The sequence below is a fragment of the Janthinobacterium sp. ROICE36 genome, assembly GCF_002869965.1.
GTDB lineage: Bacteria > Pseudomonadota > Gammaproteobacteria > Burkholderiales > Burkholderiaceae_D > Janthinobacterium.
The window spans coordinates 1-57,139 of record NZ_PEBS01000016.1; the positions used below are offsets into that span (position 1 = coordinate 1).

General features: G+C 63.6%; 48 protein-coding genes and 1 pseudogene (1 of these 49 cut by a window edge). 18 read left to right on the top strand and 31 right to left on the bottom strand.

The window, feature by feature from the left end; all coding sequences use genetic code 11:
- Nucleotides 1-170 precede the first annotated feature (170 nt).
- Nucleotides 171-1,277: an S-(hydroxymethyl)glutathione dehydrogenase/class III alcohol dehydrogenase gene (locus CSZ94_RS08915; RefSeq protein WP_102121163.1), complete on the bottom strand. Its 1,107-nt coding sequence runs from the start codon at nucleotides 1,275-1,277 to the stop codon at nucleotides 171-173.
- Nucleotides 1,278-1,545: 268 nt separating this feature from the next.
- Between CSZ94_RS08915 and CSZ94_RS28550 the strand changes: the two genes are divergently transcribed.
- The 4 genes from CSZ94_RS28550 (at nucleotide 1,546) to CSZ94_RS28560 (ending at nucleotide 3,775) form a co-directional block, all read left to right on the top strand.
- The gene (locus tag CSZ94_RS28550) at nucleotides 1,546-2,115 is read left to right on the top strand and encodes a hypothetical protein (protein ID WP_258000869.1); all 570 of its coding nucleotides are present in this window, start codon (nucleotides 1,546-1,548) and stop codon (nucleotides 2,113-2,115) included.
- Nucleotides 2,116-2,121: 6 nt separating this feature from the next.
- A complete protein-coding gene (locus CSZ94_RS28555) occupies nucleotides 2,122-2,994 on the top strand; it encodes a PQQ-dependent sugar dehydrogenase (RefSeq protein WP_258000882.1) in 873 nt (290 codons plus the stop codon).
- Nucleotides 2,995-3,098: 104 nt separating this feature from the next.
- Complete coding sequence (locus CSZ94_RS08925) at nucleotides 3,099-3,542, top strand: thioesterase family protein (protein WP_034784316.1); 444 nt, start codon at nucleotides 3,099-3,101, stop codon at nucleotides 3,540-3,542.
- Nucleotides 3,543-3,646: 104 nt separating this feature from the next.
- Entirely contained in the window at nucleotides 3,647-3,775 is a 129-nt protein-coding gene (locus CSZ94_RS28560; RefSeq protein ID WP_258000870.1) for a hypothetical protein, read from the top strand.
- A gap of 67 nt (nucleotides 3,776-3,842) precedes the next feature.
- On the opposite strand, the gene CSZ94_RS08930 is transcribed toward CSZ94_RS28560, so the two are convergent.
- Nucleotides 3,843-4,346: a DUF3016 domain-containing protein gene (locus CSZ94_RS08930; RefSeq protein WP_102121164.1), complete on the bottom strand. Its 504-nt coding sequence runs from the start codon at nucleotides 4,344-4,346 to the stop codon at nucleotides 3,843-3,845.
- A gap of 433 nt (nucleotides 4,347-4,779) precedes the next feature.
- Here CSZ94_RS08930 and CSZ94_RS08935 point away from each other — a divergent pair, with 433 nt between their 5' ends.
- Nucleotides 4,780-6,291: a response regulator gene (locus CSZ94_RS08935; RefSeq protein WP_102121165.1), complete on the top strand. Its 1,512-nt coding sequence runs from the start codon at nucleotides 4,780-4,782 to the stop codon at nucleotides 6,289-6,291.
- A gap of 122 nt (nucleotides 6,292-6,413) precedes the next feature.
- Here CSZ94_RS08935 and CSZ94_RS08940 read toward each other — a convergent pair whose 3' ends face one another.
- Complete coding sequence (locus tag CSZ94_RS08940; RefSeq protein ID WP_102121166.1) at nucleotides 6,414-8,357, bottom strand: GAF domain-containing sensor histidine kinase; 1,944 nt, start codon at nucleotides 8,355-8,357, stop codon at nucleotides 6,414-6,416.
- Nucleotides 8,358-8,542: 185 nt separating this feature from the next.
- Between CSZ94_RS08940 and CSZ94_RS08945 the strand changes: the two genes are divergently transcribed.
- The 5 genes from CSZ94_RS08945 to CSZ94_RS08965 all read left to right on the top strand — a co-directional run bounded on the left by CSZ94_RS08945 (nucleotide 8,543) and on the right by CSZ94_RS08965 (nucleotide 16,265).
- Nucleotides 8,543-10,090, top strand: a complete 1,548-nt coding sequence (locus CSZ94_RS08945) for a C13 family peptidase (RefSeq protein ID WP_102121167.1) — start codon at nucleotides 8,543-8,545, stop codon at nucleotides 10,088-10,090.
- Between the two features lie 42 nt (nucleotides 10,091-10,132).
- Nucleotides 10,133-10,501 (top strand): cation efflux protein, CzcI family, encoded by a 369-nt coding sequence (czcI, locus tag CSZ94_RS08950; RefSeq protein WP_102121168.1) that lies wholly within the window; start codon nucleotides 10,133-10,135, stop codon nucleotides 10,499-10,501.
- A gap of 105 nt (nucleotides 10,502-10,606) precedes the next feature.
- Nucleotides 10,607-11,839: a TolC family protein gene (locus CSZ94_RS08955; protein ID WP_146009775.1), complete on the top strand. Its 1,233-nt coding sequence runs from the start codon at nucleotides 10,607-10,609 to the stop codon at nucleotides 11,837-11,839.
- Between the two features lie 13 nt (nucleotides 11,840-11,852).
- Entirely contained in the window at nucleotides 11,853-13,058 is a 1,206-nt protein-coding gene (locus CSZ94_RS08960; protein WP_102121169.1) for an efflux RND transporter periplasmic adaptor subunit, read from the top strand.
- A gap of 24 nt (nucleotides 13,059-13,082) precedes the next feature.
- Nucleotides 13,083-16,265: an efflux RND transporter permease subunit gene (locus CSZ94_RS08965; RefSeq protein ID WP_102121170.1), complete on the top strand. Its 3,183-nt coding sequence runs from the start codon at nucleotides 13,083-13,085 to the stop codon at nucleotides 16,263-16,265.
- Nucleotides 16,266-16,287: 22 nt separating this feature from the next.
- Here CSZ94_RS08965 and CSZ94_RS08970 read toward each other — a convergent pair whose 3' ends face one another.
- The gene (locus CSZ94_RS08970; protein WP_102121171.1) at nucleotides 16,288-16,800 is read right to left on the bottom strand and encodes a hypothetical protein; all 513 of its coding nucleotides are present in this window, start codon (nucleotides 16,798-16,800) and stop codon (nucleotides 16,288-16,290) included.
- A gap of 122 nt (nucleotides 16,801-16,922) precedes the next feature.
- Nucleotides 16,923-17,159 carry a hypothetical protein gene (locus CSZ94_RS08975; RefSeq protein WP_146009776.1) on the bottom strand — a complete coding sequence of 79 codons (237 nt, stop codon included), beginning with the start codon at nucleotides 17,157-17,159 and terminating at the stop codon, nucleotides 16,923-16,925.
- A 211-nt stretch (nucleotides 17,160-17,370) separates the two neighbouring features.
- Here CSZ94_RS08975 and CSZ94_RS08980 point away from each other — a divergent pair, with 211 nt between their 5' ends.
- The gene (locus CSZ94_RS08980) at nucleotides 17,371-17,745 is read left to right on the top strand and encodes a hypothetical protein (protein WP_102121173.1); all 375 of its coding nucleotides are present in this window, start codon (nucleotides 17,371-17,373) and stop codon (nucleotides 17,743-17,745) included.
- On the opposite strand, the gene CSZ94_RS08985 is transcribed toward CSZ94_RS08980, so the two are convergent.
- The 3 genes from CSZ94_RS08985 to queC all read right to left on the bottom strand — a co-directional run bounded on the left by CSZ94_RS08985 (nucleotide 17,746) and on the right by queC (nucleotide 22,058).
- The gene (locus CSZ94_RS08985) at nucleotides 17,746-20,727 is read right to left on the bottom strand and encodes a sensor domain-containing diguanylate cyclase (protein ID WP_258000871.1); all 2,982 of its coding nucleotides are present in this window, start codon (nucleotides 20,725-20,727) and stop codon (nucleotides 17,746-17,748) included.
- 212 nt (nucleotides 20,728-20,939) lie between these two features.
- A complete protein-coding gene (locus tag CSZ94_RS08990; RefSeq protein ID WP_146009777.1) occupies nucleotides 20,940-21,263 on the bottom strand; it encodes a hypothetical protein in 324 nt (107 codons plus the stop codon).
- A gap of 84 nt (nucleotides 21,264-21,347) precedes the next feature.
- Complete coding sequence (gene queC, locus CSZ94_RS08995) at nucleotides 21,348-22,058, bottom strand: 7-cyano-7-deazaguanine synthase QueC (protein ID WP_102121176.1); 711 nt, start codon at nucleotides 22,056-22,058, stop codon at nucleotides 21,348-21,350.
- Nucleotides 22,059-22,281: 223 nt separating this feature from the next.
- Between queC and CSZ94_RS09000 the strand changes: the two genes are divergently transcribed.
- Both CSZ94_RS09000 and CSZ94_RS09005 read left to right on the top strand, forming a co-directional pair.
- The gene (locus tag CSZ94_RS09000) at nucleotides 22,282-24,204 is read left to right on the top strand and encodes an autotransporter assembly complex protein TamA (protein WP_102121177.1); all 1,923 of its coding nucleotides are present in this window, start codon (nucleotides 22,282-22,284) and stop codon (nucleotides 24,202-24,204) included.
- Nucleotides 24,204-28,628, top strand: a complete 4,425-nt coding sequence (locus CSZ94_RS09005; protein ID WP_102121178.1) for a translocation/assembly module TamB domain-containing protein — start codon at nucleotides 24,204-24,206, stop codon at nucleotides 28,626-28,628. Before CSZ94_RS09000 ends, CSZ94_RS09005 begins: the two co-directional genes overlap by 1 nt.
- A gap of 71 nt (nucleotides 28,629-28,699) precedes the next feature.
- On the opposite strand, the gene CSZ94_RS09010 is transcribed toward CSZ94_RS09005, so the two are convergent.
- The 3 genes from CSZ94_RS09010 to CSZ94_RS09015 all read right to left on the bottom strand — a co-directional run bounded on the left by CSZ94_RS09010 (nucleotide 28,700) and on the right by CSZ94_RS09015 (nucleotide 31,840).
- Nucleotides 28,700-28,939, bottom strand: a complete 240-nt coding sequence (locus tag CSZ94_RS09010) for a hypothetical protein (RefSeq protein ID WP_102121179.1) — start codon at nucleotides 28,937-28,939, stop codon at nucleotides 28,700-28,702.
- A gap of 184 nt (nucleotides 28,940-29,123) precedes the next feature.
- Entirely contained in the window at nucleotides 29,124-29,276 is a 153-nt protein-coding gene (locus tag CSZ94_RS27965) for a hypothetical protein (protein WP_180977411.1), read from the bottom strand.
- A 56-nt stretch (nucleotides 29,277-29,332) separates the two neighbouring features.
- Nucleotides 29,333-31,840, bottom strand: coding sequence for an alpha/beta hydrolase family protein (locus tag CSZ94_RS09015; RefSeq protein WP_258000872.1), 2,508 nt, complete (start codon nucleotides 31,838-31,840; stop codon nucleotides 29,333-29,335).
- Nucleotides 31,841-32,029: 189 nt separating this feature from the next.
- Between CSZ94_RS09015 and CSZ94_RS09020 the strand changes: the two genes are divergently transcribed.
- Nucleotides 32,030-32,548 (top strand): hypothetical protein, encoded by a 519-nt coding sequence (locus tag CSZ94_RS09020; RefSeq protein WP_102121180.1) that lies wholly within the window; start codon nucleotides 32,030-32,032, stop codon nucleotides 32,546-32,548.
- Between the two features lie 6 nt (nucleotides 32,549-32,554).
- Here CSZ94_RS09020 and CSZ94_RS09025 read toward each other — a convergent pair whose 3' ends face one another.
- The 7 genes from CSZ94_RS09025 to CSZ94_RS09055 all read right to left on the bottom strand — a co-directional run bounded on the left by CSZ94_RS09025 (nucleotide 32,555) and on the right by CSZ94_RS09055 (nucleotide 41,431).
- The gene (locus CSZ94_RS09025) at nucleotides 32,555-33,355 is read right to left on the bottom strand and encodes a hypothetical protein (protein WP_146009778.1); all 801 of its coding nucleotides are present in this window, start codon (nucleotides 33,353-33,355) and stop codon (nucleotides 32,555-32,557) included.
- A 15-nt stretch (nucleotides 33,356-33,370) separates the two neighbouring features.
- Entirely contained in the window at nucleotides 33,371-34,387 is a 1,017-nt protein-coding gene (locus CSZ94_RS09030) for a DUF4424 family protein (protein WP_180977412.1), read from the bottom strand.
- Nucleotides 34,387-37,218 carry an ATP-binding protein gene (locus CSZ94_RS09035; RefSeq protein WP_102121183.1) on the bottom strand — a complete coding sequence of 944 codons (2,832 nt, stop codon included), beginning with the start codon at nucleotides 37,216-37,218 and terminating at the stop codon, nucleotides 34,387-34,389. Before CSZ94_RS09035 ends, CSZ94_RS09030 begins: the two co-directional genes overlap by 1 nt.
- Nucleotides 37,219-37,226: 8 nt before the next feature.
- Nucleotides 37,227-37,961 (bottom strand): hypothetical protein, encoded by a 735-nt coding sequence (locus CSZ94_RS09040; protein WP_102121184.1) that lies wholly within the window; start codon nucleotides 37,959-37,961, stop codon nucleotides 37,227-37,229.
- A complete protein-coding gene (locus CSZ94_RS09045; RefSeq protein ID WP_258000873.1) occupies nucleotides 37,954-39,336 on the bottom strand; it encodes a hypothetical protein in 1,383 nt (460 codons plus the stop codon). Before CSZ94_RS09045 ends, CSZ94_RS09040 begins: the two co-directional genes overlap by 8 nt.
- Nucleotides 39,337-39,547: 211 nt before the next feature.
- Entirely contained in the window at nucleotides 39,548-40,312 is a 765-nt protein-coding gene (locus tag CSZ94_RS09050; protein ID WP_102121186.1) for a DUF3108 domain-containing protein, read from the bottom strand.
- Nucleotides 40,313-41,431 (bottom strand): DUF3108 domain-containing protein, encoded by a 1,119-nt coding sequence (locus CSZ94_RS09055; protein WP_258000874.1) that lies wholly within the window; start codon nucleotides 41,429-41,431, stop codon nucleotides 40,313-40,315. It lies immediately after the preceding gene.
- Nucleotides 41,432-41,580: 149 nt separating this feature from the next.
- Here CSZ94_RS09055 and CSZ94_RS09060 point away from each other — a divergent pair, with 149 nt between their 5' ends.
- Nucleotides 41,581-42,285 carry a PhaM family polyhydroxyalkanoate granule multifunctional regulatory protein gene (locus CSZ94_RS09060; RefSeq protein WP_102121187.1) on the top strand — a complete coding sequence of 235 codons (705 nt, stop codon included), beginning with the start codon at nucleotides 41,581-41,583 and terminating at the stop codon, nucleotides 42,283-42,285.
- Nucleotides 42,286-42,306: 21 nt separating this feature from the next.
- Here CSZ94_RS09060 and CSZ94_RS09065 read toward each other — a convergent pair whose 3' ends face one another.
- From CSZ94_RS09065 to pdxR, 6 genes are all read right to left on the bottom strand, one after another.
- Nucleotides 42,307-42,522, bottom strand: a complete 216-nt coding sequence (locus CSZ94_RS09065; RefSeq protein ID WP_010394693.1) for a hypothetical protein — start codon at nucleotides 42,520-42,522, stop codon at nucleotides 42,307-42,309.
- 64 nt (nucleotides 42,523-42,586) lie between these two features.
- Nucleotides 42,587-44,317: a tetratricopeptide repeat-containing response regulator gene (locus CSZ94_RS09070; protein WP_102121188.1), complete on the bottom strand. Its 1,731-nt coding sequence runs from the start codon at nucleotides 44,315-44,317 to the stop codon at nucleotides 42,587-42,589.
- Nucleotides 44,318-44,328: 11 nt separating this feature from the next.
- Nucleotides 44,329-45,048 (bottom strand): sensor histidine kinase, encoded by a 720-nt coding sequence (locus tag CSZ94_RS09075; RefSeq protein ID WP_102121189.1) that lies wholly within the window; start codon nucleotides 45,046-45,048, stop codon nucleotides 44,329-44,331.
- Between the two features lie 139 nt (nucleotides 45,049-45,187).
- On the bottom strand, nucleotides 45,188-46,819 hold the full coding sequence (gene mnmC, locus CSZ94_RS09080; protein ID WP_102121190.1) for an FAD-dependent 5-carboxymethylaminomethyl-2-thiouridine(34) oxidoreductase MnmC: 1,632 nt from the start codon (nucleotides 46,817-46,819) through the stop codon (nucleotides 45,188-45,190).
- Nucleotides 46,819-47,382, bottom strand: coding sequence for a DNA-3-methyladenine glycosylase I (locus CSZ94_RS09085; RefSeq protein ID WP_102121191.1), 564 nt, complete (start codon nucleotides 47,380-47,382; stop codon nucleotides 46,819-46,821). The genes mnmC and CSZ94_RS09085 overlap by 1 nt, the downstream gene beginning before the upstream one ends.
- A 38-nt stretch (nucleotides 47,383-47,420) precedes the next feature.
- A complete protein-coding gene (gene pdxR / locus CSZ94_RS09090; protein ID WP_102121192.1) occupies nucleotides 47,421-48,917 on the bottom strand; it encodes a MocR-like pyridoxine biosynthesis transcription factor PdxR in 1,497 nt (498 codons plus the stop codon).
- A gap of 107 nt (nucleotides 48,918-49,024) precedes the next feature.
- On the opposite strand from pdxR, the gene CSZ94_RS09095 reads away from it, so the two are divergent.
- Both CSZ94_RS09095 and CSZ94_RS09100 read left to right on the top strand, forming a co-directional pair.
- Nucleotides 49,025-49,486: an OsmC family protein gene (locus CSZ94_RS09095; RefSeq protein ID WP_102121193.1), complete on the top strand. Its 462-nt coding sequence runs from the start codon at nucleotides 49,025-49,027 to the stop codon at nucleotides 49,484-49,486.
- Nucleotides 49,487-50,140, top strand: a complete 654-nt coding sequence (locus tag CSZ94_RS09100) for an FMN-binding negative transcriptional regulator (protein WP_102121194.1) — start codon at nucleotides 49,487-49,489, stop codon at nucleotides 50,138-50,140. It begins immediately after the preceding gene.
- Here the strand turns inward: CSZ94_RS09100 and CSZ94_RS09105 are convergent.
- The 3 genes and pseudogenes from CSZ94_RS09105 to CSZ94_RS09115 all read right to left on the bottom strand — a co-directional run bounded on the left by CSZ94_RS09105 (nucleotide 50,124) and on the right by CSZ94_RS09115 (nucleotide 51,967).
- Entirely contained in the window at nucleotides 50,124-51,077 is a 954-nt protein-coding gene (locus CSZ94_RS09105; protein WP_102121195.1) for an AEC family transporter, read from the bottom strand. The two genes, CSZ94_RS09100 and CSZ94_RS09105, sit on opposite strands and share 17 nt — an antisense overlap.
- Before the next feature lie 92 nt (nucleotides 51,078-51,169).
- A pseudogene (locus CSZ94_RS09110) lies at nucleotides 51,170-51,388 on the bottom strand (CHRD domain-containing protein); the annotation flags it as partial.
- 21 nt (nucleotides 51,389-51,409) lie between these two features.
- Nucleotides 51,410-51,967, bottom strand: a complete 558-nt coding sequence (locus tag CSZ94_RS09115; RefSeq protein ID WP_102121235.1) for a winged helix-turn-helix transcriptional regulator — start codon at nucleotides 51,965-51,967, stop codon at nucleotides 51,410-51,412.
- Nucleotides 51,968-52,228: 261 nt separating this feature from the next.
- On the opposite strand from CSZ94_RS09115, the gene CSZ94_RS09120 reads away from it, so the two are divergent.
- Complete coding sequence (locus CSZ94_RS09120; protein WP_146009779.1) at nucleotides 52,229-52,456, top strand: hypothetical protein; 228 nt, start codon at nucleotides 52,229-52,231, stop codon at nucleotides 52,454-52,456.
- On the opposite strand, the gene CSZ94_RS09125 is transcribed toward CSZ94_RS09120, so the two are convergent.
- The 4 genes from CSZ94_RS09125 to CSZ94_RS09140 all read right to left on the bottom strand — a co-directional run.
- Nucleotides 52,453-53,460: a Csu type fimbrial protein gene (locus CSZ94_RS09125; protein WP_180977413.1), complete on the bottom strand. Its 1,008-nt coding sequence runs from the start codon at nucleotides 53,458-53,460 to the stop codon at nucleotides 52,453-52,455. The genes CSZ94_RS09120 and CSZ94_RS09125 overlap by 4 nt on opposite strands.
- Nucleotides 53,460-55,829, bottom strand: a complete 2,370-nt coding sequence (locus CSZ94_RS09130) for a fimbria/pilus outer membrane usher protein (RefSeq protein WP_102121199.1) — start codon at nucleotides 55,827-55,829, stop codon at nucleotides 53,460-53,462. The genes CSZ94_RS09125 and CSZ94_RS09130 overlap by 1 nt, the downstream gene beginning before the upstream one ends.
- Nucleotides 55,830-55,893: 64 nt before the next feature.
- Complete coding sequence (locus CSZ94_RS09135) at nucleotides 55,894-56,622, bottom strand: fimbrial biogenesis chaperone (protein ID WP_258000875.1); 729 nt, start codon at nucleotides 56,620-56,622, stop codon at nucleotides 55,894-55,896.
- A gap of 12 nt (nucleotides 56,623-56,634) precedes the next feature.
- On the bottom strand, nucleotides 56,635-57,139 hold the 3' portion of the coding sequence (locus tag CSZ94_RS09140) for a Csu type fimbrial protein (protein WP_441326564.1). The gene runs 14 nt beyond the window's last position; 505 of the gene's 519 nt are visible here — the last part of the coding sequence; its start codon lies off the right edge, out of view; it ends in the stop codon at nucleotides 56,635-56,637.

The following is a 57,139-nucleotide window of genomic DNA, read 5'->3' on the forward strand; positions in this document are numbered from 1 at the left end:
ATTTACTGAAAAACGAAAAGACAACCAAGGCCGGCATCGCTACCAAACGCTTAAAAGCTGGCTGGAATGCCGACTATCTCGCCAAGGTCTTGGGCTTGCCGACCTGATGCTTCATGCAATCGCCCTGCCCTGCCCCGTCCGTCAAGTGTTGCGCAATATGTACACGCAGCTCAGTACAACACCACGGAACGGATCGATTCACCGCTCTTCATCAAGTCGAAGCCCTCATTGATGCGCTCCAGCGGCAAGCGGTGCGTGATCAGGTCGTCAATATTGAGCTTGCCTTCCATATACCAGTCAACGATCTTCGGCACGTCCGTGCGTCCGCGCGCGCCGCCAAAGGCCGAGCCGCGCCATTCGCGTCCCGTCACCAGCTGGAATGGGCGCGTGGAAATTTCCTGTCCCGCTGCCGCCACGCCGATGATGAACGATTTGCCCCAGCCCTTGTGCGTGCACTCGAGCGCCTGGCGCATCAGCGTCGTGTTGCCGACGCATTCAAATGAATAATCGGCGCCGCCGTCGGTCAATTGCACGATGGCATCGACGACGTTTTCCACCTCGTTCGGATTGATGAAATGCGTCATGCCGAACTTGCGCGCGATGGCCTGGCGCGCCGGGTTGATGTCGATGCCGATGATTTTATCGGCGCCGACCATTTTCGCCGCCTGGATCACGTTCAGGCCGATCCCGCCCAGGCCGAAGACCGCCACATTCGCGCCCGCTTCCACCTTGGCCGAGAACAGCACGGCGCCCACGCCCGTCGTCACGCCGCAGCCGATGTAGCAGACCTTGTCGAAGGGCGCATCTTCGCGGATCTTGGCGAGAGCGATTTCCGGCACCACGATATAGTTGGAAAAGGTCGACGTGCCCATATGATGAAACAGCGGTTGGCCATTCAGGGAAAAGCGGCTGGTGGCGTCCGGCATCAGGCCGCGACCCTGCGTGGAGCGGATGGCCTGGCACAGGTTGGTCTTTTGCGACAGGCAGAACTTGCACTGGCGGCATTCCGGCGTGTACAGGGGGATGACGTGATCATCCTTTTTCAGGGTCGTCACGCCCGGGCCCACATCGACGACGATGCCCGCGCCTTCGTGGCCGAGGATGGCGGGGAAGATGCCTTCCGGGTCGGCGCCCGACAGGGTGTAGTAATCGGTATGGCAAATGCCCGTGGCTTTCAGTTCGACCAGCACTTCGCCGGCGCGCGGGCCGGCCAGGTCGACTTCTTCGATGCTCAAAGGGGCACCCGCCTTCCAGGCAATCGCGGCTTTGGTTTTCATGGAGTGTCTTCCCGCTCGGTTTCAGATGCGACATTATCGGGTGCCGGCGGGCTCGATAGCGCAGCTGGCCCCGCGCTTGTCTGAAAACGCGGCGCATTTGTCCGATGCCGCCGTACCGTGCAGCAGCGCACGGAAGCGCGGTGCGTGACAGGCGTACGCTTGCGCAAGCTCAATCTTGCGGGCGCAAAAACGTGCATTCTTGACGCAACAGCATTGCCTGGATGCATCTCACCGACTCGCCATTTCATCGTTCCCGCAGGAGACTGACATGCGCCATGTATTTTCACGACACCCGAATACCTGGCCAGCCCTGCTGCTGGCATGCTGCCTGGCCCTGCTGGCCGCCTGTGGCGGCGGCCATGACGAGCACCCGCCCGTAGCCGCCACCGGCAGCATGACGGTCAGCATAGTCGGCTTGACGGCCGGCGTGGCGGGCGCCGTCACGCTCACCGGGCCCGCTTCCTACAGCAAGCTGCTGACGGCGGGCGCCACGCTCACCGACCTGGCGCCCGGCGCCTACGCGCTTAACGCCGCCAGCGTGGCGCAAGGCACGGCAGCGCTGGCACCCACGCCCGTCACGCAGCAGGTGCAAGTCTATGCGGGGGCGACGGCCGGCGCCAGCGTCACCTATGCAGCCACGGCACCGCTGGCCCTGGCCCTGCAAGAGGTGGCCAGCGGCTTGAGCGCGCCCATCTTTCTCACGGCGCCGCCCGGCGACAGCCGCCTCTTCATTCTCGAACGCCCAGGCCGCATCCGCGTGGTGCAAAACGGCAATCTGCTGGCCACACCTTTCCTCGACATCAGCAGCCTGACCACCACCAGCGGCGAACGGGGCTAGCTGTCACTGGCCTTCCATCCACAGTACGCCAGCAATGGGTATTTCTTTATTTACTACACCAACCTGGCCGGCGATATCGTCATCGAGCGGCGGCAAGTGTCGGCGGGCAACACCAACGTGGCCGATCCCCTGTCCGCACTGACCATCCTCACGATACCCCACCCCACGTTCAGCAACCACTATGGCGGCCTGCTCAGCTTTGGCCCGGATGGCTATCTATATGCGGGCACAGGCGATGGCGGCAGCGCGGGCGACCCGCCCGGCAACGCGCAAAATACCAACGTCCTGCTGGGCAAGCTGCTGCGCCTGGACGTCAACGCCAGCACGGTGGCCCAGCCGTACGCCATTCCACCCGGCAATCCATTCGCCGAGGCAGGCGGGCGCCCTGAAATCTGGGCCTACGGCTTGCGCAACCCGTGGCGCTACGCCTTCGACGTGCCGGCCCAGCTGCTGTACATCGCCGACGTGGGCCAGGCCAACTGGGAAGAGGTCGATGTGCGTCCCGTGGGCCAGGCGGGCAACAACTATGGCTGGAATATCATGGAAGGCGCGCACTGCTACAACAGCAGCAGCTGCACGCAGGCCGGGCTGGTCCTGCCTGCCATCGAATACGGCCACGATACGGCCGGCGGCTGTTCGATCACGGGCGGCTATGTGTACCGGGGCACGGCCTTGCCGGAACTGGCGGGGCAGTACCTGTATTCGGACTATTGCAGCGGCTGGCTGAAAAGCTTCAGCTACAGCAATGGCACTGCCTCGGCCGTGACGGACTGGGGCATCAGCAACGTGGGAAATATCCTGTCCTTCGGCCAGGATGCGCAAAACGAGCTGTACATGCTGAGCGGAACAGGCAAGGTGTACCGCATAGTGCGTCACTGAAGCGTATACCCGCACCCAGCTGAGGGCATTTTTCGACGGAGCGCAGGGAACCGGCTAGAATTGACATTTCCGCCGCGCCCTGCGCACCAGCCCAAGAGAACACCATGGCCCGTTTGAAACTTGAATTTCCTGAAGACCAGTACTGCTATTCCTCGCAACTGACGGTACGCACGACGGACATCAATGCCGGCAACCATCTCGGCAACGATTCCATGATTTCCATGATTTCGGAGGCCCGCGCCCGCTTCCTGTTCGAATATGGCGTGCGCGACATTGAAGCGGACGGTACCGGCATCATCGTCACCGACCTGGCCACCACCTACCGCGCCGAAGCCCATGCGCGCGACCAGCTTCTGTTCGAAGTGGGCGTCATGGATTTCAACAAGTATGGCGGCGACATCACCTTCCGCATCACGCGCCCGCGCGACAACACCCTGATCGCCATGGCCAAGTCCGGCTTTGTGTTTTTCAACTATAAGCTCAGCCAGGTCGTGCCCATGGCGGAAGATTTCGGCAGCAAGTTCCCACAGGTGAACTGGATAGATTAAGCTGGCCCAAGGGCCGGGTTTTCGGCCTGTTTCCGCCGGGCAGCAAAACGGAATGGCCATACGTACAAGCGTATTCGGCGCTGCTGTTTTGCCTCGACGCCGACATGCGCACGCCACGCGCCCATTTGCCCGCCGGCTTTGCCGGCCTGAGCCTCGGCGTCGTCAGTTTTCCTGCTGTCGGAAAACTGACGGCGCCAGCCTGGGTGCGGCCAAGGGCGATGAAGCCAGGCTGAAGAAACCGCCCTTGCAGCGCGCGCATGGTAGAGCCATACCTGCGCTGAAATAGCGATGAATGCCCGCTTACTTGCGCGCCTGGCGCTTCACTTTGATGCCGAAGGTATCGCCATACCAGTCATCGATCATCAGCTTTTCATAGCGCAGCTTTTCATTGCTGAAGTAATGATTGATGCGACTCAGGTAAGACATGTCAGACAGGGCGGCATCGCCACTGCGAAGGACCTTGCCATCCTGTTCCAGCACATAGTGCAGGCGCATGCGCGGCCAGTCGACCCGGCCGTTCATGACGCGGATATCCTGGCCGGCGCGCAGCGAGGGATTTTCACGTCCCGCCAAATCCACATCCGTGACGTCGATTTTCAAATTCTGCCCGGACGGCAGCGATGCGCCCAGTTTCTCGAAATGCCGGCTCAGTTCCTTCAACACCTCTTCCCGTTCCTGCGGGTTGAACGGGATATCCGTGAATTGATCCGGCTTGCTGAAATGCACTTCAGTTGCTGCCCAGGTCGCGCTGCTGGCCAGCAAGGCCAGGCCGGCGATCAGGGCGCGCGTCGTTTGCTTTTGCATGATGTACCCTTTCAGGAAATGTGAGTGACATGGGGGCCACTTCTTATGCCTATCCAATATAGCGCGCCGCAGCCCATTCTGACGCGGAATTCATACCTTGTTACTTTTCCGATTTCCGCCAGAAAGGCCAGGCGCCGTTTTTTTTGCAGATTCATTGGCAATATTAATTAAAACAAAGTATTGTCTTGAAAATATAGTTGCCTAAGCGATAAAGTATAGTTAGTGCCGCCAACGTGGATTCACAGTGCTTTTTTGACATTCATGTTGCATGAGTTTAGTCAATTATTCTTGCTTGTTGTTAATACTTGGCCGTCAGTCTACAATCGACAAAATGCGCCCGAAAAACGCGCAACGCCAGTAGTGGCGCACAGCTAAGCCTGGCGCCGGCGTCTCAGCATTGCGTCAGTTATGCCTTTTAGCGGAACTCGCCCTTATGTCATTTTTGTCTTCAGCCTCACCCAAGTTACCCCCCTGGAAAGTCCTGCTCGTCGACGATGAACCCGACATCCATGACATCACCAAACTGACGCTGAGCCGTTTTCGCCTTGAAGGGCGCGCCCTGAGTTTCGTGCATGCGTATAGCGGCGCCGAGGCCAAGCAGGTGCTGGCGCGCGAAGAAGGCATCGCGCTGGTGTTTCTCGACGTGGTGATGGAGCGCGAAGACAGCGGCCTGGAAGTGGCGCGCTGGATGCGCGAAGACCTGGGCAACCAGTTTACGCGCATCGTGCTGCGCACGGGCCAGCCGGGCCAGGCGCCGGAAGAACGGGTGATCGTCAACTACGACATCAATGACTACAAGGAAAAGACGGAACTGGACCGCACCAAGCTGTTCACCACCACCTTTGCCGCCCTGCGCGCCTACCGCGACATCATGAAGGTCGAGGAAGCGCGCCTGGCCCAGCTGCATTACCGCGAAGGCCTCGAAAGAGTCATCGCGGCATCGTCGCATATCTTCAAGCAGCGCAACCTGCGCGACTTCGCCAGCGGCCTGCTGCAGCAAGTCGTCGCCCTGCTGCGCCTGGAAACGAGCATGCTGCTGCGCCTGCGCGGCGCCAGCGCCATTTCGGGCGAACAGGATTATGAAATCCTTGCGCAGATCGGCGACCATGAAGCCGATGGTGGCATCCTCAGCCCTTCCCTGCTGTCGCAGCTGGACCATGCCAAGAGCAATAAAATCTCGCGCCTGCACGGCGACACCTATGTCGGCTATTTTCCGAACAGCAGCGGCAAGGCGTCCTTGCTGGTACTCAAAGGCGTGGAAGAGATTTCCGACCTCGATGCGCAATTACTGGAAGTATTCTGCTCGGGCGTGGCGATCGCCTTCGACAACATCCTGCTGACGCAGGAAATCACCGATACCCAGGCCGAACTGATACTGCGCCTGGGCGACGTGGTCGAATCGCGCTCGCATGAAGGCGGCAACCACGTGCGCCGCATGGCAGAAGTGTGCCAGCTGCTGGCGCAGGCCTCCGGCATGTCGGAAGAGGAAACCATGGTGCTGCGCCACGCAGCGCCCATGCATGACATCGGCAAGATTTCCACGCCAGACGCGGTGCTGCTCAAACCGGGCAAGCTAGACGCGGCCGAATGGGAAATCATGAAGCAGCATCCGACGGTGGGCATGTCCATCCTCGACGGCTCGCAGCGCCCGCTCTTGAAGGCGGCCGCCGTGATCGCCCACCAGCACCATGAAAAATACGACGGCAGCGGCTACCCGCAAGGTCTGGTGGGCGAAAACATCCACAAATACGCGCGCATCGCCGCCGTGGCCGACGTCTTCGACGCGCTGATGCACAAGCGCTGCTACAAAGATGCCTGGCCATTGGAACGGGTAGTGAGCTATCTGCGCGAAGTAAGCGGCAGCCACCTCGACCCGCAGTATGTGGAGTTGCTGATTGCGAATCTGGATGAGGCCCTGGCCTTGAACCAGCGTTTCCCTGACTGATACGATTTCATATGGCAAACCCGCGTCGCAAGAGCACCTGAAAAACGTTCAGGGCAAGGCGCGCGGTCGCAGACAGTGCGAATAGCACGGCAAGACCAAGCAACGCAGCCATGGACGTTTTCTCAGGTGCTCTTAGGCTCCAGCGGGAAACGGATATTGTAATGCAATCCCATCCCCGGCGCACTGACCACCTTCACCGTGCCGCCCAGCGGCCCCGTCACCAGGTTGTACAGGATATGCGCGCCCAGGCCGCTGCCGCCCGAGCCCCGCTTGGTCGTGAAGAAAGGGTCGAACAGCTGGCCCAGGGTGGCGCTATCCATGCCCATGCCGTCGTCGCTGTAGTCGAGTTCCAGCATTTCGCCGGCCATCCTGGCACTGATCCTGATCTTGCCCGGCTCGCCTTCGACAAAGCCATGCACCAGTGAATTGACCACCATGTTCGTGACGATCTGCGAGACGGCGCCCGGATAGCTGCGCAGCTGCACCTCGGGTGCGCAATCGATCTCCACCCTGATCGGCTTGCCCTTCAGCTTCGGTTGCAGGGAAAGCAGGATTTCATCGAGGTATTTGCGCAAATTAAAGCTGCGCAACTCGTCCGAAGACTGGTCCACGGCCACCTGCTTGAAGCTGCGCACCAGCGCTGCGGCACGCTGCGTATTCGTCGTCATGATGCGCAGGGTCTGGTCGATGATATCGAAAAACTGCCGCAAGCCATCTTCATCGAGCTGGCCGCCTTCCAGGTCTTCGCGCGTGAGTTTCAATTCCTGCACCAGGTGGCTGGTGGCCGTGACGCATATGCCCAGCGGCGTATTGATTTCATGCGCCACGCCAGCCACCAGGCGGCCCAGCGAGGCCAGTTTTTCCTGGCGCACCAGTTCCGACTGCGCTTCCTGCAAGGCGCTCAGGGCGCTGTTCAGGGCCGCGTTCTGCTCTTCCAGCGCTTGCTTGGCCTGGCGCCTGGCGCTGTCGGCCTGGATGCGGGCCATCGCCACGGCCACGTGGCTGGCCATGAAAGCCAGCACGTCCAGTTCCGCCTGGCCATACACGACGGATTCGTCGTAGCTTTGCACGATGATCACGCCATAGTTACGCTCGCCCAGCAGCATGGGCGCGCCCATCCAGCTGGCGATGCCGACATTGCCCAGCGGCTCGTCCATCTCGCCGCTGGCCACCAGCGCCGCGTAGCTATCCGCATCGAGCAGACACGCTTGCCGACGCGCCAGCACGTACGAACTCATGCCGATGCCGTAATGAAAGCGCTTCACGGGCGCCTGCGCATCCTTTTCATCGACAAAATACGGGATCGTGATGTCCTTGTTGTCCGGATGGTACAGGGCGATGAGGAAGTTCTTCGCCGTCACCAGCCCGCTGATGATGGCATGCAGGCGCGCATACAGGGTCGTCGCGTCGGCCGCCTGCGCCGACAGGTTGGCGATTTCATACAGCGCATGCTGCAGATTTTCCGCGCGGCGCCGCTCGGCCACCTCGTGCGCCAGCAGGGCCGTGCGCTCCTGCACCGCCTTTTCCAGCAGGTCCATGCTTTGCATGCCCTGCAGCGCGCTCGACACGTGCGTGGCGATCAGCGCAAACAGGGCCTGGTCTTCCAGGCTGAAGCGGTGCTGCGCGTCATAGCTCTGGATGACGATGGCGCCCAGCACCTGGTGCTGCTGGTCCAGCAGCGGACAGCCGATCCAGTGCTCGGCCGCCGTGCCGCCGCCCCAGGCCCCGCCACCGATGGCGCGCATGGCGTCGTCGGCGGCCGTCATCACCAGCTGCTTGCGGTTGACGATGACCCAGGCCGTGGGCGACTGCTCGGCGCTGGCCAGGCGCACGCCCACGTCCGGGTCCGGCGCGGCGTCGAATTCATCGACAAAATAGGGAAAATGCACCAGACCGTCGTCACGGTCGCTGAGCGCCACATAAAAATTGGCCGCATACATGATGCGCCCCAGCGCCGCATGCACCGCCTGCAGGAATTCACTGATATCGCTGCAGGTGCTCGCGCGCTGGCCGATTTCCAGCAACACGGTTTGAACGGCTTCCAGACGGCTGAGACGGCTTTCCATGGGTAACTGTGTGCCTTGTCCAAGTAGATGTTCTGAAAATCAATATTATCAGTTCAGCCCAGCCTTGGCACGGCATAAAACGCACAATCTTGCCTTGAGGCAAAGCAACACACGCCACACCGGCATTTGCCACGCTGGCAATACAGTGGCAGACTAGGCGCCTTCCTACAGACCAGACCGTCCTCATGACCGCCACGCTACGCGCCTCGCTTCGTCCCTACACACTCGCCGGCCTGCTGGCCTTTGCCGCGCTGGGCATGCCGCCGCTGTGCGCCGCGCCAGCCAAGGTGCCGGCGGCGGAAACGGCCGATGGCGGGCGCTATTTTGGCCCCCTCGTCGCGGGCAAGATGCATGGCCAGGGCCGGCTCGAATACGCGAGCGGCGCGTTTTATGAAGGGGGCTTCGCGCGCGGCGTGTTTTCCGGCCAGGGTACGCTGCGCCAGGCGTCCGGCGTCGAATACACGGGCGCCTTCCGCCAGGGCGCCTTCGACGGCATCGGCCGCTACACCTCGCCCAAGGGCGAAATCTATGCGGGCAGCTTCGTCAAGGGCAGCTTCGAGGGACAAGGCCGCTTCCAGGGCGCCGACGGCGCCACCTTCGAAGGCCATTTCAAACACTGGCGCCCGCACGGCGCCGGCAAGCTGACCGACACGGACGGCACCGTCTTCGAAGGCGAATTCGTGCAGGGCCAGCTGCAGGGCAAGGCCAAAGTCAGCACCAGCGACGGCATCCACTATGAAGGCGAGCTGAAAGACTGGAAATTCGAGGGTACAGGCGTGCTGCGCACGGCCGAGGGCGACGAATACCGGGGCAGCTTCAAAAATGGCCAGTTCGACGGCAAGGGCGTGCTGCGCTACGCCGTGGCGCAGGCCGATGGCCGGCGCGAAGACAGCGGCAACTGGACGGAAGGTCAGCTGGACGACCCCGCCTTGGATAAGCTCACGCGCGACAATATCGAGCTGGCCCTGTACCACCAGCGCAGCCTGCTCGACGGCGCCCTGGCGCGCATCGCGCCGCGCGACGCGGCGAAAAAGATCAATCTGTATTTGCTGGGCGTGGCCGGCGATGGCGCGCAGGAAGTGTTTCATCGCGAAACGGCCTTCGTGCAGCGCCAGTTCGACCGCGACTATGGCACCGTGGGCCGCTCCTTGATGCTGGTCAATAGCCGCAACACGGTGGCGCAGCAGCCGATGGCCACGCGCACCAGCATCGCCGCCAGCCTCGACGCGCTGGGCGCCAAGATGGACAAGCAGAACGATATCCTGTTCCTGTTCCTCACCAGCCACGGTTCGCCCGAGCACGAACTGGCGCTGGCGCAAAACGGCATGGACTTGCACAGCCTGCCCGCGCAGGAGCTGGCTACCATGCTCAAGCACAGCGGCATCCGCTGGAAAGTCATCGTGATCTCGGCCTGCTATGCGGGCGGTTTCATCGATGCATTGAAAGATGAACAGACGCTGGTCATCACGGCCGCGCGCCGCGACCGCACCTCGTTCGGCTGCGACGATCAGAACGACTTTACGTATTTCAGCGAAGCGTATTTCAAGGAAGCCTTGCCGAAGAGCGCAGGCTTTGCCGAAGCGTTCGACCAGGCCAAGGTCCTGGTGCAGGCGCGCGAGGCGGCCGACTTCCGCGCGGGCGGCATGGAAGCGGAAGAGCATTCCGAGCCGCAGCTATTCCAGGGCAAGGCCATCGCCGCGCAGCTGAAGGCGTGGCGTGCCCAGCCGCGCTGATATGGGCACAGCCGCCCGCCTTTCTGTACAATAGCCGTCACCATGCGACGATTCTTCCTCATTTTGCTGCTGTTCGTGCTTCCGCTCCAGATGTCCTGGGCCGCGGCGAGCGCGTATTGCCTGCACGAAGAAGGCAAGGCGGCGCAGCACCTGGGCCACCACAATCATCAGCACAAGGCTGATGCGGACAAAAAACCTGTCGCAGATAAAAAAGTAGCTGACAAGCAATCCAAAGGCCAGCCGCACAGCGATTGCAACGTCTGCCATGGCATCGGCCATGCGTGGCTGCCGGCCGGTTCCAGCCTGCCCATTGGCGACACGGCGTCCGTGAACGCGGACACCTCCCCCTTCTTTTACGCTTCCCACATCCCGGACGCTCCCAAGCGCCCTGACTGGTCGTCGGCCATCTAGGCCGACGGGACGTTTCAAGCACTGATCGCCGTATGCGCGCCTGATTAAGTCAGGCGCAAGCCTGCGCGTCCCGTCGAATTCTTTTCCATGCTTTTGGAGAATTCGATGTACCGATGCATCTTCTTACTTTCCGCCGTTCTGCTGGCCGGCAACTTTGCCCACGCGCAATCTAGCGTGGAACCCGCCGCACCCCTGACCCTGCCCGTCGCGCTGCTGCTGGCCGAAGGCGGCAACGCCACCCTGTCGGCCGCCCGCCATGAACTGGCGGCGCAGGGGGGCGCCCTGCAACAGGCACGCGCCCTGCCCAATCCGGAACTGCAAACGGTGCTGGAAGACACGCGGCGCGCCACGCGCAGCACCACCGTGCAGCTCAACCAGCTGATCGAACTGGGCGGCAAGCGCGGCGCCCGCGCGGCCGTCGCCCAGCGCGGCGAAGACCTGGCGCAAGCGGGCCTTTCCCTGCAGCAAGCGGACACGCGCGCGCTAGTGACCACCGCCTTTGTCGACGTGCTGGCCGCACAGGAAGGCTTGCGCCTGGCCGACAGCGCGCAGGCGCTGGCCGCTCGCGCCAGCGACATCACGGCGCGCCGGGTGACGGCCGGCAAGGCCTCGCCCGTCGAGGAAACCCGCGCCAGGGTCGCCGAAGCGAGCGTGCGGCTGGAGCTGAACCTGGCCCGTAGCACCCTGGCCAGCGCCCGCAAGCGCCTGGCCGCCCTGTGGGGCAATGCCACGCCCCGCTTCAGCGTGGCGGAAGGTCGCCTGGAAACCTTGCCCGAGCTGCCGCCAAGCAGCGAACTGGCGGCGCGCCTGGCCCGGGCGCCCACCGTGCGCCAGGCGCGCAGCGCGCTGGCGCAGCGACAAGCCATGCTGGACGTGGAACAGCGGCGCGCCACGCCCGACGTCACGCTCAGCATCGGCATGAAGCGCTCGGAAGAGCTGGGCCGCAACCAGGCCATCATCGGCCTGGCCCTGCCACTGCCTTTGTTCGACCGCAATGCCGGCAACAAGCTCGATGCCCTGCGCCGCAGCGACAAGGCCAGCGACGAGCTGGCCGCCGCCCGCATCGCCGTGCAAACGGCCGTGGCTGCCGCCAGCGAACGCCTGGCCACGGCCCGGCTCGACGTGGAAAGCTTGCGCCAGGACATCTTGCCCGGCGCACAAAGCGCCTACGACGCGGCCAGCAAGGGCTTCGAGTTCGGCAAGTTCGCCTTCCTCGACGTGCTCGATGCCCAGCGCACCTTGCTGCAAGCCAAAAACCAATACCTGCGCGCGCTGACCGAAGCGCAGCACGCCGCCGCCGAGATCGAGCGCCTGCTTGGCGCCCCCGCCTCCCTGTAAGGAAGACCCGACAATGAATATCAAACTTGACAAGAAACAAGCGATCGCCATCGCTTCCATCGCGGCCGCCGGCATCGTGCTGGCCATCCTCATCCTCGGCACGGGCAAGTCCATGACTGCGCCGCCCGCCGCCGCCAAGACGGAAGCACATGCTGAAAAGAAAGACGAACACGGCCACGAAGAAGTGGAAGGCCGGCTGGAGCTGAGCGCCGCGCAAAGCAAGGCCGCCGGCGTCCTCATCGCCACGGCAGCGCCCGGCAGCATCAAGACGACCGTGGCCCTGCCCGGCGAAATCCGTTTCAACGAAGACCGCACGGCCCATGTCGTGCCGCGCCTGGCTGGCGTAGTGGAAGCCGTGCAGGCGGACCTGGGCCAGCTGGTGAAAAAGGGGCAAGTGCTGGCCGTCATCGCCAGCACGGAGCTGTCGGAACAACGCAGTGAACTGCTGTCGGCGCAGCGGCGTTTGTCGCTGGCCCGCTCCACGTATGAGCGCGAAGAAAAACTGTGGCGCGAGAAAATTTCGGCCGAGCAAGACTATCTGCAGGCGCAGCAAGCATGGCGCGAAGCGGAAATCGCCGTGCAGAACGCGCAGCAAAAGCTCAGCGCGCTGGGCGCCAGTGCTTCCAGCAAGGGCCCGCTGAACCGCTACGAGATCCGCGCGCCGTTCGACGGCATGGTGCTGGAAAAACACATCACGCTGGGCGAAGCCGTCAAGGAAGACGCGAACATCTTCATCATTTCCGACCTGTCGACCGTGTGGGCGGAAATCGCCGTGCCGGCGAAAGACCTGGCCACCGTGCGCATGGGAGGCAAGGCGGAGGTGAAAGCCAGTGCATTCGATGCCAGCGCGCAAGGCACGATCACCTATGTGGGTGCGCTGCTGGGCGAGCAGACGCGCACGGCCAAGGCACGCATCAGCTTGCTGAACCCTGACATGGCCTGGCGTCCGGGCCTGTTCGTCAGCGTGGAAGTGGTGTCCGGTGTAGCGGACGCGCCCGTCACCGTACAGAGCACGGCCATCCAGACGGTGGAAGACAAGCCCGTCGTCTTCGTGCAAGTCAAGGATGGTTATCAGGCCACGCCCGTGGTGCTGGGGCGCAACGACGGCACGTTGACGCAGATCAAGCAGGGCCTGGCCGCCGGCACGCCATACGCGGCGCAAGGCAGCTTCGTGCTGAAGTCCGAGCTGGGCAAAGATGCTGCCGGCCATGAACATTGATCACCTTAAACAAAGGAAACCATCATGTTTGAACGCTTGATCCGCTACGCCATCGAGCAGCGCTGGCTGGTGATGCTGGCCGTCGCCGCCATGGCAGGCGTGGGCATCTACAGCTATCAAAAGCTGCCCATCGACGCCGTGCCCGACATCACCAATGTGCAGGTGCAAATCAATACCCAGTCCGCCGGCTATTCGCCGCTGGAAACCGAGCAGCGCGTCACCTTCCCCATCGAGACGGCCATGGCCGGCTTGCCGAACTTGGAACAGACGCGTTCGCTGTCGCGCTATGGCCTGTCGCAGGTGACGGTCATCTTCAAGGATGGCACGGACATTTATTTTGCCCGCCAGATGATCAACGAGCGCTTGCAGGAAGCCAAGGAAAGTCTGCCGGTCGGCATCACGCCGAAGATGGGGCCCGTCTCCACGGGCCTCGGTGAAATCTACCTGTGGACGGTGGAAACGCAAGACGGTGCGAAAAAGCCGGACGGCACGCCGTACACGCCGACGGACTTGCGCGAAATCCAGGACTGGATCATCAAGCCGCAACTGCGCAATGTCACGGGCGTCACGGAAATCAATGCCATCGGCGGCTACGCCAAGCAGTACCAGGTGGCGCCGTATCCGCAAAAACTGGCCGCCTATGGCATCAGCCTGCAAGACGTGGTGACGGCGCTCGAGCGCAACAACAGCAACGTGGGCGCCGGCTACATCGAACGGCAGGGCGAGCAATTGCTGATACGCGCGCCGGGCCAGGTGGCATCGAAAGACGACATCGGCAACATCGTCGTCGCCAATGTGCAGGGCGTGGCGATTCGCATCCGCGACGTGGCCGACGTGCTGCTGGGGCGCGAGCTGCGCACGGGCGCGGCCACGGAAAATGGCCGCGAAGTGGTGCTGGGCACGGTCTTCATGCTGATCGGGCAAAACAGCCGCGCCGTGTCGCAAGCCGTCGACAAGAAGATGCTGGAAATCAACCGCAGCCTGCCGAAAGGCGTGCATGCCGTCACCGTGTATGACCGCACGGTCCTGGTCGACAAGGCCATCAATACGGTGAAGAAAAACCTGCTCGAAGGCGCCGTGCTGGTGATCGCCATCCTGTTCCTGTTCCTCGGCAATATCCGCGCGGCCATCATCACGGCCATGGTGATCCCGCTGGCCATGCTGTTCACGTTTACGGGCATGTTGCAATACCATGTGAGCGCCAACCTGATGAGTTTGGGCGCGCTCGATTTCGGCATCATCATCGATGGCGCCGTGGTGATCGTGGAAAACTGCGTGCGCCGCCTGGCCCATGCGCAGCAGAAACTGGGACGGCCGTTGACCTTGCAGGAGCGTTTTCATGAAGTGTTTGCGGCATCGCAAGAGGCGCGCCGCCCCTTGCTGTATGGTCAGCTGATCATCATGGTCGTGTACCTGCCCATCTTTGCGCTGACGGGCGTGGAAGGGCGCATGTTTACGCCGATGGCCCTGACGGTGGTGATCGCCCTGCTGGGTGCCATGCTGCTGTCGATCACCTTCATCCCCGCCGCCGTGGCGCTGTTTATCGGCGACAAGGTAGCGGAGAAAGAAAACGCCATCATGCGCGCGGCCAAGCGCTGGTATGCGCCACTGCTGGGCAAGGTGATGCGCAACACGCCCGTCGTGCTGACGGGCGCGGCGGTGGCCGTATTGCTGTCGGGCTTGCTGGCCACGCGCATGGGCAGCGAATTCGTGCCCAGCCTGAACGAGGGCGACATCGCCATCCAGGCCCTGCGCATCCCCGGCACCAGCTTGAGCCAATCGCTGGCCATGCAGCAGCAGCTGGAAAGCAAGCTCATGGCAAACCACAAGGAAATCGCGCGCGTGTTCGCCCGCACGGGAACAGCCGAGATCGCCTCGGACCCTATGCCGCCGAATATTTCCGATGGCTACATCATGCTCAAGCCGCGCGACCAGTGGCCGCAGCCGACAAAATCGCGCGAGCAATTGCTGGCGAAAATCGAAGCGACGGCCACCAGCTTGCCGGGCAACAACTACGAGTTTTCGCAACCGATCCAGCTGCGCTTCAATGAACTGATTTCCGGCGTGCGCAGCGACGTGGCCGTCAAACTGTTCGGCGACGACATGGCCGTGCTCGACAGCACGGCGGCGAAGATCGCCGGTGTTCTTGGGAAAATTCCCGGAGCGACGGAAGTGAAAGTGGAACAGACGACAGGGCTGCCCATGCTGACGGTGCAGATCGACCGCGAGCAGACGGCCCGCTACGGCCTCAACATTGCCGATGTGCAAGCGGCAATCGCCACGGCCATCGGCGGGCAAGAGGCAGGCACCCTGTTCCAGGGCGACCGCCGCTTCGACATCGTCGTGCGCCTGCCCGACAGCCTGCGCAGTGACCTGGAGCAGTTGAACCGCCTGCCCATCGCCCTGCCCCTGGGGGCGGCAGCGGAAGGCCGCGCCCGCTTCATCCCGCTCGGCGAAGTCGCCAGCCTGCACCTGGCGCCGGGGCCGAACCAGATCAGCCGCGAAGACGGCAAACGCCGCATCGTCGTCAGCGCCAACGTGCGCGGGCGCGATATCGGCTCGTTTGTCGCCGACGCCACGCAGCAGTTGCAATCGCAGGTGGCCATTCCGCCGGCTTACTGGACCAGCTGGGGCGGCCAGTTCGAGCAATTGCAGTCGGCCACGAAACGCCTGGAGCTGGTGGTGCCCGTGGCGCTGGCGCTCGTCTTCGTCTTGTTGTTTGCCATGTTCGGCAATGTGAAAGATGGGCTCTTGGTGTTCAGCGGCATCCCGTTCGCCTTGACGGGCGGCATCGTCGCCCTGTGGCTGCGCGACATTCCCATGTCGATCTCGGCAGCGGTGGGCTTCATCGCCCTGTCCGGCGTGGCCGTGCTGAACGGCCTGGTGATGATCGCCTACATCCGCCAGCTGCGCGAACAGGGCATGCCCTTGCAGGAGGCGATACATGTAGGGGCGATCACGCGCCTGCGGCCCGTGCTGATGACGGCGCTGGTGGCCTCGCTGGGCTTCGTGCCCATGGCCATCGCCACGGGCACGGGCGCCGAAGTGCAGCGTCCGCTGGCCACCGTGGTGATCGGCGGCATCCTGTCGTCGACAGCCCTGACTCTGCTGGTGCTGCCGCTGCTGTACCGGCTGGCATACCGCCGGCAAGAGGAAGTGGAAATGCAGGCCGCGCCCGAAGGCGCGGCGGTACAACTGAATAAATAAGGCGCGCGCTACCGCAATCGGTTCAGCCCGGTTTGCGGTAGCCGCCTTCGATCCAGTTCGCCGCAGACGTGGCATTGAATTTGAACGCGGCCGAGGTACGCACCTTGGCGATCTGCTCGCCATCGGCATCGTAAGCGCTCAGTTCCGCGTACGGGTGGTCTTCGTCAGGCACGATGTCGAACATCACCTTGATTTGCCCCTCGTCAGTGGCGACAAACAAGTTCTTGTGCAATTGCGCATGCAACTGCTGCTCGTGGCGGCGTAACACTTCCGAGGCCGTCTTGACCAGCGTATTAAACGCGTTGACGTCGAGCGGCTTCGGGTTTTTCTTGTCGCGGCCCATGGTCCACGGCCCCACCAGGGCCGGCTCCGGCTCCCCATCCTTGATCATGGCCACGGCCCAGCCTTCATCTTCCTCGTTCTTGATCACGCGCGCCGTCCAGCCATTGCCTACCCACAGGCGCGGCTCCTGGACCGGGGCGTCATTGTCTTGCTCGGCTGCTTCGTCGGAAAAGTCGGGGAAATCGGTACTCATGGCGGTGCTCGTGATGGAAGGTCGGGGCTAGCATGATAGTCGAAAACGCCCACCCGTGCCGCCTTGTCGCAAGCGCGACGGAACGTCACACGGCACGCGCCAGCCTGCCACCACGGCATCGCTCAGCACATGGACATGGCCGGCCGGTTGGGCCAGGTCAGCGGTGGACCGGGCGGTACCCAGCGCGGATCGATGGCTGGCAGTGGCGCATGGTAATTAAAGGGATTGATGATGATCGGCGGTATCGCCGATGGTGCGCCGACGGGTTCGGCGCAAGACTGCGGGGCGCTACGCTGGCGCATGATTCGATGGTCGCGGGGGGATAGCGATTGATCCCCCGTATCTGCAAACAAAAGCATGTTGCCCTCCTTGCGGGACTGAGGTGTTCAGTATAGGACGGCTTGCGCGCATTACAAGAAAAGAAATCTTGTTCTACATCAGCGTTTTCTGGCCGCCAGCACCTTCCATACCGTGATATTGACCGCCTGTCGCACACCGCTGGCAGCGCCTGCCGCGCGCCGCTACAGTGTGACCATGCAATACCCAGTCACCCATCCACAGAGGCCCATCATGAAAAAATTACTCACCTTCGTCCTCATCGTCATGCTCGCCTGCCTGTTCCTCGACAAGATCGGCGGCAGCGACATGCACATGCAGTTCCACGGCGACGATATCGACGGCCCGCTGGAGTGGTTGTTCGGCCTGGTGTTTGCCGGCGGCGGCCTGCTGATCGCCGCCATTGCGCTGGTGTGCGCCGCTGTCGTCACAGGCGTCGTCCTGGCCGGCGTGGGCGTGGTGCTGATCGCCGTGGTGGCCTTGTGCGTGGCACTGGCGCTGGCCTTGAGCACGCCCGTGCTGCTGCCGCTGCTGATTCCCGTCGCCATCGTCTGGCTGATCGTCAGCCGCAAGCACAAGCAGGCGCAAGCGCGTCAGCACAGCCTGTAATCACTGCGCCATGAACTTGCTGAGCACGCCATCGCTGCTGCCGTCATTCTGTTCGATGCGGTTGCGCCCGCCCCGTTTGGCCCGGTATAGCGCCTCGTCGGCGCGCGCCAGCACGGCGTCGGAATCGCCATCGGTACCGGCCATGGCGGCCATGCCGATGCTCACCGTGATGGTGATCAGGAGGCCGCCATCGGTGGTCAGCGAACTTTCCGCCACGCGCCGGCGCAGCCGGTCGGCAAACACGGCCGCCGCCGCCAAGTCCGTGCCCGGCAGCAAGATGGCGAATTCTTCGCCGCCCACGCGACCCGGCACGTCAACCTTGCGCAGCGCCTGGTACATCAGCGCGCCCAGGTGGCGCAGCACGGCATCGCCCACCGCGTGGCCATACTCGTCGTTGACGCGTTTGAAGTGATCGATGTCGAGCATCAGCACGCTGGCACAGCTGGCCAGTTCGCGCTGCAAGCGGGCATGCTCGTTTTCCAGCGCCGCCATGAAGTGGCGCCGGTTCGGCAAGCCGGTGAGGAAATCGGTGGTAGCCAGCTGCAACAGTTCCGCATTCATGCGCTTGCGCTCGGTGATATCGAGCGAAGACACCATGACAAAGTCCAGGCTGTCCGCATGGCCGGGCATCACCAGCAAGCTCAGTTCATTCTGCCGCGCCGCACCATCGAGACGCACGAAGCTGCTCTCGCACTCGTACAGGTGGGCGCCGCCAGCCAGCGCCAGCAAGGCATCACCGAAACGGGGCAAGGCGCTGTCATCGAAATTCTGTGCCAGGCCCAGCGCGCCGCGGCGCTGGTCTTCCTCGTTGGCGCGCACCTGCGCCAGTGCGGCGCCGTTCGCGTCGATGATGCGCACCAGCCGCGCCAATCGTTGCAGCGCCCCCGGATTGGCCTGGAAGTGGGCGCCCAGGTCGTGCACGCCCGCTTGCTCAAGAGCATCGAGCGCGGCGCGCACGGCCGACCAGTCCTGTTCCCACAGGGCCACGGGCGCATGGTCATACAGGCTGCGGAAACGCGCTTCGCCGGCGCGCAGGGCCAGCGCCACCTGCGCCTGTTCGATGGCCATGCCGGCCAGGTGCGCCGCCTCGCTCAGCCGCGCCAGATGCGCCGCACCCGGCAGCGTAGGCTCGCGGTGATACGCCATCAGGACGCCAAGCAGCTTGCCCGAGCCGCCACGCACAGGCTCGGCCCAGCACGATTGCAGCTGGGCTCGCCACGCCAGTTCCATCGTCGCCTGCGTATCGGCAGCGGCATGCAAGTCGCCCACGATCACGCGCTGGCCGTCGCGCAGGGCTTGCGCGGCGATGCCATGCACGCCCTGCAGGGTGTCGAGGTCGTGGCCATGGCTGGACAGGTTGAAAAACGCGGGCAAGCTCGGCGCCGCGCCCAGCACCAGGCGGTGGCGGTTTTCATCCAGCAGCAAGATGCTGCACAACATGGCGGGATGGTCGGCTTGCACGCTCAGCACCACGCTTTCCAGCACCCGTTCCAGCGGCGCGCCCGTGGCCAGCATTTCCAGCACCTGGCGCCGCGTGTGCTCGCGCCGTTCCATCTGGCTGCGCTCGCTGATATCGCGGAAAGTCCACAAGCGCGCTTGTTCGTTGCCCAGCTGCATGCTGCGCACATATTGCTCGACCACCCGTCCATCGCGCAGGTGCAGCACATCGCGCCGTTCGCGGTGGCCGTGCGGCGCGTGGGCGCGTGCTCCCAGGAAAGGCGCTGCCTGCCCCAACTGGCTTTCCACATGGCGTACCAGCGCCGCGCCATCGGCTTGCCAGTCGAGCGCATCGGGCACTTGCCACAGGTCGCGGAAGCGCCGGTTCGAGGTGAAGATGCGGCCATGGATGTTATCGACCAGAATGCCGTCGATGGTCGAATCGAGGATGCTGCGCAGCATGGCCTGACTGCGCTGCGCTGCCTCGGCCATCGCCAGCACGCTCGCCTGTCCCTGCTCGAACTGGGCAGTCAGCTCGCTCGAGAGCGCCAGCGCCGCCTGGGCGCGGGCGCGGCCCGCCGCCAGCAGCCAGGTCGCCAGCGCCAGCACGACGCTGGCCAGCAAGCCGCTCCAGGCCATCAGGCGGGGCCGCGCCAGCAGCTCGCCATCGAAGCCCGGCATGGCACGCACGCGCAAGGTCCAGGCATGGCCGGCGATGCTGATCGCCTGCTGCGACACCAGGCTGTCCGACGCGGCAGACGACTGCGTGCCAGACAAGCTGTCATACATCAGGGCCGCCGCGGCCAGTTGCGCGCCATCATAGATTTCCAGGTCCAGCTGGCGCGCGCCCTCGCCGCCCACACCCGCCATCAGGTCGCCCATGCGGAACGGCGCAAACACCCAGGCGCGCAAGGCGGCGCGCCGCTCTTCCACGCTGGCATGCGGCAAGCCATTGTCGTACACGGGCAGCACGACCAGGAAGCCATGCGCCTGGGCGCTGCCGCCATCTTGCACCAGGTGGATCTTGCCCGTCATGGCGGCCTGGCCCGTGTCGCGCGCCTGTTCGAGCGCGGCGCGGCGCACAGGTTCGGACCAGATATCGTAGCCGAAGGCCAGCAGCTTGCTTTCGCTTAAAGGTTCCAGATAAGTGATGGGCGCATGCCAGGTGCGCTGACCCGGCGGACGCACGGCATAGCCGGGATAGCCTTCCGCGCGCACGCTGGCCTCGTGCCGCGCCAGCGCGGTACCGGGCAACAGCGGCACGTAGCCGATGGCCTGGATGCCGGGAAGGTGCGCATCCGCCTGCTGCACCGCCAGATAGGCGTGGAATGCGCTGCGCGTGACGCTCTGCGAACTGGCATACAGCCCCTGCACGCCTTGCAGCACCTGGATGTAGGTCTGCATGCGGACGACGATGTTGTCGACCAGTTGGCGCACGCGGAAGTCAAAATCGGCCTGCACCTGCTGTTCGCTGGCGTCGTGGGCACTGCGCCAGGCGCCATACGTCAGTCCCAGGCACAACGCCAGCACCAACGCGGCCAGCACGCGCGGCCGCCCCCAGTGCGACACTGGCCGAGCAAACCACGACGTAGACGCGCGTGTAAGCATGACAGGTGGAAAAGCAGAACAGTTATCCAAACGCTACACGGCCAGCAACATGGCTGGCAGCGGACTGCACGACTACCATCGGTAGTCGATGAGAATGATAGTACGTTACAGCGGGCGTCCTTGCAATGCTGAATATTGTATTAAAAAGATCACATGTTGCAGCAGGATAGCTGGCAGGGAACACTATGGCTGGCGCCGGAGTTTGCCATCCTGCATGGCGCAGTGGGCGCCACAGACAGCCACGCCCCTACGAGCGCGTGCAACACGTCGCGCCCGCCATCGCCGTGCCCATGGTTCCACGCGCCGTCGTACGGCAGATAACGTTCGCCAAGCAAGGACGTGAGCAGGGCCAGCAGCAGCAAGGGCGGCAAGACCCCGTGAGAGTAGTGGAAAACCGCAATCAGGCAACTGGCGGCGTCGATGAAGCCGGCCCAGAACACGGGGCCGTACAGCGCGGCAAAGAGGGATTTCATGGCAAGGCGCTCCTGTGGCAAAAAACACAGCATGGCCTTCCACCCTGCCGCGCCGCTTGAAGAAACGGCGCAAACTATTGCTTACTACGCAGCTTTTCTCGCCGCGTATTGCAGGTAGCCATTCGCGCGCAGGGCACAGGCGGGGCAGGTGCCGCAGCCATAGCCCCAGTCGTGCAGCTCGCCCCGCTCGCCCAGGTAGCAGGTGTGCGTGCCGCTGCGGATCAGGTCGACCAGCGGCTGGCCACCCAGGTCTTCGGCCAGGTCCCAGCTTTGCGCCTTATCCAGCCACATCAGCGGCGTTTCCAGTTTCAGACGCGTATTCATGCCCAGGTTCAGGGCCACTTGCAGGGCCTTCATCGTGTCGTCGCGGCAGTCCGGGTAGCCGGAGAAATCCGTCTCGCACATGCCACCCACGAGCACCGTCAAGCCACGGCGATACGCCACGGTGGCGGCCACCGTCATGAACAACAAGTTGCGCCCAGGAACAAAGGTGTTCGGCAAGCCGTTTTCCTGCATGACGATCTCGACGTTCTGCGTCATGGCCGTATCGGAAATGGCGGAAATCAAGGACAGGTCTATCATGTGATCCTGGCCCAGGCGGCTGTCCCACTCGGGCGACTGCTGGCGTATCTGCTCGAGCACGCCGGGACGCACCGTCAGTTCGATCGCATGGCGCTGTCCATAGTCAAAGCCGATGGTTTCCACACGGCTATAGTGCTTCAAGGCCCAGGCCAGGCAGGTGGTGGAATCTTGCCCACCGCTAAAGAGCACCAGTGCGTAGTCAGTTGCTAGCATAATTTCTTTCTTTTCAGTTTTACTCTGTTGCAATCGTGCGCGGGGAAACATGATTCCCAGCGCAAAAAATACTTATTCGTCCGCCATCAATTTACCTATTCCGGTAACATGCAGTCAGCATTTACTCATCTGGAGCACCATGTTTTCTGCACGACCCATACGGCATACCGCTGCCGGCAAGGCGATACGACCACGAATTTTGACACAAGTAGTGACAAAAGCAATGGGTCAACTGACACTGGCGGCCGCCGGCAGTGTCATCTTGATATGCCCGCTCGCCCAAGCCCGCGCGCAGGAAGCGACACAAGAGCGCACACCAGAGCTCCCGCAAGACGCCGTTGCAGACAGCCCCGTCAGCACGGAAGCGGCGCCCGCGCCGCTGCAGTACGAGGTCAAGGTCAACGCACCGGGCGACCTCGATGAGTTGCTCGAAAAAAACCTGGACCTGGAACGCTTCCGCGGCAACCCGCGCATGGACCGCGAGCAATTGCAGCGCCTCGTGCGCGATACGCCGGAGCAAGCCAGGAACCTGATCGCCACGGCCGGCTACTATACGCCCGTCGTCACGGTGCGCGTCGATACGACGGGCGCCAAACCCGTCGTCATCGTCGACGTCGAACCGGGCGCACTGGTGACCATCGACAAGGTCGATCTGGAATTGCGCGGCTTCGATCCCACGCCGCCGCTGGCCGCTTCCGAACCCTACGATACGGAAGCGCTCAAGCGCAGCTGGCCGTTGAAGGCGGGCAGCGTGTTTCGCCAGGCCGACTGGGAATCGGCCAAGCGCGCACTGCTGCGCGAAGTGGTGCAGACGCGCTATCCGCGCGCCCAGCTGGTCGATACGCAAGCCGTGGTCGACCCGGAAACGCACAAGGTGTCGCTGCTGGTGGTGCTCGACAGCGGCCCCGAGCTACGCTTCGGCGAACTGCGCATCGAAGGCTTGAAACGCTACGATGCCAACATCATCCGCAACCTCGACAAGATACGCCCGGGCGACTATTACAGCGAATCGGCGCTGCAATCGTTGCAGGCGCGCCTGCAAGACACGGGCTACTTTGCCAGCGTGGAAGTGAGCGCCGACATGAGCAGCATCCTCAGCGAGCAGATCGAGGCGGGCCAGGAAAGCCAGCAAGCCGAGGTGGAAGGGGCCGCCGCCGAAACCAAGCCCGTCAACCGCGGCCCCGCGCCGCTGCTGCCGCTGGTCGTGCGCGTGACGGAAAACAAGCAGCAGAACGTCAGCGCCGGTCTGGGTTTCAGTACGAATACGGGTAATCGCGCCCAGCTCAACTATGACAACCTGAATGTGTGGGGCACGCGCTTCAAGAGCGCGATCACCATGGAAACGAAGAAACAGGCGGCGCACGCCAACTTCTATTTCCCCACCACCGCGCGCGGCTACAACGACAGTGCGGGCGCCTCGTTCGAGCGCAGCGACATTTCCAACGAAATCACGGCCGTCACCACCATCTCGGCCAAGCGCAACTGGGGCGGCACCAACCTCGAGCGCAGCCTGACGTTCGAGTTCCTCAGCGAAGACAAGACCGTCGTGGGCCTGGAACAGACGCGCAGCAAGAGCTTGCCCCTGACCTATGCCATCACCAAGCGCAGCCTCGACAGCCTGCTGTTCCCCACCAAGGGCTATGTCATCAATGCCCAAGTGGGCGGCGCGCTGCTACCGGTGCTGACGGACGAGCGTTTCGTGCGCGTGGCGAGCAAGGCCGTGTATTACCGTCCGCTGGGCGAAAAAGGCGAGCTGATCGTGCGCGGCGAAATGGGCGCGCTCGGTTCGAAGGAAAAACGCGGCGTGCCGGCCGTCTACCTGTTCCGCGCGGGCGGCGACCAATCGGTGCGCGGCTATGGCTACCAGGAACTGGGCGTGAGGGAAGGCGATGCCACCGTCGGCGGGCGCTATATGCTCACCGGCAGCGCCGAATATCAGTACTGGTTCAAGCCGAAATGGGCGATTGCCGCCTTCTATGACGCCGGTAACGCGGCTGACTCGGTGAAAGCGGCCATGACGCCGAAATCGGGCTACGGCCTGGGCGGACGCTACAAAAGCCCCGTCGGCCCCATCAATGTCGACGTGGCATATGGCCATGCCGTTCAAAAATACCGTTTGCACTTCTCTCTGGGATTCACTTTCTGATGTCTGATATTACTACCGAGTCCCACGACGCCACGCCGCCCCCGCCGGCGAAGAAACCGCGCCGGGCGCTGCGCTACGTCTTGATCGCCGTCGCCAGCCTGGCCGTGCTGCTGGGCGCCGCCTTCTGGTTCCTGGGCCGCGAATCGACCTTGCAGATGCTGGTGCAAAAAGTGGCCAGCGCCAGCGGCGGCGAGATCGAAGTGTCGGGCGTTTCCGGCTCGCTATACAATCGCATGCACCTGGGTCACGTCAGTTACCGCAGCAAGACGCAGCACATCACGGCCGACAATATCGACATCAACTGGTCACCGTTCCAGTTCTTCTCGGAAGGCATCGCCATCAGCGAACTGCACGTGGCCAGCCTGTCCGTGGAAAGCACGGCGCCATCGGACGAGCCGTCGACGATGCCAGCCAGCCTGGCCTCGCCGTTCAAGATTGGCATCAGCGACGCGCGCCTCGACAAAGTGACCCTGGTCGGCGCGGGCGGCAACACGGTATTTGAAAAGATCCATTTCACCTTGTCGGGCGACAAGACGCAATGGCAGCTGGAAGACGCCTCGGCGCTGACGCCTTTCGGCCAGGCCACGGCCAGCGCGACGATTGCCGCCACGCAGCCGTTCAAGCTGTCAGGCAAAGCCGGCTTGACGCAGCTCAATGCCGCCGCCGGTGAAAAACCCGCCACGCTGGCCCTGCAACTGGGCGGCGACCTGAATGTGCTGAACGTCACGGCCAAGGGCAGCGCGGGCGCGGCAACGGCCGACGCCCAACTGGCGCTGGCGCCGTTCGACCCCGTCATCATCCTGCGCTCGGCCAGCATCCGTGGCCGCAACATCAATCCGGGCAAGTTCGACGCGACCCTGCCGCAGGCGGACCTGAGCCTGGAACTCGACGCCGCCATCGATACGCGCCCCAACGCGCAAACCGTGTCGGGCAAGCTGGCTATCCTCAACCACGCCACGCCCGGCCCCATCGACCAGCAAAAGCTGCCGCTGCGCCAGTTCGAGGCGCGCCTGGGCGGCACCCTGACGGCCACGACGCTGGAATCGGCCATCATCGACTTCGGCAACGCAGGCAAGTTCACGGGCAGCGGCAAGCTCAACCGTGACGCCGCCGACGCTCCCATCGGCACGGCGCAATTGACCTTGCACACGGACAAGATCGACTTGCAGCACATGTACAGCAGCATCAACAGCACGAAGATCGTCGGCGATATCGTGCTCGACAGCGACGGCAAGACGCAAACCCTGCGCGCCAAGCTGGGTGAAGCCAAGCTGCGCCTGGACGTGGAAGCCACCCTGGCCGATTCCCTGGTGCAACTGCGCAAGGCAACCTTGCAGGCAGGCAAGAGCAGCGTCAACGCGACGGGCCAGATCAGCCTGAAGGACGAACAGGCCTTCAAGGCCGTGGCCAACGCCAGCCGCCTCAATCCTGCCGACTTCGGCGCCTTCCCCGTGGCCGACCTGAACCTCGACGTGCGCGCCTCTGGTCACGTGGCGCCGCAATGGCTGGCGAACGCCGACTTCACCGTGCGCCCCAGCAAGCTGCTCGACCAGCCTCTGTCGGGCAAGGGCAAGCTGACGGCCGATGCAGCCCATTTGAGCGGCATCGACGTGCAATTGGCACTGGGCAAAAATAATCTCACGGCCAAGGGTAACTTTGGCGGCGCCGGCGAAAAACTCAACTGGAATGTCGATGCGCGCCAGCTCACCGCCCTGCAGGGCGACTTGCTGGGCGCCGTGCTGGCCAGCGGCGTGGTGCAAGGCACCCTGCAGCAGCCACGCACGACGTTTGTTGCCGATGCGAAAGGATTGGGCCTCACCAGCGGCAAGCGCCCTGCGCCAGACAGCGCCATCCACGCCAGCGGCGAAGTGGGCTTGACAGGGCCGAAGCAGGAAGGGGAATTGAAAATGACGGGTTCCTTGCAAAAGATCAACCCGGCCGCCTTTGGTGCGACGTTACCCAACGGCAACGTGAATGCGGACTTCAACGGCAGCGGCCGCCTGACCAGCGACTGGCAAGTGGCTCTGAACCTGGGTTTGCGCGAATCGACCTTGCAAAACGCGCCGCTGGCCGGCTACGCCAAGTTGTCAGCCAACGCGAAACGCATCGACAGCGTGGATGCGGAACTGCGCCTGGGGCCGAACAGCCTGCTGGCCAAGGGCGCGCTGGGCGGCGCCACCGACAAGCTGACGTGGAAACTCGATGCGCCGCAACTGTCGACCCTGGGTCCCCGCTTTGCCGGCGTGTTGCAGGCATCCGGCTCCGTCTCGGGCAAGATGGACGCGCCCGCCGCGCAACTGACGCTCTCTGGGCGCGACCTGACTTTCTTTGGCGAGCAGCAATTGAAAGCCGTCAAAGGCAGCGCCAGCGTGGGCGCCGGCCAGGGCGCGCTCGACCCCATGGTCAGCAGTCTGGACATCACGGGCTACAGCACGCCCACCTTCAAGCTGGCCAGCGCCCACCTGGGCACGACGGGCACGCGCGGCAGCCATACGCTCAGTGTGACGGCGCGCAATGACGATTTTGATGCCACCGTGCAAATCCGGGGCAGCCAGAGCGGTGCCAACTGGACGGGCACGATCGACAGCCTGCAAAACAAGGGCCGCTATGCGCTGGCTCTGCAGGCGCCCGTGCCCGTGAAAGTGGCCGGTCCTGCCGGCAGCGGCGTGGCGGGCCTGGGCCAGCCTGAACAGATCAGCGTGGGCAACACCGTCATCAAATTGCCAGCAGGCAGCATCACCATGCAAAGCCTGGTCAAGAACGGCCCCCGCTGGACCAGTTCCGGCCAGGCGGCCGGCGTAGCGCTGACCTATCTGGCGCAAGTGATTCCCTCGCTGCAAGCCAATGCGCGCAGCGACCTGACCCTGGGCGCGCAATGGTCGCTCGACATGCAAGTGCCGACGGCGCAACAGAAAGACCCGTCTTTGGCCGGCATGCTGCATATTTACCGGGAAAAAGGCGACGTGACGGTGGGCGTGGACCAGCCGCTGGCGCTGGGTTTGCGCACCTTCGATGCGCGCATCGACGTGGCCAACCAGCAACTGCGCCTGGCCGTGAAACTCGATGGCGCGCGCGCGGGCCAAAGCGATATCAATGCCACCGTGCAAATGCTGGGCGGACGCATCAGCAACGACAGCGCCCTCGCCCTGACGGGCACCACCAATATCGATACACTGGCATGGCTGGCGCCGCTGACCGGCCAGCCGGGTCTGGAGCTGGGCGGCACCCTGAAAGTGGCACTGTCCGGCAGCGGCAGCATCGGCGCGCCGCAATTGAATGGCGACATCAACGGCAGCAAGTTGCTGGTGAACTGGGCCGACCAGGGCTTGAAATTGCGCAATGGCGTGCTGCAAGCCAAGCTGGCCGGCGATCAGCTGCAATTGCAGCGCCTGAGCTTTGACGGCGGCGATGGCAAGGTGCAGGCAGATGGCTGGGTACGCTTTGCGAATGGCGAAGCGAGCCTGGAACTGAAACTGATGGCCGACCGCCTGCAGGCGCTGTCGCGTCCCGACCGCACTTTGATCTTGTCCGGCAACAGCACCCTGGTGCGCAACGACAAGCGCTTCAGCTTTGAGGGCAAGTTCAAGGCCAACCGCGCGCTGATCGAACTGGCACCGCAAGATACCCCCACGCAAAGCAGCGACGTGGTGGTGCTGGGCAAGGAAGTCAAGGGCAGCAAGGGAGCACCCTCCTTGCCCCTGAATATCGACCTCGAGTTCGACCTGGGCAATGCCTTCCACTTGCGCGGCATGGGCATCGATGCGGACCTGGCGGGCGATATACGCGCCCGCGTCATCAACCGCGCCGCGCCGCGCGTGACCGGCAGCATCAAGGTTGCCAACGGCCAGTACGCCGCCTACGGGCAAAAGCTGTCGATCGAACGGGGCTTGATCGCCTTCACGGGCGCCTACGACAACCCGTCCCTGAACATCCTGGCCGTGCGCAAGCGGCCCGAGGGCGAAGCGCTGTCGGAAACGAATGTGGAAGCAGGCGTGGAAGTGCGCGGCACCGCCCAGGCGCCGACGGCCAAGCTGGTCTCCACGCCGAGCGTCTCGGACAGCGACAAGCTGGCCTGGCTGATCCTCGGCCATGGCGCGGAAACGGCGGCCGGCGATGAAATGGCCTTGCTGACGACGGCCGCAGGCGCCCTCTTCGGCGGCTCCGGTGGCGGCTTGCAAGGCAAGCTGGCCAGTTCGCTGGGTCTCGACGAAGTGGGCCTGTCGCAGGCGCAAGGGCTGGAAAGCACGGTCGTCACCGTCGGCAAGCGCCTGTCGTCGCGCGCCTACCTGACGTTCGAGCAAGGCACGAGCACGGCAACGAGCCTGGTGAAACTGCGCTACAAATTGAATCGCCGTATCACCCTGCAATTCCAGACCGGCACCAACAATGCACTGGACGTTTTGTACACTTGGGCGTTCGATTGATTTAACGCAAGCGCAATACAGCACAAAGGGCGCCTCGGCGCCCTTTTCTTTGCTCTGCCGCAAAGGCAAACTTACTCGGCCAAGTCGAGCCCTCGCTCGATCATGCCTTCGACATACGCGCGCAAATATTGTTCCAGCGCGGGGCCGGACAGCACGTTGGCCGTCAGCGCGCCGTGCGGCGAACCTTTCAGCACGCCGTCGTGAGACACGCGCGCAATCCAGGCCACGTCCGCGCCCTGGGTGTAATCGAGTTCATAGTCAAACGTTTCACCGCTGACTTTGCGTGTGTAGACTTCTTTGACAATTGCCATCTGAAACAGCCTTTCTTGAGGAGATTAACTAAGTAATCCTCAGGAAATTATTGTGAAATTATGACGAACAAAACCGGATGCTATGCAAGGCGCCCGCTGCGACGCAGTGCGAGCACTGCTAGCAGCGGGCAACGCCGCAGAGCGCCGGTGATGGAAGTCAGAAATCACAATAATTTATTGGGGGTTACTGAGGATGCGGGTGCGGCACGGGATCGTCCTGCGGCACCGGATGCTCGGGCCCCGGATGGTGCCCGGGCGCTTCTTGCGGCTCCGGCGCCGGCATGGGTTCATCGACCGGTGCCGGCTCGGGCGCGCGGTGGGCATGGGTGATGGACATGGCTGGCCTCCCTGCAAACAAAAGAAGACCATACCACGAGATGCGCGCCGCTGCCCTTATTTGCCTGCCGGCTTGATGTCGGCGGCTGGCGGCGGGGCGTTCTTCACATATTTCTCCAGCCAATTGTTGCTTTCATACAGCATCTGCATGATCGATTCGCGCGCGCGGTAGCCGTGGCTCTCATTCGGCAGCATCACCAGGCGCGCCGTGCCGCCCAATCCCTTGACGGCCTGGAACATGCGCTCGCTCTGGATGGGGAAGGTGCCCGAGTTGTTGTCTTGCTCGCCATGGATCATCAGCAGCGCATCTTTGATCTTGTCCGCATAGTTAAACGGCGACATGGCCTGGTAGACGGCCGGCGCCTGCCAGAACGAGCGCTCTTCCGCCTGGAAGCCGAACGGTGTCAGGCTGCGGTTATAGGCGCCGCTGCGGGCGATGCCGGCACGGAACAGCCGTGTGTGCGCCAGCAAATTGCCCGTCATGAAGGCGCCATACGAGTGGCCGCCGATGGCGATGCGGTTGCGGTCGGACACGCCACGGCGCACCACTTCGTCGACGGCTGCCTCGGCATCGGCCACCAGTTGCGGCAGATACGTGTCGTTCGGTTCCTGCTCGCCGCTTCCCACGATGGGGAAGGATGGATTGTCGAGCACGGCGTAACCCATGGACAGGAAAGCGGCCGGGCCCCAGTAGCTGACGGCATTGAATTTGTAGGGCGAACCCTTGGTCTGGCTGGCGGCACTGGCCGTCTTGAATTCTTGCGGGTAGGCCCACATCAGGGTCGGCAGCGGACCGTCGCGGCGGGCGTCATAGTTCGGCGGCAGCATCAGGGTGGCCGTCAAGTCCACGCCGTCGGCGCGCTTGTAGCGGATCAACTCTTTCTGCACGTCCTTCAATTGTGGCAAAGGATGGGGGAAATGCGTGAGAGCCGTCAGCTGCGCCGCGCCCTGCTGTTTCAGGTTGCGCACAAAGTAATTCGGCTGTTCGGTGGGCGATTCGCGCGTCGACAGCAAACGGCTGCCATCCTCGTCCAGCACGGCCACCACGTTTTCATAATAGGGCGCGGCGCTCTGGAACAGCCGCTCCTTGTGTTTCGTCGCCAGGTTCAGGCGGTCGATGAAGGGACGGTCGCCATCCTTCGAGGCGCCCTGCCCGTCGAGCAGGATGGAACCGTCGACGGCGATGAGCAATCGCGGCAAGCCGGCTGCGTCCGCGCGCATGACGGGCTGACCCGGATCGTTGTAGCGGTCTTCCAAGGAACCGGCGTACACGAGGTCGCCGGGCTTGCCGGCAACGGCGGACGGCTGGTCCGGCTGGATGCGCCACTGCTTGACGGCGCGCGTCTTGTACCACGCTTCGCTCAGCAGGGCCAGGTCGCCGCGGCCCCAGGCCACGCCCGCATAACGCGAACCGAGCCTGGCCAGCACGACCGGCTTGGCCGCAAATGGCGCCGCCTGCGTGTAGACGATGTCGCGGATCTCGGCCGCCTTGGCCGGGTCGCCGCCATCCTGCGCTTCGGCCCACACCAGGGTGGCGGGCGCGTCGACCCGCCAGCTGACGGAACGCACGCCGGCGGACACGGCATCATTGCCCGGCGGCAGCCCTTCCTCCAGCGGCAGGGTCGCCACCGCATGCAGCACTTTGCCATTCAGGTCGCGCACGTCGATCTTGTGGCCGAAGTCATGCGCCGGCACGATATAGGAATACGGACGCACGATGCTGGTCGTCAGCAGGTGCTTGCCATCGGGCGAGGCCGACACGCGCGAGAACTGGCCCGGCTGCCCGACCAGGCGCTGCTTGCCGGCCACGTCCAGCAAGGCCAGCTGGATGGTCGTGTAGTGCCCGAACAGCTGGGCATCCTGCTCGTTTTTCAACAGGTCGGGATAGGTGCGCAATTGCTTGACGCCGCCGCCAGGCACGCTGTCCTGGATGGATGGGCCCGTCGGAATGGCGCTGGCCACGGGCGCCGCACCCAGCTTGGCCGGTTTCAGTTGCACCAGCAGGGTCTTGCTGTCGGGCATCCAGGAAAAGCCGCGACCGTAAACGGCCGACAGCGATTGATTGCCCAGCTTGCGCGCCGTTTTCGTCTGCACGTCGAGCAGCCACAGCTCCACACCGGACTCCTTCACGCCCTTGGCGGGATCGGCAAAGGCGATGTGCGTAAACGCCAGGTAGCGCTGGTCGGGCGACCAGGCCAGGTCGGCGATGCGGGGCGACGCGGGCAAGCCGCTGACCTTGATCTCTTTCTGCGTATCGATGTCGAGCAAGCCCAGTCCCGTGTGAAAACTGAAACGGCTGGCCGAATACGTGCGCGGATTGATGCGCAGGCCCGCCAGCTTCAGTTCCGGCTGTGCCACTTCGCTGATGCTGGGCAGCGATGGCGTGGGCAGCACGGCGGCCAGATTGCGTTTCGGGCTCAGGCTCAAGGTCGGTGCGCGCGGCGCATCGACGATGGCTTGCAGGGGCGCAGGTGGCATTTGATAGCCGCCATCTTGCGCCACGGCCAGGCAGGACGAGGCCATCAGGCCGACAGTAATGGGCAGCAAAGGCAAACGAGTAGACATGAAACTCCAGTATAGGAAGGTGGCGACAACAAGCGAGCGCACCGCGCCGCTCATGGCGGCACTTGGTGACAAGGCATAGTGCGTTCATGCCAAGCATATGTCAACCAGCAACTTTTACCGTTTGACAAGCATCGCCGCCCGCCCCTATCTCGCTTACAATCGCTGTTTTACCCGTACCCGAATGCCTACATGGAAACCACTACCCTCGCCCTGCTGCTCCTGGTCCCACTGCTGGTCTGGCGCATTTATTCACGCCTGAAGAAACTGGTGGCGCGCCAGAAATCGCAGCTGTGGCGGCACTGGAGCGTGGCGATCGCCTTGCCCGCGCTGCTGCTGTTCCTGGCAACGACGACGAAATTCGACGTCCTGCCCCTGTCCAGCCTGGGCGCGGCTGCGCTGGCCGGTGGCTGGCTGGGCGTGCTGGGCTTGAAGCTGACGCGCTTCGAGCAAGTCGGCAAGGATTTCTTTTTTACCCAGCACCGCTACCTGGGCCTGGCCATCACGATGCTGTTCATCGCCCGCTTGCTGTACCGCGGCATGGAAATCTACCTGAACACGCGCCAGGACGTGCCCGTGCCGCCGCCACCGTTCGGCCACAGCCCGCTGACCATGGCTGCCTACGGCCTCGTCATCGGCTACTATGCCGTGTATGCGTGGGGCCTGCTGCGCTGGCGCCAGCGCAACCAGCCCTTGCAAGCCGCCGAATAAGCCGGGTCAGTAGTACTGGCACAGGCCTGCACAGCTTGTCACCGCCAGCGCCTGGCGTATCGTCGCCAGCGCCGGCGCCAGGGCGGGATCGAGGTCCTTGTCCGCATCAGCGAGGCTGATCAGCAGGCGTTCGCGCAAGGGCGGCGCCATCAGATTGGCATTCGCCGTAGCGTGCTGCGCCGCCGCTTCCAGCATCCGCTTCTTTTGCGCCACGTTCCAGAACGGCACCTGCACAAACTGCACCACGTTCGCAAACATGGTGCTCGATCCCTTGCTGAAGGCGCGGGCGCGCATGCGCTCGGCACCGCTCACCTCCTGCGCCGGCTGCGTGCTGAACTCGGCTTCCATCAAGCCGATCAAGTGCGCATGGCAATGCATGCCAAAGGCAAAGAAAGTACTCATTTCATCGCCATAATTGGCCAGGTTCTGCGTCACTTGTTCCTTGCGCGCCTGCTGCAATTCGGCGCCAGACAGCGGCAGCGGCAGCGCGAGGCCAAATTGGTAATAGGCCTTGCCCAAGTTGGTGGCACGCTCGCACAGGGCCACGCTCTGGTTCATGTCCTGCAGCGCCGCGACGGGCGCCTGGAACAGGCGCGGCGCATCGCTCATCCGGGCAAACAACGCTGCCACGTCAGCGTCGCCCAGGCGCGGCAAGCCGCCTTGTGGCGTCGCCTTGGCCATCAGCGCTTCCAGCTGGCCGCTGGCTTGCTGGAAATCGGTATAGCTGTCGGCCCAGGCTGCAGGCGTGGCAAGCAGCGCGCCCAAGAACAGGCTACGCAGACGGCGGGTGAGAATCGGAGTGGGCAAGGCGCTGTCTTTCTATTACTTCAGCAAGTAATGGGGGCGCAAGGCAGGCGCCTCGCCCGTATTCTCGCTGCCGCCCTCGACATTGCCGAAATACACGTTCAAATCCTGCTGCGGACGGAAGTTGCGCAACTTGACTTGCAAGGTGGTGGGATTGATCTTGGTAAACGTGCCAGGGAAGCACAGACTGATCAGCTCGTCCGGCTTGCCTTTGACCAGGTTCAAGGTGAAGTCTTCGATGCCATTCTTCCAGGTGTTGCCCGTCTTCAGGATGTATGAGACCCACTTGGCATTGACGAAGCCGCTTTCGCCTTGCTGGGCTGCCAGGCGGTTCCACGTCTTGTAGAAGGCCTTGTCGCCGCAGTATTTCTTTTCAAATGCATTGCCATCGCCCAGGTAGGACGCACCGGGGCCGGCCGCGACGAAGGGCGCATATTGATGGCGCACGCGCACCGTTTTACCGGCAGGGAATTTCTGCTGCCACTGGTAGACCACCGTCACGGACCAGGCAGGCACCCATTCTTCGTCTTCGGACAGCTTGGCCAGCAAGCCTTCGGCCACCATGGCTTTTTTCTGCGCGGCGGTCAAGGGCGCCACCTTTTTTCCGAACGGGCTGAATGACGGGAAATAGGCGACTTGCGCGTCCGACAGGCCCAGCTGCGCCAAGCGCGCCGTCACATCACGGCCGTCGAGTTTGGCGATCAGCACGGTCTGATAGTCCTTGCGCTTGCCGTCAACCTCGATCGAGAACTGCTGCGGCTGGCCATAGTACGTGGGCGACTGGTGGTAGCCGGCCTGGTAGGCAGGCAGCGGGAAGATGATGGTCTCTTCCACATCGCTTTTCGATTCGTTGAAAAATTCGTACTCGACCTTGATCAAGTCCGTGCTGACGGTCAGCACTTCCTTTTTCATGGCCACGGCGTCGGTCTTGCCGACGATAATGCCGCCCGCGCTGACCGAACCGATGCCGTCATTGGCCATCGCTGGCGCCGCGAACGCCAGCGCCAGCGCGGCCGACAGCAGTAAATGGCGCATCACGCCACCTTGCCCGATGCCGGATCGACTCGGCGCTGCAGCACGAAAATCGGTTGTGCCCATTGCGTATCCTTTTTCTTCTTGCTGGTGATCAAAGTCAGCTCCGATGGATCGTAGACATCTGTGTTGTGCGTCAACGGCGTCGTCATCAGGTATTGCGCTTGCGTGTTTTTCAGGAACTCGCCCACCAGCTGGATGTTGCGGATGTCGAGGTGGGCAAACGGTTCGTCGATGAAGACGAAGCCGCCGGAACCGTCTTCCGATTTCAGCAAGCCGATTAACAGCACCAGCGACTTCATCACCTGCTGGCCGCCCGATGCTTCGCCATCGTTCATGCCGATCACGCCCTTGCCGTCAAACTTGAAGCGCACGTGCAGGCCCGCCTGCGACAGTTGCACGTCGTCGTTTTCCAGGCGCACCGGGTCGGCATGCACTTCGATGCCGGCCAGTTCGCCCAGCTCCTTGATGTTCTTGCTGTAAGTCTTGATGGTGTAACGCAAGCGCTCCATGTAAGCGCCACGCGCGTTGCCCGTCGCTTCGATGGCGCGGTTATTCTGGTAGCGGCGCTCGTCCGTTTCCGACTGGCGGCCATGCAACTGGTCCGACAGGCGGTGATGCTGGTCGATGACGGTAGCGTCGAGTTCCCAGTCGTCTCGCGCCAGACTGTTTTGCAGGCTGGCCACGCGCAGATCGACCTGGTGCGCATTCTGGTGCTCGGCCACGAGCGCCGCGCGTCGGCCCGGCCTGCGCCAGCTTTTCGGCAAATGGCGCCACGCATGGCGCAAGGCCAGCAAGGCGCGCGCATGCTCGGCGCGCTGTTCAATTTGCTTCTTGTAACCGAGGCGCGATCCCGCTTCCGCTTCGGACAGGGCCAGGCGCGCGTTTTGCCACACGGTATCGACACGCGTACGCGCCACGGTGGCGTTCTTGGTGAGGTTTTGCAATTCGCCCAGACGGCCACCCACTTCCAGGCGCTCTTCCTTGAGCGGCTTCGAATTGCGCAACGCTTCGGCGAATTCATCCTGGCGCGCACTGAGTTCCTTGGCCGCGTCGACGCCGGCGATGCGCGCCTTCAGCGCGCCCACTTCGGCCGCCAGCTTCGAAATCGCCAGGGTCAAGGTATCTTCCTGCCCTTCCAGGCCCGGCAGCGAGCGCAGCAGCGCTTCCAGGCGGCCGCTGCGGCCAGCCTGGCCGAAACGGTAGCGCGATGCTTCCACGAACAGGGAGCGGCCGCCGCGGCGTTCGCGGTGATACGCCTCGGGTGTGATCCACTCTTCGTGGTTGCCCAGCTTGAAGCCCGCCTCCACGGAATCGACCCGCGCGATGCGCGACAGCTGCTCGATCAGCCAGCTGGGCACGGGCGCGGAAAATTTCACCACGGCCAGCAGGCTCTCGTCCTTGGCGACGGGCGCGGTGACCAGCTCGGGCACGATGAAGTGGCGATAGCGTTCCTTCTCCGCCAAACGGTAGGCGCTAGACGCATCCTTGGCTTTATCGAGCAAGACGACCGAAGCGTAACCGCCCAGCACGCCTTCGACGGCGCCCTGCCAGCGGCTGTCCGTCACTTCGACGATATCGGACAGCATCGCGTGGGCAATGCCCGCATCGCGCAGCGCGCGGCGCATGCCGCGCACATTGTCCGGCTCCGGCATGGCCGTCTTGCCTTGCAGCGCGGCAATGGTTGCCTGCTCAGCCGCAATGCGCGCCGACAGGGCGTCGCGCTGCTGGCGCTGCTGCAGCAATTGCGCTTCCTTCTGTTCCAGCTGGGCCGCCACTGCGGCGATATCGCTGCCCGAGTCGGCCGCCAGCTTGTGCAGACGCTCCTTCTGTTCCAGCAGGCTGTCCAGCGGTTTCAATTTCGCATTGATCAGGGAAAGGCGACTCTGCAGACCAATGGATTCCTGCTCCAGCAGGGTTTCATTCATCTGCGCGTCGGACAGGGCCTTGGCCTGCGCGGCCAGCGCATTGCGTTTATCGGTCAGTTGCTGGTCCGCCTGCGCCATCGGTTTGCGTGCATCGCGCAATTGCCGGCTGGCAATGGCGGCCTTTTCGCGCGCCTCGTGGTACTGCAGGCTGGGCAGCACTTCTTCCAGCAGGTTGCGACGTTCCTTGTGCAACCCTTCCCACTGGTGGTAATTGGCCACGCGCAGGCGCAAGCCTTCCAGGTTGGTCTTCGACGCTTCAAGTTCCGTCTCGAAACGTTTCAGTTCCACTTCCGTATCGCGTTGGTGGCGCTTGGCTTCGTCGTAGGCGTCCAGCACTTCCTTGTCGCCGAAGACCTGGAATACCAGGTCGAGCAACTGGCGCGGCGCGTATTCGCACAATTTGTCCGTCTCGCCCTGCTCCAGCGCCAGCACTTTTGACATGGCCGGCGACAGGCCCGCATTGGCCAGGCGCTTGCGGTAGTTTTCCACGCCCAGCCAATCGTTGGCGTCCGTGATGTCCTCGATCTGCACATTGCCCGGACGCATCAGATACTGGCGCTTCCAGTCGCCGCCATTCTTCTGGATCTGGCAAAACAGCGTCACTTCATCGTCGCTGAAGAAGCCGGAACTGCGGAACGGGCGGTTCGACAGCTGCTTGCCCACGTTCTTGTTGTCGACCACGGCGCGCAGCCAGGCCGTCTGCTGGCCCGAGTGGCGCGCATAGTGCTTATACGTGCGGCCCATCGAACAGTCGAGGCCGAACAAGGTGCGCAAGGCGTCGAGCAAGGTGGTCTTGCCCGAACCGTTCTGCCCCGCGATGGTGATGATCTTCGCGTCGAGCGGAATATTCTTGATGCGCTGCCAGTAATCCCAGTGCACCAGTTCAAGTGATTTGATATGAAACATGGGCGCTTTCAGTGAGGGAGGTCGGACGCAGGCTCGTCGCCCGCGTCTGGCAAGTCGCCGCTGTCGGCGGACAGGTCATCTGCCAGCTCGGCATCGGGGTCGACAGCCACCAGGCGGGCCGGCGCGCGCTTGAATACGTCGGCCAGGGCGCCATTGATGATGCGCTCTTTCAAGACGTCGGTGTCCATCATCAGGTCCAGCAGCGGACCTTCCAGGATAAAGTCGCCGCGCCGCTCGATGAAACCCAGCTTGGCCAGGGTGCCCAAATTCATGTCCATGCGCGTCTTCTTGCCCAGCTTGTCGCCGAAGTCGGACAGCAGCGCCTTGTAGGAAATGCCGATCGAGGCGTCTTCCGCGCGCGGCAACGGCTTTTCCGTGCCAAACATGTCATTTTGATCATCATCGGCGTGCTGGTGCGTTTCCTGGCGTTCGCGCTTGGGCAGGATGATCTGCGCCCACAGCACCACCAGCAAGGCGACGCCATCGCGTGCCAGGCCGAAATTATTGTTTTGCCACACGTCGCGCGCGCCGAAGATCTTCGGCTCGATGGTGCGCGTCAGAGCCAGGGTGACATGGTCGGCATACACGTTGTCGAGCAGTTTCAAGCCGCAGGCCAGCAGGCGCGCATCGATCTCGGCGCGGAACAGCTCGTCGGACAGCACGCGCTTGACGAGCTTGTCGTCGCGGCGCAGGGTTTGATGCGTGAGCAGGCGCGCAATCAGGATTTGGGAATCGTCATTCATCGGCTGTGCCGCTATCTAAATCAAGTGAAACATTCAGTGAAAGCGAGGCGATCGACATGGCCGCCACGTGGGGGTCGGTCAGCTGGACCATCTCGTCGGTCGGTGTAAAGGTAATCGGCAAGCGGGCCAGTTCGGCCGTCGAGCCTTGCAAGCTCGCTTCGGACACATCGCCCAGCAGCGGCAGCATGGAGGCGCGGTACGAGGCCACGGCAAAGCTGGCCGGCAGCAGGGAATCCTGCACGGGCACGCTCTTCGGCCCCTCTTCCCCTATGCTGGGGAAATTGCCCAGGCTGGCAAAGTTCGACAGGCGTTCGAGCAAGTCATCGAGTTCAAGCTGCATGACGGGTCCGTCGCTGATGGTGGTGGGGGCATCTTCGCCGCTGGGCAGGCCCGTGTTGGTCACGCCTGCGGCCCGTTCAGACAGCAGTTCCGTTTCGGCCACATCGATCATCTCGGCCGGCGTGGAGAACAGGGGCACGACGGGCTGGTCGATGGCACCCTCGGCCAGGCTGGCCAAGTCTTCATGCAACAAAAGCCAGCGCTTGATGTCGGTGGTCGACAGGCCGGACTGGCCCAGGTGCACGCGCTGGCGCTCGATCTGGTTCAGGGCGCGCGAAAACATGCCTTGCATGTTCAACAATTTACTTTGCGCGCGGCCGATCGCCTGCGCCGCCTTGTGCGTGGCGCCGTCCGCATTTTCATCGGAGGTGATCGCCACGAGAATCTCGGAACCCTTCTCCACCCAGTCGCAAGCCATATTCCATTTCGCCTGCGCCGTGCGTAGCCGGAATTCGGAACCGGAAGCGATGGCGTCGGAAAACTCTTCCGTCAAATCCACCAGACGCCCCAGCAAATGCTGGAGTTGCTCGACCGACACGCCGCCCACGGCTTGCGCACCGGCCACCTGCGACAATAAAAAGCCCATTTCCGCTTCATCTTCCGTCTGGCCCAGACCCAGCAAGCTGTCGATGGCGGACAGCACATTGCGCGCCATGGGCGTGACGCGGTACACGCCCTGCTGCGCATCCCAGGCCAGCAACTGGTTCGAGCGCAGGCGCAACAAGACCGTTTCCAGGCTTTCCGGCAACAGATACGCCAGTTTCGTGTTGATATCGGCGCGCGTGTAGGCGGACGTGGCCGCATCGGACGCCAGCTCGCGCAACACCAGCAGCCGCACCAGCACGCCATCGAAACCGCCATGGAACAGGGCCGTAAACACTTGCAGCAAGGGCTGCGCCCGCTTCAAATGAAAAACTTGCTCAATTTCATCGGCCGAAATATTGGGCTGAAAATGCGCCTGCAAGGAATCGTGATGTTCTTGCTCTGTCTGATGTGCATCCGTAGCCACGGCTGCACTTGCCATTATATCAATCATTCTTTTCCGGATGAGTGTTCAGCGGGCGGCGCAGCGGGCTAACGCGGCGCTGCGGGGCGGGGGCGTCAGTATATCAGTTCTGACATGCAATTTAGCGTGCGGGAGGGGGCGCTGCGGACGCGGCGCAACACGGCCGGTACGCCGTTCCGGGCCAAGAGGAAAAAACTGGGACGCAAACGCGGCATGCCAGACCCCGCACGTTGGCAAGCACTTACTTTTTAACGATCTTTTGCAGGGTTTGCTCGACGTAATCGCCGCCGTCCGCGTCGGCAAACGTCACCTTCACGGGATACCATTCCAGCGACGGTGCCAGCCACAGGTCCACTTGCTGGCCCTTCTTGTCCGGCGGCGGCGCCTTGACCAGGTGAATGGCGGCAACCTCCCCCATGCCCGTGCCTACCGGCTCTTCCTTGACGACCTTGAAGGTCCACGGTTCGGCATCGTGCGCGCCGGCCACGAAGAAAGCCCATTCCGAGCCGGGGACGAATTTTTCGGGCGCGGCGCGCGCCACGCTGGCCAGTTGCCAGACGGCGCTGTTGCGGTCTTGCTCGCCGCCTTTCAGCGGATAGGTTTCATCGCCTTCGCCAAAGACGATGGTCTTGCTGTCGCGCTTGAAGGTGGTCGTGACGGCATCCTTGCGGAAGCGCTTTTCCACGAACTGGAAGGGCGCCAGGCCGAAATCGTCGACCGTGCCTTCGCTGCGCTGCTCCAGGATCTTGCCGAACAGGGCAGCCTTGGTTTCGGCCAGCAGCGTATACTTGCCGTCGCCCACGCGCCAGTTGCTGACCGATTCGCCGGACAGCCCGATGCCGCGCTGCCTGGCCTTGATCGAGTAGACGAGGTCTGCCGATGGCGCCAGCTTGTAGGGGCGCTTGATGGCGGGATGCTCCACGGGCGCATCGGCCATGGCGGGAGACAAGGTGGCGGCCAGCAAGCTGGCGAGCACAACGCGTTTCAAAGTCATCAAAGTAGTCATTTATTTTCCTGTAGCGTCATTGACGCGAATGTGGGTCACGGTTTGCGTGGTCAGCGCCCCGCTCGCTTCGGTATTGCGTATTTGTACCGGATACCATTGCATGGACGGCGCCAGCCAGATATCGAGCTGCGATGAATAGGTGCCGGGCTTCGGTGGCCGGCGCACATGCCAGGTCACCAGGCGGCCCATTTTGGTGTCGAGCTCTTCCTCGCCCACCAGCTGGAAGCGGAACACGGTCGCTTCCTTTTCCTCGCCGACGAGGATATCGATATTGCCGGCCAGCTGGTTGACGTCGGCGCGGCCGATGGCGGCCAGCTGGAACGGCACGCTGGCCTTGTCCTGCGCCCCTTCCTGCCATGGCGTCGTAGCCGTCGAGGCCGAAAACGTGATGGTCTTGGCATCGCGGTTGAAATGCGTGGCCGTTTGCGCGCGGCCCTTGCGTTTCTCCGTGGCCGTGACGGGCACGATACCGCTGCCATCGATCACGCCCTCGCTGCTCAGCACCAGCAGGTTGATGCGCGTGATCAGCATGCTCAAGCCCACTTCCAGTGTCAGCTGGTAGGTATCGCCTTTATTGTCCCAAGCCATGGAGGCCACGCCCTGCCACTTGGTGCCATCGGCATCGCGCCGGTCTACATGCAGGTCGAACTGGGCCGAGGCAGGCGCATTCGTCTTGTAGTGCCGTGCCTGTTCGACGGCCGGTGGCGGCGCGCTGGCCGGCGCGGGCGCGGCCGCCACGGCTGGCGCAGGCGCCGTGAGGGCCGGGGCAGCCACGGCGGCCGGCTCGGAGGTGGCCGGGCCTTCCGGCACGTCGCTGGCGGGCGCCGTCCACTGGGGCGCTTCGCTTGACACCAGCGCCGTCGGTGGCGGCGGTGGCGGCAGCCTGGGCTTGGGCACGGGCAGCAGTTCGGGCGGCGGTGGTGGCGCCAGCACCGGCCGGGGCTTGGGTGGCTCGGCGATCAATGCCATGCTGACCACTTGCGCATGCTCCTGCCCCAGCGGCACCATGCTCGCACGCGAGGTGAGCCACTCCAGCGCCACGTAATGCAGTGCGCCGATGAGCGCGACAAAAATGACGGTACGGCGGCGCTGTGGCGAAAAGAAGGAGTCAGGCATCATAGGCAGTAGTGTAACGCTTTCCCTCCGTTTTCCGCTTCTTGCCCGCGCTCAACTCCTGATGTTTTATGTAAGTAAATGTTCGCAGCGTTGCATCAGTTGCAAGCTGATATCTGCTACGCTAGGGACATCCACCTACCAGGAGATTTCGCATGGCAAATCCGCAAATGCCCCAAATACCGGGCGCAGCAGTTGTGACCGATACCCTCGACTTCGTCAAGAACCTGTGGGGCAGCATGAGCGTGCCCGGCATGGGCATGCCAGGCATCACGGCGCCCACCATGTCGGTGGAAGAGCTGGACAAGAAAATCAGCGACTTGAAAGCCGTCGAAGCCTGGCTGAACCTCAACACCAGCATGCTGCGCGGCAGTATCCAGGCGCTGGAAGTACAGCGCGGCACCATCGCCACCCTGAAATCGATGGGTGCTTCGCTGGCGGCGGCCATCACCCAGCCAGGCGCCAGCGAGAAAACCGTCTTTGAATCGGTGCCCTACGCTTCCGCGTTTTTCCAGCATGCAGCGCCTGCGGCACCTGCACCGAAACCGGCACCTGCGCCAGCGGCTGCACCGGAACCCGCTGCGGCGGCGCCCGACGATGCCGGCAGCCAGGCAACAGCCCAGCTGGCCAACCCAAGTGCCTGGTGGAATTTGTTACAAGATCAGTTCAAGCAGGCGGTGTCGACGGCAATGTCGCCCGATGCTGCCAGCGGTGCAGCGGCTGGAGCGACGGCCAAGCCAGCGGCCAGCAAGTCCGCCAAGCCTGCAGAAGCAGGCACGGCAGCCAAGGCCAAGGCCCCGCTGCGCAAGGCGCCCGCGAAACGCGCAGCGCCCAAATCCAAAACGCCAGGCAAGGCCTGACGCGTCAAGCCGGCGATATGATCAGGCGATACGATGAATGCGGATCGCCTCGATCATGTTGTCGGCCTGGCGTTTTACGTCACCGATCGTGATCAGGCCTTCGTCGGCCAGCGCCTTGGCGTGCTCGTACGAAGACTGGAATGTTTCCAGCGTGTCTCCCTTGGCGGCGACCGGGCGTACCCAGGCAATACTGCCGACTTTCATTTTTTTGTACACTTCATTGACCACATCACGCATAGTTTCTTCCTTATTGTTGTAAAGCAACTCAAGCACGGGCGTACCCACGCTGGCCCCTAGTTTATCATCCGGCACGCTCGCGCACGGATTTTCCCCCTTTTTCCGGCGCCGGCGGCGCTTTTTCCGGCATCTCGACGGCCAATTCCGGCCCAGGCGGCGGCGTCAGCTGTACCACTTGCTCCATCAATTGCGCGAAGCGCTGCTGCCCTGGTGCAATTTTGTCTACATACAACAACACTTCCATGGCCTCGGCCGCCAATGCTGCCTGATAGCCGCGTTGTTCCAGGAAAGACACGATGATTTGCGCGGAATTGAACAGGATGCGCAGATTGTTGGGCAACTTTTCGCGCGCCGCCCGCATCCAGGCGACCGCCTCGTTGAGCTTGTCCGTCTTCCACAGCAGTACGCCCTTGTTCATCAAGTCCGACGCTTCCTTGCGCGCAGCGATGATCAGGCTGGTGCCTTCGTCGCCCATCTTGGCCTTGTCGAAGATCTTTTGCACCTCGTCCTGTACCACCTGATTGTCGTGGTTGTTCTTCACCACATAGCACAGTAGACCGGACGGCGCATCCTTCACGCCGACGGCGAACAGCAGGGTGGCCAGTTCCATACAGATACTTTTTTCGGGCCGCGCCGGGTCTTCTGCCAGCATGGCTTCGAGTTCGTCGCCGCACTTGCGCGCGCGCCGGTAATCGCCCGTTTCATGGTGCACCATGCCTTCCGTGATCTTCGCGCGCAGGCCAATTTGCTCGGGCGGGAATTCGCGCTGCGCCAGCAGCAGCCATTGCAGCGCCTCCTTGGCATCCTTCTTCAAGCCGCACACGCGCGCCAGTCCAAGGTAGGCATCGGGCGTCTTCATGACGGAAAATTCACCGATGGAAATACACTTGCGAAAAGCCTTTTCCGCCATGCTGACATTGCCGACTTTCAAGGCGGCCAGCCCCAGGTTGCGCTGGCGCGGCACGGAATTGGGCGACAGGCGCGCCGCTTTTTCCAGCACGCCGCACGCTTCCTCGTGCTGACCCATCAGCTGGTAAGCGACGGCCATCTGATCGTAGGCGTCGATGTAATACTTGTTTTCGACGATCACGCCCTGGAATATCTGCCGCGCCGCCTCGTGCTCGCCGTTATTCATGCGGATCTTGCCCAGGCCCGCCCTGGCCCAGCTGTAATCGCGCTCGGCCAGCACTTTTTCGTACACGGCGCGGGCCTTTTCCGGCTCGCCGCTTTTCAGCAGCAGCGACGCCTTCATGCGTAGCAGTTCCAGCGCGTGCAGCTTGTTGACCTCGATCTGCGCGTCGCACAATTTGGCCGCGCGCAGATAATCCTTTTCCATGCAAGCCTGGTCGATCTCGCGAAACACCTGCTTCTTGTGCCACACGCGGTTCAGCCGCGTCAGCAGCACGCCTTCCGTGATGGGCTTGATCAGGTAGGCATCGGGCTGATGCTCGGCCGCGCCCATCACCGATTCGACGCTTTTCTCGGCCGACACCATCAACCACACGCTCGATGGCGCCGTCAGGTTGCGCACGCGCGTCTCTTCCAGCACTTGCTGGCCATTCTTGCCTTCGCCCAGGTTGTAATCGCACAGCACCACGTCATAGCGCGTCTTGGCCAGCAGCTTCATGGCTTCGCCGCCGCTGGCCGCCTGGTCGATATGGCGCGCGCCCAGGTTGCGCAAGGATTCGCGCAGCAGGATGCGGATGCCGATGAAGTCATCGACCAGCAGATAATGCTTGTCGGCCCAGTCGGTGCTGCCCGCTTCGGCGGCGGTGGCGTGGCTGTCTGTCGTCATGGCATCCTCGTTCAGGGCAGGCGCAGGATGAAACAGCCGCCGCCCAGCGCGCCGCCATTTTCCAGGGCAATGCTGCCGCTGCTGCCCCGGTGCTTGTGCATCTTCGCCACGACACTGGAAAAATACAGCCCCAGCCCCGTGCTGTTGGTGGAAAAGTTCACGCCGGCCGCCATGCCATCCATGGCCGCACTGCCCGCGTCAAGCAGCGCCTGCGAGTAGCCGTCGCCATTGTCTTCCACGCGCAGCTCCAGCAAGGCGTCCACCTGGCGCACGGACAGGCGGATCGTATCCTTCGTGTAGCGGATGGCGTTGTTGATGGCATGCGTCAGCACGCCGATGACCAGGTCTTCATCCAGGGTCCAGATCAGTTCCGGCGGGCAAGCCGTCTGCAGGCGGATGCCTTTCGAGGCCAACAGGATCTTTTCCTGGTCCACCACCTGGTCCACCACCTGGCTCACCAGTTGCGGCTGCACGTCGAAGGGGTAGCCGGGCTTGCCCACTTCCTTGTACAGGGCCAGCAGCTGGATCAGGTTATCGTTCAGGCGCTTGGTCTGGTACAGCATCTGCGCCATCTGCAGGTAAGCGGGGTCGGCCTGCGGCGCAGGCTTGGCCTGCTCGGCCGCCAGCAAGGATTCCAGCGTGCCGCTGACCACGCTGATCGAGTTTTTCATGTCGTGCACGGTCGACGCCAGGAACAGGAAAAGCTCGGGCGAGCTGTGTTGATCTTCCACCGGATATCTCCTTGGGGTCGCAGCTTGAATATTGCCAAGGATAAATTATACCGCCAGCGTGCCGGCGCCAGCCAGCCGCGCGCAAAGTCCGTGACCTGATGCAACAATGCGGCCCGCTGCGCAAACGGAGAGGGAGAACTTATGCGTTACGGCGGCGTTCGCGCAGCAGGAAGCGCGCAGGATCCAGGGCGGCGGCCAATTGACTCTCCAGCGGCAGCGGCTCTCCCTCCAGCTGGCACGCCAGCAGCTCGGCCACCAGCGGCGCCCAGATCAGGCCGCGCGAGGCGTAACCGAGCAAACCAAACAGGCCGGGCCAGCGGGGCACGTCGCGCAAGCGTTCACAGCGGCCCGGCACGCCCGGGTCGGGCAAGGCGCCCCCCAGCGGCAGGCGGTCCGGCGCCATGCAGCGAAAGCCCGTGCGCCCGGCCAGCGGCGCGTCAAACGCAGGCACATCGAAGATGGCGGCGATCTTTTGGATATTGTCGTGCTGACTCGATGCGCGCACCTCGGCATCCGCGTCCGCATCGTAACTGGCGCCCACGCACACGATGCCCTGGTGCGCCGGCGTCATGTAGGCTTCGCGACAGACGACGAACGGCAAGGATGGCAGACTGCCTTCGACCAGGTGCGTGACCTGACCACGCACGGCGTCCAGCGGCAGACCGGCAGCCTGTTCAAAATCCACGGCACCCGTGCCTGCCGCCAGGATGACGGTGGGCGCCGCCGCGATCAGGGCACCGTCCGCATCGCGCACCAGCCATTCCTCATCGCCACGCTCCAGGCGCAGGGCGCTGCTGGAAAAGCGCCGCGTGAGCAAGGCGCCGCAGGCGTCCAGCATGGCCGCGCAGACGGAAGACGGTCGCGCCCAGCCACCCTGTTCGAACCACCAGGCGCCATCGGGCGCCGGCGCGCCCAGCATGGCGGTCGCCTCGGGCGCTTCCAGCCAGCGGGCGAATTCGCGCGGATACAGGCCACTGGCGGCGATCTGCCGCTGCACCTGCGCATGCGCGCCGTCGCGCGCCAGGTGCAGCACGCCGCTTTGCACACCCTCGATGGCGGCGCCGATGCCGCCCAGGTCTTTCCAGCGGCTCAGCGAGTACAGGTAGGCGGCGCGCACCAGGCGCGTGGCGATATTGTCATCCTTCGACATCAGCGGCATGAAGATGCCGGCCAGGTTGCCCGACGCTTCGCTGGCCGGCTGCGCGTGGCGCTCGACCAGAGTCACCTTCCAGCCGCGCGCGGCCAGCCGTTCGCAGGCAGCCGCGCCGGCCACGCCCGCGCCGATGACGATGGCGCGACGCTCGGGCACGTTGACGGCCGCGTGTTCACCGCGCCGCGCATAAAACACGGCACGCAAACGGCTTTCGTCGAAGACAAATCCGTTTTTTTGCAGGGCCGTGCGCTGCGCCTCGTCCAGGTGCACGGCCTGCAGCAGGCCGCCGTCCATCATCAGGTGCGCCAGCACCGGCGTGGCTGCCGGCACCCAGGCCAGCAGCACTTCATCGATGCGTGCCGATATCTGCGCCAGGCAGGCATCGGGCTCGCCAATCAGCACATCGAGTGTGACGAGGCCATCGCGCGAGACCATGCGGTGCAAGCCCGGCACGCAAAGCGGCCACTGTGCCCGCCACTCTTCGGGCAAGTGGGTGGCGTCGACGGGACGCGGCGCCAGAGCGATGTAATGCAGGCGGCGACCGCCATGCGCCGCACAGGCAGCGCGCAAGCGCGCGCCGTCAAAATCCGTGTCGAGCAGGACCAGCGCGCGGCGCATCAGTGCCCCGCACGGCAAAAGCAGGTCGGCGCATGGTCGTTGACCATGCCGATGCCCTGCATGTAGGCGTAGATAATGGTCGAGCCGACGAACTTGAAACCACGCTTGAGCAAGTCTTTCGACAATGTATCGGACAAAGCCGTCTTGGCGGGAAAGGCGCCCGGCTGCCAGCTGTTGACGATAGGCTGGCCATCGACATACGCCCACAGGAAGCTGTCCAGGGTCTGGCCTTGCGCGCGCAGGCGCAGGTAGGCTTGCGCATTCGTGATGGCCGCCGCCACCTTCAGGCGGTTGCGCACGATGCCGGGGTCGAGCAGCAGCTGCGCCACCTTCTCCGAGCCATAGGCGGCGATCTTTTCCGCGTCCCAGCCGTCAAAGGCCGCGCGGTAGGTGTCGCGCTTGTTGAGGATGGTCTCCCAGCTCAGGCCCGCCTGCGCGCCTTCCAGGTTCAGCATCTCGAACAGCCGGCGCTCGTCGTGGCAAGGCACGCCCCACTCCGTATCGTGGTAATCGAGATAGCGGGGATTGGCCGGATTGGCCCAGGAGCAGCGGATGGTGGTCATGGTTGTGTTCTTCATGTGCAGGCAGATGCCAGTATAGTTTATCGGCCGCGCAAGAGGCGCCCCAGTTCCAGCAAGCCGTGCTGCATCTCGGCCGGGGGGATGGCGGCAAAGCCCAACAGCAGCCCGGGCGGCGTGGTGCAGGCGTCGCTGGCGTCAGGGTCGGCATAGTGGCCCAGCGGGCGCAGTTCGATGCCCCGTTCCAGCCCCGCGCGCGACACCGTTTCTTCATCGTGGCCGCCGCGAAAATACGCGCACAGTTCCAGGCCGCTGTCGGTCGGCCCGCACACGATTTGATCGTCGAGTTCACGCGCGAGGCCGTGCACCAACTGGTCGCGCCGTTCCGCATTGCTGTCGCGCGTGCGACGGATATGCCGGCCAAAGTGGCCCTCGGCGATGAAGTCGGCCAGCGCCATCTGCGGCACGATGGCCGTATGGCGGTCCATCACGGCCTTGGCTTGCACCAGTGCCTCGGCCAGCGCGGGCGGAGCCACCATGTAACCGAGGCGCAGGCCGGGGAACAGCACTTTTGACAGGGTGCCCACGTAGACCACGCAGCCATCGCGGTCCAGGCTTTGCAGGGACGCCAGCGGCGCGCCCGAGTAGCGGTATTCGCTGTCGTAATCATCTTCTACCAGCCAGGCCTTGTTGTGCGCGGCCCAGGCCAGCAGGGCCAGGCGGCGCGGTAAACTCATGCTCACGCCCAGCGGCATCTGGTGCGATGGCGTCACGTAGGCCAGCTTCGCCTGCGGGCAGTGCGCCACGCCATACGCCACGTCCAGCCCCTGCGCATCGACGGGAACGGGAAACACGCGCGCGCCGGCCGCGCGCAAGGGGCCGCTGGCGCCCCGGTAGCCGGGCGACTCCATCCAGGCCGCGTCGCCGGGTGCCAGCAGGATGGTCGACAGCATGAACAGCGCCTGCTGCGAACCGGAGGTAATCACGATCTGCTGCGGCGTGCAGTGGACGCCACGCGAGGCCTTCAGGTACACGCACAGCAATTCGCGCAACGGCAGGTAGCCGGCCGGGTCGCTGTAGCCGAACTGGTGGTCGGGGCGGCGCCAACGCCGCGCTTCCAGGCGGTTCCACACGTCGAACGGGAAATGGTCGATGCGCGGCATGCCGACGCGAAAAGCGCGCAGCGGGCCCCGGTGGAACGCCACCTGGCGCATGGCCGCCACCACGCCTTGCCCGCGCGCCGACAGGGGCCGCAGCAGGCCGGGCGCGTCAAACTTGCCGGCCGGCGCGGCCACAGGTACGGACAACGGAACGTCGCGACTGACAAAGGTGCCGCGCCCCACGGCGCCATCGAGATAGCCTTCCGCCGTCAACAGCGCATACGCATTGAGCACCGTCTGGCGCGACACGGCCAGCAGGCGGCAAAAGTCGCGCGTGGGCGGCAACTGCATGCCGGCACTCATGCGGCCATCGAGGATGGCGGCCTTGATGGCCGCATACAACTGGCGAAACAGCGGTTCGGTGGTGCCGCGCTGCAGCGGCAAGGCGGCGATGATCTGGTTCAGATGGGAGGCTGGCATGGTGGCACTCTTGAATTGGTAGCTTCAAGATAGCACTTATTGGATGTTTTAAATAGCCAAGACTGGCGCTAAGATGACGCATCCCCTCTTACTCCCGTGGAGCACCCATGCATCAGTTTTTCGCCACCGTGGCCTGGCAGCGCGACGGCCAGGATTTCGCCGGCCAGCGCTACAGCCGTGGCCATGAATGGCAGTTCGACGGCGGCTTGACAGTATCCGCCTCGTCGTCGCCCTTGTCCGTGCCGCTGCCCATGTCAGTGGCGGAAAATATCGACCCGGAAGAAGCGCTGGTGGCCGCCACGTCGAGCTGCCACATGCTGTTCTTCCTGTCGCTGGCAGCGCGGCGCGGTGTCGTCATCGACGACTACCGCGACGACGCCGTCGGCGAGCTGGGAAAAAATGCCGCCGGGCGGCTGGCCATGACGCGCATCGTGCTGCGCCCGCGCATCGCCTTCGCGGGAACACCGCCCTCGCCCGAGGTGCTGGCCGCCCTGCACCACGACGCGCACGAGCGCTGCTACATCGCCAATTCCCTCACGGCCGACGTGGTAGTGGAAGGAGCGGCCTAGATGTACACGCCCGCCAGCTTCCGCGAAAAGCGCCTCGACGTGCTGCATGGTCTGATCCGGGCCCATCCCCTGGGCGCGCTGGTGCGCCATGGCGAGGACGGTTTATGCGCCGACCATCTGCCATTCGAGATCGCCGCGCCCACGCCCGAGGCACCGTTCGGCATCCTGCGCGCCCACGTGGCGCGCGCCAACCCGCTGTGGCGCGGCGCTATCGGAACCGATGAGTGCATGGCGATCTTCCAGGGGCCGCACGCCTACATCACGCCCGCCTGGTATGCGGAAAAGCAGCGCAGCGGCAAGGAAGTCCCAACCTTCAACTACGCGGTGGTGCACGCCCACGGCCCCCTGCGCGCCATCGACGATGCGGCGTGGCTGATGGACTTGCTGGAGCGGCTGACGGCGCGCCATGAGGCAGACCAGGCGATGCCGTGGACAGTCGCCGACGCGCCGGCCGACTACATCGGCAAGCTGTTGAAAGCCATCGTCGGCATCGAAATCCCCCTCACCCGCCTGACGGGCAAATGGAAGCTGGGCCAGAACCGCAGCCTGCAAGACCAGGCCAGCATGGCGCATGGTCTGGCGCTGGACAATCAAGCCGGCGCGGCGCAGGCCTTGGGCGCGCTGATCGCCGCCAACGTCACGCCAGCCAGTTGACGGCCGCCGAAAACGTCACAAACGACAGCGCCGTCGAGACCAGAATGATGCGGGCGATGCGCGCCGTGTTTGCACCGAAGCGCTCCGACAGCAGCGACACATTACTGGCGCTGGGCAGGCACGCCACCAGCACCATGCAGGTCAGCGCGAACGGATCGAGCGGCGCGCCCAGCGCGATGGCAGCGTGGCCGATGCCCCACACCAGCAGCGGATGCAACAGCAATTTTTTCAGCGCCACCGGCACATACTCTGTCATCGGCGCGGGGTCGCTGGTGCTCATCTGCGAACGGGCCAGCACGGCGCCGATGGTAAACAGGGCCACCGGCGAGGCGGCATCGGCCAGCAAGCCCACCGTCTGCGTCAGCGGCTTGGGCAGGGCCAGTTCCAACCACGACGACAAGGCGCCGAGCACAATCGCCCACGGCATGGGATTGCCCGCCATGCCTTTCAAGGCATTCATGACGGCGGCGCGGCTGCCATGCGCGCCGCCGCTGCCGATGCGCGACAGGGCAATGCACAGCGAACTGGTAAGCAACATGTCGACCACGATGGTGACGATGACGGGCCCCGAAGAACGGGGCCCGAGCAGGGTCAATAGCAGGGGTACGCCCATGAATCCCGTGTTCGGGAAAGCTGCCACCAGCGCACCGAAAGCGGCGTTATTCCAGTCGATGCGGTGGCTGAGGGTCATGGCCGTGGTGACACCCACCATGATCAGGGCGCACAGCAGATACACGCCAAACACGCTGGCGTCGAGCAACTGCGCGATGGGCGTGGCGGCGCCGAAGCGGTACAGCATGCAGGGCAGCGAAAAGTACAGGACAAAGCTGTTCAGGCCGCCGATGGCGGCCAGCGGCAGCAGCGTGCGCCGCACGGCCAGGTAGCCGCACAGCACCAGGGCGAAGAAGGGGAAGGTGATGGCGAGGATGGTCAGCATGGAGCGCCATTGTAGCGCGCTCCCTTGGCGCGCCGCCGGCGCAGGCCGCTCGCGCGGCCCAAGGAGGTGACGGGGAAATCGCCGCTGGCCGGCTAGGGCGTGAGCAGGGTGCCGGCTGGCACGGCAAACATGCCGGCGCCCGTCTGCAGCAGGGGCACGATGACGGGACCGTTGGCGCCGGTGGGCGCTTCATGGATATGCGCGACGGTGGCCAGCATGCCCGTATAGCGCACGCCGCCGCTGACACTGCGGTCGTGGGCAACGCGGATCGTGCTGCTACCGCTGGCCGCGCTGGTATTGGCCGGCACTTCCTGCGCGCCGGCCGGCGCACCTCAGGCCAGATGCCCTTCCGCCACCCAGCCACGGTTGGCGGGCACGGCCTTCGGTTTGGGCGCAATGCCGCTGCTTTTCTCCGCATCGAGGATGATGCTGCGCATGCTGTCGCTGGCGGCCGGCCCCGGCGCAAACGCGTAGTACTCGTCATTGATGGGCAAGCCCGTCATGGCGTCGACCAGCACCGGATCGGCGGCCAGGCCCGTGTCGCGACTGGCGATGACGAGGCTGGCGCCTTCCGGCGCGAAATTTTCATTGCCCCAGGCAATAAAAGCCAGCAAGACCGGCTTGAAGGCGCGCCCGGACTTGGTCAGCACATAATCGTAGCGGGGTGGCTTGGCGCAATACAGGCGGCGCGTCATCAAGCCGCCCTCCACCAGGTCGGCCAGCCGGCGCGTCAGGATGGTGGGCGCGATCTTGAGGCTTTTTTCAAATTCGTCAAAGCGCGTCTTGCCGTAAAACGCTTCACGCAGGATAAGGATGCTCCACCATTCGCCCACCTTGCCCAGGCTGCGCGCAATCGGGCAGGGCAAATTATTAAAGTTGGTATGTTTCATGACCATCTCCTCACGTTGATTCAACACAACAATCAAAAATATTTCAGTTGCAACACGGAAACTTAGTTACTATCATTTTGCAAGTGACCTTGGCACCACGGTAACGGCTAGAAAATACGCAAAAAATCACACTTTCCTTGTCCACGTACAATCATGGCTGGTTCTGCTCCCACAATCCCGGTGCGAAAAACGGTGTCAGCCACGCCTTCCAGCGCTGCTGCCCACGCCCGTTTTTCACGCGATACAAACACGATGCCCCCTTTGAAACTTGCCGTACTGCCCGCCCTGCTCGCCCTGTCCCTTTGCCAGACCACCACCGCCGGTACCGTGTCTACCGCTACGCTCCAGGCCACCTTCGTCGTCCAGGAAGCGTGCACCATCGTTACGCAACGCAACAGCACCCAAGTGCGCTGCCAGCACAACACGCCGTATCTGCTGCTCCAGCAGACAACACCATCAGGCGCCGACCTCGTCACCGTCACGTTCTAAAAATATATCGTTGCCGTCACCGTGTCCTTGTAGTCGCCGGGGCGCGGCGACACCTGCGCCGGCACGCGGCCGTAAATCGTCAGCGGCACGCTGGCGCCCGTGCCCGTGCCCGTCACCATGCTGGTGCCTGCCGTGCCATCGCCCCAGAGCGGGCCATCGAGGGCGGACGACAGCAGGTAACTGACCTTGTCCGTCGTTAAGCTATTTTTCATCTGGCGATTCGCCACATTGGCCGCCACGCTGCCGCCGTTCAGGGCAATCTGATATGCATTGTTATTCACGCAACGCACCGACAAGGTGCTGGTGCTGCGCAAGTTACCCGTCAGGATGGAAGCGTTCGCGAACGCCATCGGACTGGCCGTGATGGTGCAGTCGTTGACGGCCGTGGCATTCACCGTAAAACCGAAGCTGCCGCTGCTGGCCGAGCAACCCTGCAGGTTGACGAGACCATAGGTGGTGTAGGTGTACGTACCCTGGCCGGCAAAGCTTGATGTGTACACGGTATTGGCGTTGGCGACCGTGGGCACGGCCGCCAGCGCGGTGCCGGCAGGAATCTTCGCATACACGGTAAAGGTGGTCGAATACGTGCCGGGCGGGGCCAGCAAACCGGCCGACAAAATCAAGCCGAAGGTCGCCGGTGCGCCCGTCACGCCGGCGCCGCCCCAGATCTTCGCCGTCGTATACGAACTGTCCACATACACGTTGTACTCGATGCGCTTGCTGCCATTGCCCAACTTGCGCGGTAAGGCCGAGGTGGAATTCGTACCCAGCCCCAGCGAGATGCACACTTGCGCATTGGGCGTCAGCAACTGTCCCAGATTCAGCGAGGAAAACAGGCAGCTGAAGGTGCCCGTTGCCTGCGCCACATAATCGGTGCCGGAAATCGGGCTGACGGTGCCGAAATCGATATTCGTCATGCTGACCGTGCAGGTGTCCGCCGCCCGCGCCACGCTGCCCCAGGCACAGCCCAGCAGCAGGGTCAGCCATAGCAGCAGGCGGCGCATCAGCGACCTGCCCCGGCGCTGGCAGCTGCTGCTGCGCAACGCAGCGGTCCGATCACGGGCAAACCGCCCGCCGCCGGTCGCGCATAGGCAAAACGCAGCGTGCATGCGCCGTCGCCCTCGCCGACTTGCAACTGATTCTGCTCCAGCAGATCGTCGACGAAAATGATGCCGTCAAATCCCACCACCGTCTGCTTGCCGCTTTGTACGTGCAGCACGGGCAAGCCTGTGGCCAGCGGCTTGCCCTGCGCATCCTGGACGATGATGGTGGCCGCGCTGTAGCGCTCGATGGGAAAGGCCGCCAGCACGCCCGCCAGCTGTTGCGGTACGACATTGATATTCGTCACGGGGACGCGCGCATCCACGTCGAGTTCCTCCGTGGCGATGCTGATCTGGTTATTGCCATAGGGATTCAAATTCGGCACGAGCAGATAGCCGCCGCTGCCCGTCACGCCGATCTGGCGGTTCTCATGCAACACGGGAATATTGTCCACGCCGCCAGTGGACACCAGCGCAAAGCCGTTGCCCACCTGGCGCGCCGCCTCGACATGGCCATCCATCAGCACCAGCGCACCAGCGGCGCCCAGCGAGGAAGCATTGCCCATGCTGCTGCTTTGCGTGCGCGCGCTGAGACGGCCGTCATTGCCCAGGTATTCCAGTTGCGCCTGCCGGTAGGCGGCGCCGCCCGCCGTGCCCGCCTGCAAGCCCCAGCCAAAGCCGCCGCCAAAGTCCGCCGCGCGCTGCGCGCTGATGCTGCGGCCGCTCTCGCCGTTTTGCCGGTTGCTGTTCGTGCTGATGGCCAGATTGTTGTCAAAGGCCATGCTCAAGCCCATATAAAACCCCCGCTTCTCGCGTTGCCGCAAGTCCTGGAACAGGCTGGCGTTGAAGAACAGGCCGTGAAACAGGGTGGCCGAAATGCCCACCGTGGCCAGCTTCGACGGTGGCGCGCCGGGCGTGCGATAACTGATATAGCTGCTGCTGATGCTGCTTCCTGCCGGCAAAGGCAGGCTGACGGTGAAGCGGTCCGCCGCGCGCACCACGGCACTGCCATCGCGCGAGGCCAGGTCGCCAAAACCGGCGCTGGCGCGCACACTTTGCACATCGATGCTGAAGCGCGGTCCCATGTACTGGTAACCGCCGCCCAGTTGCGCGCCGCGGTACTGGCCCCCACTGGCCGACAGCGAACCGCTCAGCACGCCCGCCTGGCCCAGCCGCAGCAGCGCGCCCGCCCCCGCCTGATACAGGCCGCCGGCCAGTTCCACATGGCCTTCGAGGGTGAAGTTGTCGCTGACGCCATGGCGGCCGGAAGCGCTGGCAACGAGCTGGCGCTCATAGCCGAACAGACGGCGGCCATAGTCGCGCCGCACGGCACCCGCCTCGACCGAGTAATCGCTCAAGCCGCTGGCCAGCATGCGCGTATCGACATACAGGGGCAGCACGGTCGTCACGCTACGCCCCAGCGCATCGCGCGTGATGAGAGTGGCTTGCCCGGCGCCATTCATGCCAGCCACCTGGTTCAGCACAAATGGACCGCTGGGCACGCTGGCAGCATATTGCTGCACCCCATTGACGTACAGGCTCAGCGACGAAGGCACCAGCGCCGTGCCATCGACGGAAGCGACGGGAAACGTCAGCAGGTCGGGGCGCAGCTGGAAATTCTTGCGCCACTGCATACCGCCGACGCGCACGGCGCGGCTCCAGCTGAGCGAGGAGGAAATCAGGTCGCCCACTTGCCACATTTGCAGGGTCTCGGGGTCGGCATGGCTCCAGAAGGTGTCGAAACGCATGTACTTGCGCTGGTCCCCGCCCAGGTTCACGGTGCCGGTATTGCTGAAAACGCCGCTGTCATTGAAATAACGCACATCGTTGAAGATGGCGGCGCGCCGCGTTTGCCCCAGTTCCGCATAAGCTTCGTAATTGAGGACGGCGCCAGGCGTGACCCGCGATGGAGGCGTCTGCGCCGCCGTGCGCGCGCTGATGCGGTATGGCGAGCGCAAGTCGTCCGCCACCTGCAGCGACACGCTCTGGCGCGCCGCATCATAGTCATAGCTGAGTCCGGGAATCGCATCGAGCGCCACGTCGGCCTGAGCGGGTGCACCCAGGCGCGCCGGGTCCAGCCCAAGCTGTTGCAAGTTCGCTACACTGCTGCGCAAGACCTTACCCACCTGGGTAAAACGCAAGATCAGCCCGCTTGATACAGCATTCACGCTTACCTCCAGATACAGTTCATTCGCTGCCATCGGATCGCCGGGCAAGCTGGCCGGTCCCGGGTCGGCGCCCGTCACGGCGGCCGATCCATCGGCCCTGGCCAGTGATGCCACGGCCAGCAGCAGCAAGGTCCAGCAGGTCCGCCAGCTCAGTGCGCGTCTCATGGTTTAACCCGGTTGCGCCCATGCCGAAGGCGCGCGGCAAGCTCGCCCGCCCTGGCGGCCATGTTCAAGGTGTCGAATTCGTGGCAACGAGCGCCTTTGCATTCACATTCACCGCAATACTCAACGGCCCATCCAGTTCAGCCTCCCTGGCGACAGGCAGGCGCCATACGCGCATGCGTGCCGCCAGGACATAGCCAAACAGCCCCTTGCTGATGACAAACTCCTTGCCTGCCTGGTTCGTGAACGTCATCGCACCGATCTGCGCATGGCCGTTGCCGCTGTTCTTGATACGCAACATCCATTCACCCCGCTCGCGAAAGACGTGCCAGTCGAGCATTTCCCTGTCCTGCGCACCGGCCGGCAACACGAACACGGGCACCGAGTAGCGCAGGCGTATATCGACGCCGCTGCGGCCCAGTTCATCGTCGCGGCTGACCTCATCGATGAGCACGCGATATGTCTTTTCCTGCGCGACAGGGCCGGCCTGGGCACGCACGAGGCGGATGGCCTGGCGGCTGTTGGCGGCGATTTCCACGATCGGCGGACTGGCCACCAGTTCCTGCGTGGGTAGCAGTACTTCCTCGCCATCGCGCTGGTCCCACGCGAACACCCGCACCTGCCCATACATGGGCTGATCGCCCAGGTTTTGCAGGTTGATCCCGGCCGCGCTCTGTGCTGCGCGCAGGGTCAGCGTCACCGGCGAAATCTGCAGATTGGCGCCGTGCACGCCCGCCGCGCAGCAGGCCAGCAGCGCCAGCATGCTTTTCATCAGGGAAACAGAACCGGCCTTCACGCAGCGCCCGGCTTAAAAGTAAACGGTGGCCGTGATGGTCGACTTGTAGGTATCGGGCGCCGGGGTCGCTTGCGGCGGAATATTGCCGTACACCGTCATCGGCTGCGATGAGCCGTTGCCGGTGCCGCCGACGGTATTCGTTCCCTGCGTATCGCCCCACAAGGTACTGCCGGCCGTCTGGTACAGATTGAATTGGACCGTCCCAAGATTGCCGCCGGTGCCGCTCAGGTAGCGCGTGGTGCCGGTCGAACCCGTGCCCGAGCCCGCCGTCAGGCCCACGTTATACGGGGTGGTATTGGTACAGGTCACACTCACGGTCGTATTGACGTTCACGGCAGTAGCCAGTACACCCTGACTTTGGCCAAAGTCGAGATTGGCCGCCGCAATGGTGCAATTGGCGATGATTTTCAGGGTGACATCAAAGGTTGCGGTGTTGCTGCCGTTCAGATACACGGCTGCGTCGGCGATGCCAGGCATGAGTGCCGCGCTGGCAACTGCGACGCTGGCAGCGACGATA

Bases quoted from the DNA above. Each gene is read 5' to 3' on its own strand.
- CSZ94_RS28550 (WP_258000869.1), top strand. From the start codon at position 1,546: ATGCGCCATGTATTTTCACGACACCCGAATACCTGGCCAGCCCTGCTG.
- CSZ94_RS09105 (WP_102121195.1), bottom strand. From the start codon at position 51,077: ATGCTGACCATCCTCGCCATCACCTTCCCCTTCTTCGCCCTGGTGCTG.
- CSZ94_RS28560 (WP_258000870.1), top strand. From the start codon at position 3,647: ATGCGCACGCCACGCGCCCATTTGCCCGCCGGCTTTGCCGGCCTGAGC.
- CSZ94_RS09050 (WP_102121186.1), bottom strand. From the start codon at position 40,312: ATGACTACTTTGATGACTTTGAAACGCGTTGTGCTCGCCAGCTTGCTG.
- queC (WP_102121176.1), bottom strand. From the start codon at position 22,058: ATGCTAGCAACTGACTACGCACTGGTGCTCTTTAGCGGTGGGCAAGAT.
- CSZ94_RS09020 (WP_102121180.1), top strand. From the start codon at position 32,030: ATGGAAACCACTACCCTCGCCCTGCTGCTCCTGGTCCCACTGCTGGTC.
- CSZ94_RS09125 (WP_180977413.1), bottom strand. From the start codon at position 53,460: ATGCGCCGCCTGCTGCTATGGCTGACCCTGCTGCTGGGCTGTGCCTGG.
- CSZ94_RS09045 (WP_258000873.1), bottom strand. From the start codon at position 39,336: ATGATTGATATAATGGCAAGTGCAGCCGTGGCTACGGATGCACATCAG.
- czcI (WP_102121168.1), top strand. From the start codon at position 10,133: ATGCGACGATTCTTCCTCATTTTGCTGCTGTTCGTGCTTCCGCTCCAG.
- CSZ94_RS09070 (WP_102121188.1), bottom strand. From the start codon at position 44,317: ATGACGACAGACAGCCACGCCACCGCCGCCGAAGCGGGCAGCACCGAC.
- CSZ94_RS09010 (WP_102121179.1), bottom strand. From the start codon at position 28,939: ATGGCAATTGTCAAAGAAGTCTACACACGCAAAGTCAGCGGTGAAACG.
- CSZ94_RS09055 (WP_258000874.1), bottom strand. From the start codon at position 41,431: ATGATGCCTGACTCCTTCTTTTCGCCACAGCGCCGCCGTACCGTCATT.
- CSZ94_RS08960 (WP_102121169.1), top strand. From the start codon at position 11,853: ATGAATATCAAACTTGACAAGAAACAAGCGATCGCCATCGCTTCCATC.
- CSZ94_RS08935 (WP_102121165.1), top strand. From the start codon at position 4,780: ATGTCATTTTTGTCTTCAGCCTCACCCAAGTTACCCCCCTGGAAAGTC.
- CSZ94_RS09085 (WP_102121191.1), bottom strand. From the start codon at position 47,382: ATGACCACCATCCGCTGCTCCTGGGCCAATCCGGCCAATCCCCGCTAT.
- CSZ94_RS09065 (WP_010394693.1), bottom strand. From the start codon at position 42,522: ATGCGTGATGTGGTCAATGAAGTGTACAAAAAAATGAAAGTCGGCAGT.
- CSZ94_RS08915 (WP_102121163.1), bottom strand. From the start codon at position 1,277: ATGAAAACCAAAGCCGCGATTGCCTGGAAGGCGGGTGCCCCTTTGAGC.
- CSZ94_RS09005 (WP_102121178.1), top strand. From the start codon at position 24,204: ATGTCTGATATTACTACCGAGTCCCACGACGCCACGCCGCCCCCGCCG.
- CSZ94_RS09115 (WP_102121235.1), bottom strand. From the start codon at position 51,967: ATGAAACATACCAACTTTAATAATTTGCCCTGCCCGATTGCGCGCAGC.
- CSZ94_RS08975 (WP_146009776.1), bottom strand. From the start codon at position 17,159: ATGCTTTTGTTTGCAGATACGGGGGATCAATCGCTATCCCCCCGCGAC.
- CSZ94_RS08955 (WP_146009775.1), top strand. From the start codon at position 10,607: ATGTACCGATGCATCTTCTTACTTTCCGCCGTTCTGCTGGCCGGCAAC.
- CSZ94_RS27965 (WP_180977411.1), bottom strand. From the start codon at position 29,276: ATGTCCATCACCCATGCCCACCGCGCGCCCGAGCCGGCACCGGTCGAT.
- CSZ94_RS08930 (WP_102121164.1), bottom strand. From the start codon at position 4,346: ATGCAAAAGCAAACGACGCGCGCCCTGATCGCCGGCCTGGCCTTGCTG.
- CSZ94_RS09095 (WP_102121193.1), top strand. From the start codon at position 49,025: ATGCATCAGTTTTTCGCCACCGTGGCCTGGCAGCGCGACGGCCAGGAT.
- CSZ94_RS08945 (WP_102121167.1), top strand. From the start codon at position 8,543: ATGACCGCCACGCTACGCGCCTCGCTTCGTCCCTACACACTCGCCGGC.
- CSZ94_RS09030 (WP_180977412.1), bottom strand. From the start codon at position 34,387: ATGCGCCATTTACTGCTGTCGGCCGCGCTGGCGCTGGCGTTCGCGGCG.
- mnmC (WP_102121190.1), bottom strand. From the start codon at position 46,819: ATGCGCCGCGCGCTGGTCCTGCTCGACACGGATTTTGACGGCGCGCGC.
- CSZ94_RS08980 (WP_102121173.1), top strand. From the start codon at position 17,371: ATGAAAAAATTACTCACCTTCGTCCTCATCGTCATGCTCGCCTGCCTG.
- CSZ94_RS09060 (WP_102121187.1), top strand. From the start codon at position 41,581: ATGGCAAATCCGCAAATGCCCCAAATACCGGGCGCAGCAGTTGTGACC.
- CSZ94_RS08925 (WP_034784316.1), top strand. From the start codon at position 3,099: ATGGCCCGTTTGAAACTTGAATTTCCTGAAGACCAGTACTGCTATTCC.
- CSZ94_RS08970 (WP_102121171.1), bottom strand. From the start codon at position 16,800: ATGAGTACCGATTTCCCCGACTTTTCCGACGAAGCAGCCGAGCAAGAC.
- CSZ94_RS08990 (WP_146009777.1), bottom strand. From the start codon at position 21,263: ATGAAATCCCTCTTTGCCGCGCTGTACGGCCCCGTGTTCTGGGCCGGC.
- CSZ94_RS09100 (WP_102121194.1), top strand. From the start codon at position 49,487: ATGTACACGCCCGCCAGCTTCCGCGAAAAGCGCCTCGACGTGCTGCAT.
- CSZ94_RS09040 (WP_102121184.1), bottom strand. From the start codon at position 37,961: ATGAATGACGATTCCCAAATCCTGATTGCGCGCCTGCTCACGCATCAA.
- CSZ94_RS09035 (WP_102121183.1), bottom strand. From the start codon at position 37,218: ATGTTTCATATCAAATCACTTGAACTGGTGCACTGGGATTACTGGCAG.
- CSZ94_RS09000 (WP_102121177.1), top strand. From the start codon at position 22,282: ATGGGTCAACTGACACTGGCGGCCGCCGGCAGTGTCATCTTGATATGC.
- CSZ94_RS09015 (WP_258000872.1), bottom strand. From the start codon at position 31,840: ATGTCTACTCGTTTGCCTTTGCTGCCCATTACTGTCGGCCTGATGGCC.
- CSZ94_RS08965 (WP_102121170.1), top strand. From the start codon at position 13,083: ATGTTTGAACGCTTGATCCGCTACGCCATCGAGCAGCGCTGGCTGGTG.
- CSZ94_RS08940 (WP_102121166.1), bottom strand. From the start codon at position 8,357: ATGGAAAGCCGTCTCAGCCGTCTGGAAGCCGTTCAAACCGTGTTGCTG.
- pdxR (WP_102121192.1), bottom strand. From the start codon at position 48,917: ATGCCAGCCTCCCATCTGAACCAGATCATCGCCGCCTTGCCGCTGCAG.
- CSZ94_RS09130 (WP_102121199.1), bottom strand. From the start codon at position 55,829: ATGAGACGCGCACTGAGCTGGCGGACCTGCTGGACCTTGCTGCTGCTG.